The 57,320-nt window shown below is 43.4% G+C and carries 53 protein-coding genes (2 of these 53 cut by a window edge); 24 read left to right on the top strand and 29 right to left on the bottom strand.

The window, feature by feature from the left end; genetic code table 11:
• The 8 genes in view from hemN to JWG45_RS12815 are tightly spaced (each overlapping or abutting the next) and all read right to left on the bottom strand, a layout consistent with a single transcriptional unit that may run on beyond the window.
• Positions 1 to 757, bottom strand: partial view of an oxygen-independent coproporphyrinogen III oxidase gene (gene hemN / locus JWG45_RS12850; RefSeq protein ID WP_205280089.1) — the 5' portion only. 593 nt of this gene lie to the left of the window's left edge; the window shows 757 of its 1,350 coding nt (coding positions 1–757); it begins with the start codon at positions 755 to 757; its stop codon lies beyond the left edge, outside the window.
• Positions 754 to 1,776 (bottom strand): uroporphyrinogen decarboxylase family protein, encoded by a 1,023-nt coding sequence (locus JWG45_RS12845; protein WP_205280088.1) that lies wholly within the window; start codon positions 1,774 to 1,776, stop codon positions 754 to 756. The genes hemN and JWG45_RS12845 overlap by 4 nt, the downstream gene beginning before the upstream one ends.
• Positions 1,766 to 2,458, bottom strand: coding sequence for a response regulator transcription factor (locus JWG45_RS12840; protein WP_205280087.1), 693 nt, complete (start codon positions 2,456 to 2,458; stop codon positions 1,766 to 1,768). Before JWG45_RS12840 ends, JWG45_RS12845 begins: the two co-directional genes overlap by 11 nt.
• Positions 2,458 to 3,369 (bottom strand): sensor histidine kinase, encoded by a 912-nt coding sequence (locus tag JWG45_RS12835; RefSeq protein ID WP_205280086.1) that lies wholly within the window; start codon positions 3,367 to 3,369, stop codon positions 2,458 to 2,460. The genes JWG45_RS12840 and JWG45_RS12835 overlap by 1 nt, the downstream gene beginning before the upstream one ends.
• Positions 3,369 to 4,694 (bottom strand): glutamate-1-semialdehyde 2,1-aminomutase, encoded by a 1,326-nt coding sequence (gene hemL / locus JWG45_RS12830; protein ID WP_205280085.1) that lies wholly within the window; start codon positions 4,692 to 4,694, stop codon positions 3,369 to 3,371. Before hemL ends, JWG45_RS12835 begins: the two co-directional genes overlap by 1 nt.
• Positions 4,691 to 5,644, bottom strand: a complete 954-nt coding sequence (gene hemB / locus JWG45_RS12825; RefSeq protein WP_205280084.1) for a porphobilinogen synthase — start codon at positions 5,642 to 5,644, stop codon at positions 4,691 to 4,693. The genes hemL and hemB overlap by 4 nt, the downstream gene beginning before the upstream one ends.
• Positions 5,613 to 7,241: a hydroxymethylbilane synthase gene (gene hemC / locus JWG45_RS12820; protein ID WP_205280083.1), complete on the bottom strand. Its 1,629-nt coding sequence runs from the start codon at positions 7,239 to 7,241 to the stop codon at positions 5,613 to 5,615. Before hemC ends, hemB begins: the two co-directional genes overlap by 32 nt.
• The gene (locus tag JWG45_RS12815; protein WP_205280082.1) at positions 7,226 to 8,101 is read right to left on the bottom strand and encodes a Rossmann-fold NAD(P)-binding domain-containing protein; all 876 of its coding nucleotides are present in this window, start codon (positions 8,099 to 8,101) and stop codon (positions 7,226 to 7,228) included. Before JWG45_RS12815 ends, hemC begins: the two co-directional genes overlap by 16 nt.
• 110 nt (positions 8,102 to 8,211) lie before the next feature.
• On the opposite strand from JWG45_RS12815, the gene JWG45_RS12810 reads away from it, so the two are divergent.
• Complete coding sequence (locus tag JWG45_RS12810; RefSeq protein ID WP_205280081.1) at positions 8,212 to 8,424, top strand: hypothetical protein; 213 nt, start codon at positions 8,212 to 8,214, stop codon at positions 8,422 to 8,424.
• Here JWG45_RS12810 and JWG45_RS12805 read toward each other — a convergent pair.
• Entirely contained in the window at positions 8,395 to 9,255 is an 861-nt protein-coding gene (locus JWG45_RS12805; protein WP_205280080.1) for an HAD family hydrolase, read from the bottom strand. The genes JWG45_RS12810 and JWG45_RS12805 overlap by 30 nt on opposite strands.
• 720 nt (positions 9,256 to 9,975) lie before the next feature.
• On the opposite strand from JWG45_RS12805, the gene JWG45_RS12800 reads away from it, so the two are divergent.
• Positions 9,976 to 10,800 (top strand): 1,4-dihydroxy-6-naphthoate synthase, encoded by an 825-nt coding sequence (locus JWG45_RS12800; RefSeq protein WP_205280079.1) that lies wholly within the window; start codon positions 9,976 to 9,978, stop codon positions 10,798 to 10,800.
• Positions 10,801 to 11,138: 338 nt separating this feature from the next.
• On the opposite strand, the gene metF is transcribed toward JWG45_RS12800, so the two are convergent.
• From metF to JWG45_RS12775, 5 genes are all read right to left on the bottom strand, one after another.
• A complete protein-coding gene (metF, locus tag JWG45_RS12795) occupies positions 11,139 to 12,011 on the bottom strand; it encodes a methylenetetrahydrofolate reductase [NAD(P)H] (protein WP_205280078.1) in 873 nt (290 codons plus the stop codon).
• Between the two features lie 10 nt (positions 12,012 to 12,021).
• Positions 12,022 to 14,535, bottom strand: a complete 2,514-nt coding sequence (locus JWG45_RS12790; RefSeq protein ID WP_205280077.1) for a discoidin domain-containing protein — start codon at positions 14,533 to 14,535, stop codon at positions 12,022 to 12,024.
• 24 nt (positions 14,536 to 14,559) lie between these two features.
• Positions 14,560 to 15,453 carry a helix-turn-helix domain-containing protein gene (locus tag JWG45_RS12785; RefSeq protein WP_205280076.1) on the bottom strand — a complete coding sequence of 298 codons (894 nt, stop codon included), beginning with the start codon at positions 15,451 to 15,453 and terminating at the stop codon, positions 14,560 to 14,562.
• 373 nt (positions 15,454 to 15,826) lie between these two features.
• Positions 15,827 to 16,672: a ParB/RepB/Spo0J family partition protein gene (locus tag JWG45_RS12780; protein ID WP_205280075.1), complete on the bottom strand. Its 846-nt coding sequence runs from the start codon at positions 16,670 to 16,672 to the stop codon at positions 15,827 to 15,829.
• Positions 16,656 to 17,408, bottom strand: a complete 753-nt coding sequence (locus JWG45_RS12775; RefSeq protein WP_205280074.1) for a ParA family protein — start codon at positions 17,406 to 17,408, stop codon at positions 16,656 to 16,658. Before JWG45_RS12775 ends, JWG45_RS12780 begins: the two co-directional genes overlap by 17 nt.
• 359 nt (positions 17,409 to 17,767) lie before the next feature.
• On the opposite strand from JWG45_RS12775, the gene JWG45_RS12770 reads away from it, so the two are divergent.
• The 6 genes from JWG45_RS12770 to JWG45_RS12745 all read left to right on the top strand — a co-directional run bounded on the left by JWG45_RS12770 (position 17,768) and on the right by JWG45_RS12745 (position 22,550).
• On the top strand, positions 17,768 to 19,144 hold the full coding sequence (locus JWG45_RS12770; RefSeq protein ID WP_205280073.1) for a helix-turn-helix domain-containing protein: 1,377 nt from the start codon (positions 17,768 to 17,770) through the stop codon (positions 19,142 to 19,144).
• 3 nt (positions 19,145 to 19,147) lie between these two features.
• Positions 19,148 to 20,161: a hypothetical protein gene (locus JWG45_RS12765; RefSeq protein ID WP_205280072.1), complete on the top strand. Its 1,014-nt coding sequence runs from the start codon at positions 19,148 to 19,150 to the stop codon at positions 20,159 to 20,161.
• 110 nt (positions 20,162 to 20,271) lie between these two features.
• Complete coding sequence (locus JWG45_RS12760) at positions 20,272 to 21,231, top strand: hypothetical protein (RefSeq protein ID WP_205280071.1); 960 nt, start codon at positions 20,272 to 20,274, stop codon at positions 21,229 to 21,231.
• A 47-nt stretch (positions 21,232 to 21,278) separates the two neighbouring features.
• Positions 21,279 to 21,659: a phosphatidylinositol phospholipase gene (locus JWG45_RS12755; RefSeq protein WP_205280070.1), complete on the top strand. Its 381-nt coding sequence runs from the start codon at positions 21,279 to 21,281 to the stop codon at positions 21,657 to 21,659.
• A 147-nt stretch (positions 21,660 to 21,806) separates the two neighbouring features.
• Positions 21,807 to 22,070: a hypothetical protein gene (locus JWG45_RS12750; protein ID WP_205280069.1), complete on the top strand. Its 264-nt coding sequence runs from the start codon at positions 21,807 to 21,809 to the stop codon at positions 22,068 to 22,070.
• Between the two features lie 264 nt (positions 22,071 to 22,334).
• Positions 22,335 to 22,550 carry a hypothetical protein gene (locus JWG45_RS12745; RefSeq protein ID WP_205280068.1) on the top strand — a complete coding sequence of 72 codons (216 nt, stop codon included), beginning with the start codon at positions 22,335 to 22,337 and terminating at the stop codon, positions 22,548 to 22,550.
• A 53-nt stretch (positions 22,551 to 22,603) separates the two neighbouring features.
• Here JWG45_RS12745 and JWG45_RS12740 read toward each other — a convergent pair whose 3' ends face one another.
• Positions 22,604 to 24,202 (bottom strand): PP2C family protein-serine/threonine phosphatase, encoded by a 1,599-nt coding sequence (locus JWG45_RS12740; RefSeq protein WP_205280067.1) that lies wholly within the window; start codon positions 24,200 to 24,202, stop codon positions 22,604 to 22,606.
• Positions 24,203 to 24,215: 13 nt separating this feature from the next.
• Here JWG45_RS12740 and JWG45_RS12735 point away from each other — a divergent pair, with 13 nt between their 5' ends.
• On the top strand, positions 24,216 to 25,664 hold the full coding sequence (locus JWG45_RS12735) for an MBOAT family O-acyltransferase (RefSeq protein ID WP_205280066.1): 1,449 nt from the start codon (positions 24,216 to 24,218) through the stop codon (positions 25,662 to 25,664).
• Here the strand turns inward: JWG45_RS12735 and JWG45_RS12730 are convergent.
• A complete protein-coding gene (locus JWG45_RS12730; protein WP_205280065.1) occupies positions 25,649 to 27,190 on the bottom strand; it encodes a hypothetical protein in 1,542 nt (513 codons plus the stop codon). The two genes, JWG45_RS12735 and JWG45_RS12730, sit on opposite strands and share 16 nt — an antisense overlap.
• Positions 27,191 to 27,287: 97 nt before the next feature.
• Between JWG45_RS12730 and JWG45_RS12725 the strand changes: the two genes are divergently transcribed.
• The 4 genes from JWG45_RS12725 to pyk all read left to right on the top strand — a co-directional run bounded on the left by JWG45_RS12725 (position 27,288) and on the right by pyk (position 33,458).
• Positions 27,288 to 28,853, top strand: coding sequence for a hypothetical protein (locus tag JWG45_RS12725; protein ID WP_205280064.1), 1,566 nt, complete (start codon positions 27,288 to 27,290; stop codon positions 28,851 to 28,853).
• 64 nt (positions 28,854 to 28,917) lie between these two features.
• Complete coding sequence (asd, locus tag JWG45_RS12720; RefSeq protein WP_205280063.1) at positions 28,918 to 29,967, top strand: aspartate-semialdehyde dehydrogenase; 1,050 nt, start codon at positions 28,918 to 28,920, stop codon at positions 29,965 to 29,967.
• 12 nt (positions 29,968 to 29,979) lie between these two features.
• Entirely contained in the window at positions 29,980 to 31,947 is a 1,968-nt protein-coding gene (locus tag JWG45_RS12715; protein WP_205280062.1) for a hypothetical protein, read from the top strand.
• A gap of 44 nt (positions 31,948 to 31,991) precedes the next feature.
• Positions 31,992 to 33,458, top strand: a complete 1,467-nt coding sequence (gene pyk / locus JWG45_RS12710; protein ID WP_205280061.1) for a pyruvate kinase — start codon at positions 31,992 to 31,994, stop codon at positions 33,456 to 33,458.
• A gap of 82 nt (positions 33,459 to 33,540) precedes the next feature.
• Here the strand turns inward: pyk and JWG45_RS12705 are convergent, their stop codons facing one another.
• Complete coding sequence (locus JWG45_RS12705) at positions 33,541 to 34,443, bottom strand: DUF1963 domain-containing protein (protein WP_205280060.1); 903 nt, start codon at positions 34,441 to 34,443, stop codon at positions 33,541 to 33,543.
• A 754-nt stretch (positions 34,444 to 35,197) separates the two neighbouring features.
• Between JWG45_RS12705 and JWG45_RS12700 the strand changes: the two genes are divergently transcribed.
• Positions 35,198 to 35,353, top strand: a complete 156-nt coding sequence (locus tag JWG45_RS12700; protein ID WP_205280059.1) for a hypothetical protein — start codon at positions 35,198 to 35,200, stop codon at positions 35,351 to 35,353.
• 219 nt (positions 35,354 to 35,572) lie between these two features.
• Here the strand turns inward: JWG45_RS12700 and JWG45_RS12695 are convergent, their stop codons facing one another.
• From JWG45_RS12695 to JWG45_RS12685, 3 genes are read right to left on the bottom strand one after another with little or no spacing between them, the layout of a single operon-like run.
• Positions 35,573 to 35,827 (bottom strand): hypothetical protein, encoded by a 255-nt coding sequence (locus JWG45_RS12695; protein ID WP_205280058.1) that lies wholly within the window; start codon positions 35,825 to 35,827, stop codon positions 35,573 to 35,575.
• A complete protein-coding gene (locus tag JWG45_RS12690; protein ID WP_205280057.1) occupies positions 35,824 to 36,207 on the bottom strand; it encodes an LBF_4227 family protein in 384 nt (127 codons plus the stop codon). The genes JWG45_RS12695 and JWG45_RS12690 overlap by 4 nt, the downstream gene beginning before the upstream one ends.
• A gap of 14 nt (positions 36,208 to 36,221) precedes the next feature.
• Complete coding sequence (locus tag JWG45_RS12685; RefSeq protein ID WP_118969407.1) at positions 36,222 to 36,500, bottom strand: DUF883 family protein; 279 nt, start codon at positions 36,498 to 36,500, stop codon at positions 36,222 to 36,224.
• Between the two features lie 275 nt (positions 36,501 to 36,775).
• Here JWG45_RS12685 and JWG45_RS12680 point away from each other — a divergent pair, with 275 nt between their 5' ends.
• Entirely contained in the window at positions 36,776 to 37,189 is a 414-nt protein-coding gene (locus JWG45_RS12680) for a hypothetical protein (RefSeq protein WP_118969623.1), read from the top strand.
• 6 nt (positions 37,190 to 37,195) lie between these two features.
• On the top strand, positions 37,196 to 37,492 hold the full coding sequence (locus tag JWG45_RS12675) for a 4a-hydroxytetrahydrobiopterin dehydratase (protein WP_205280056.1): 297 nt from the start codon (positions 37,196 to 37,198) through the stop codon (positions 37,490 to 37,492).
• Positions 37,493 to 38,485: 993 nt separating this feature from the next.
• Here the strand turns inward: JWG45_RS12675 and JWG45_RS12670 are convergent.
• Positions 38,486 to 39,025, bottom strand: coding sequence for a DUF1564 domain-containing protein (locus JWG45_RS12670; RefSeq protein ID WP_205280055.1), 540 nt, complete (start codon positions 39,023 to 39,025; stop codon positions 38,486 to 38,488).
• Between the two features lie 441 nt (positions 39,026 to 39,466).
• Positions 39,467 to 40,192, bottom strand: a complete 726-nt coding sequence (locus JWG45_RS12665; protein WP_205280054.1) for a response regulator transcription factor — start codon at positions 40,190 to 40,192, stop codon at positions 39,467 to 39,469.
• Between the two features lie 228 nt (positions 40,193 to 40,420).
• Between JWG45_RS12665 and JWG45_RS12660 the strand changes: the two genes are divergently transcribed.
• Positions 40,421 to 40,852, top strand: coding sequence for a DUF4279 domain-containing protein (locus JWG45_RS12660; protein ID WP_205280053.1), 432 nt, complete (start codon positions 40,421 to 40,423; stop codon positions 40,850 to 40,852).
• Here JWG45_RS12660 and JWG45_RS12655 read toward each other — a convergent pair.
• The gene (locus JWG45_RS12655) at positions 40,841 to 41,167 is read right to left on the bottom strand and encodes an anti-sigma factor antagonist (protein WP_205280052.1); all 327 of its coding nucleotides are present in this window, start codon (positions 41,165 to 41,167) and stop codon (positions 40,841 to 40,843) included. The genes JWG45_RS12660 and JWG45_RS12655 overlap by 12 nt on opposite strands.
• A gap of 117 nt (positions 41,168 to 41,284) precedes the next feature.
• Here JWG45_RS12655 and epmA point away from each other — a divergent pair, with 117 nt between their 5' ends.
• The 3 genes from epmA to JWG45_RS12640 all read left to right on the top strand — a co-directional run bounded on the left by epmA (position 41,285) and on the right by JWG45_RS12640 (position 46,302).
• On the top strand, positions 41,285 to 42,235 hold the full coding sequence (gene epmA / locus JWG45_RS12650; RefSeq protein ID WP_205280051.1) for an EF-P lysine aminoacylase EpmA: 951 nt from the start codon (positions 41,285 to 41,287) through the stop codon (positions 42,233 to 42,235).
• A gap of 224 nt (positions 42,236 to 42,459) precedes the next feature.
• Positions 42,460 to 43,572 carry an OmpA family protein gene (locus JWG45_RS12645; RefSeq protein ID WP_408611631.1) on the top strand — a complete coding sequence of 371 codons (1,113 nt, stop codon included), beginning with the start codon at positions 42,460 to 42,462 and terminating at the stop codon, positions 43,570 to 43,572.
• Between the two features lie 456 nt (positions 43,573 to 44,028).
• Positions 44,029 to 46,302: an aconitate hydratase gene (locus JWG45_RS12640; protein WP_205280050.1), complete on the top strand. Its 2,274-nt coding sequence runs from the start codon at positions 44,029 to 44,031 to the stop codon at positions 46,300 to 46,302.
• A gap of 616 nt (positions 46,303 to 46,918) precedes the next feature.
• Here the strand turns inward: JWG45_RS12640 and JWG45_RS12635 are convergent.
• Complete coding sequence (locus JWG45_RS12635) at positions 46,919 to 47,617, bottom strand: TetR/AcrR family transcriptional regulator (protein WP_205280049.1); 699 nt, start codon at positions 47,615 to 47,617, stop codon at positions 46,919 to 46,921.
• A 258-nt stretch (positions 47,618 to 47,875) separates the two neighbouring features.
• On the opposite strand from JWG45_RS12635, the gene JWG45_RS12630 reads away from it, so the two are divergent.
• Positions 47,876 to 49,630, top strand: a complete 1,755-nt coding sequence (locus JWG45_RS12630) for an ArnT family glycosyltransferase (protein WP_205280048.1) — start codon at positions 47,876 to 47,878, stop codon at positions 49,628 to 49,630.
• Positions 49,627 to 49,977 (top strand): Cys-rich protein, encoded by a 351-nt coding sequence (locus tag JWG45_RS12625; RefSeq protein ID WP_205280047.1) that lies wholly within the window; start codon positions 49,627 to 49,629, stop codon positions 49,975 to 49,977. The genes JWG45_RS12630 and JWG45_RS12625 overlap by 4 nt, the downstream gene beginning before the upstream one ends.
• Here JWG45_RS12625 and JWG45_RS12620 read toward each other — a convergent pair.
• The gene (locus JWG45_RS12620) at positions 49,971 to 50,570 is read right to left on the bottom strand and encodes a lytic transglycosylase domain-containing protein (RefSeq protein WP_205280046.1); all 600 of its coding nucleotides are present in this window, start codon (positions 50,568 to 50,570) and stop codon (positions 49,971 to 49,973) included. The two genes, JWG45_RS12625 and JWG45_RS12620, sit on opposite strands and share 7 nt — an antisense overlap.
• A 96-nt stretch (positions 50,571 to 50,666) precedes the next feature.
• On the opposite strand from JWG45_RS12620, the gene JWG45_RS12615 reads away from it, so the two are divergent.
• Both JWG45_RS12615 and JWG45_RS12610 read left to right on the top strand, forming a co-directional pair.
• Positions 50,667 to 52,973: an ATP-binding protein gene (locus JWG45_RS12615; protein WP_205280219.1), complete on the top strand. Its 2,307-nt coding sequence runs from the start codon at positions 50,667 to 50,669 to the stop codon at positions 52,971 to 52,973.
• On the top strand, positions 52,970 to 53,638 hold the full coding sequence (locus JWG45_RS12610) for an LIC_20245 family lipoprotein (protein ID WP_205280045.1): 669 nt from the start codon (positions 52,970 to 52,972) through the stop codon (positions 53,636 to 53,638). The genes JWG45_RS12615 and JWG45_RS12610 overlap by 4 nt, the downstream gene beginning before the upstream one ends.
• Before the next feature lie 75 nt (positions 53,639 to 53,713).
• On the opposite strand, the gene JWG45_RS12605 is transcribed toward JWG45_RS12610, so the two are convergent.
• From JWG45_RS12605 to JWG45_RS12590, 4 genes are all read right to left on the bottom strand, one after another.
• The gene (locus JWG45_RS12605) at positions 53,714 to 54,250 is read right to left on the bottom strand and encodes a DUF1564 domain-containing protein (protein ID WP_205280044.1); all 537 of its coding nucleotides are present in this window, start codon (positions 54,248 to 54,250) and stop codon (positions 53,714 to 53,716) included.
• 403 nt (positions 54,251 to 54,653) lie between these two features.
• Entirely contained in the window at positions 54,654 to 55,448 is a 795-nt protein-coding gene (locus JWG45_RS12600; RefSeq protein WP_205280043.1) for a hypothetical protein, read from the bottom strand.
• On the bottom strand, positions 55,445 to 56,356 hold the full coding sequence (locus JWG45_RS12595) for a hypothetical protein (RefSeq protein ID WP_205280042.1): 912 nt from the start codon (positions 56,354 to 56,356) through the stop codon (positions 55,445 to 55,447). The genes JWG45_RS12600 and JWG45_RS12595 overlap by 4 nt, the downstream gene beginning before the upstream one ends.
• A gap of 19 nt (positions 56,357 to 56,375) precedes the next feature.
• Positions 56,376 to 57,320: the 3' portion of a 1-acyl-sn-glycerol-3-phosphate acyltransferase gene (locus tag JWG45_RS12590; RefSeq protein WP_205280041.1), read on the bottom strand. 198 nt of this gene lie beyond the right edge of the window; the window shows 945 of its 1,143 coding nt (coding positions 199–1,143); its start codon lies off the right edge, out of view — the gene reads right to left on this strand; it ends in the stop codon at positions 56,376 to 56,378.

Here is a 57,320-nt window from a genome sequence, read left to right as displayed (position 1 = left end):
GCGCCGCTTTGATCCAAGGAACGTGAGCATAACTGTAAAATGCGATTCGATCCGGACGTAACTCGAGAGTTTTTTCGACGGTTCGTTTCATACTTTCCCAAGTTTGTTTCGGCAATCCGTAGATAAGATCGAAGTTCACGGAATTGTATCCTAAGTTTCTGGAAAGGTCGGTGATTCTTTCCGTCATTTCGAACGGTTGAGTACGATTGATAAGCCTCTGCACCTCTGGATCGAAGTCTTGAACTCCGAGGCTGATTCTTCTAAATCCGAAATCGTGCAGAACCTTGAGTTGTGTTTCTCTGGTTCTTCTCGGATCTACTTCGAGTGAAAAATCGGGCTTAGATGATACATTCATTCTTTTTAATATAGAATTTAATAAGAATTCCATGTTCTTTTCGGAAAGATAAGTGGGGCTTCCGCCGCCCAAATGAAGTTCCTTCAATTCCCGTTGTCCGATCTCCGGCACCGCAGCGAGGTAGTTTTCGAACTCTTCGAGAAGAGCTTGGATATATGGGTCTTCCACGGCGTGGTTTTTTGTGATCGAAGTATTACATCCACAAAAGGAGCATAACGTTTCACAAAAAGGAATATGGAGATACAAGGAAAGCGAAGAATCCTCCGGACTCAGACGATTTCTCACCTTGTCCAGCCATTCTTCCGTGGTCGGATTTTCGGACCAATACGGAACCGTGGGATAACTCGTATAACGTGGAGCCGGTATGTCGTATTTTGCGATCAAATCTTTTGCTGTTGTCATAGGAATGTTTCTCTTACTGTTTCTACGAATATTTTTACGTTGTCTTCGGGCGTCTTTGGCATTACGCCGTGACCGAGTCCGCAGACCCAACCGACCCTTTCCGACGGTGCGAGGTCTTGGAACGGCCTCAAATAGTCCATTAGAGTTTTCTTAAATTCTTCTCTTTCCATAAACAATAACGCCTGATCAAAGTTTCCCTGGATCATTCTCCTTTCGGTTTTAAAGACGTCTCGAAGATTCCAACGATGATCGAGTCCGTAACCCGCAAGAGAAGAAATTCTTTGTACGCTCTGAAAGTGCGGAGAAGCGGTTCCTCTGCTATAATATCCGACTTTTCCCGGGAAGGCATCGGCGAGACTTTTTACTCCGGGAACCACGATCTCCTCAAAAAGCGCCGGTGAAAGGTCCCCGCCGGCCGTATCAAAGATCATGATCAAGTCTGCCCCACCTTCCAATTGTAAGGCGATGTTTGCCTTTAAGAATTGGACGATCTCTTCCAAAAACTCTTTCCTGACATTCGTCAACGTCTTCGGAAGTGAAAGATTGCCCTCGTGTTTTCCCGCGACCGCATACGTAAACAAAGTCCAAGGACCACCCACGAATCCGATCAGAGATTTTTCTTTTGGAATTCTTTCCCGAGTCAGTTTCATCGCGTCCTTTTGAAACTGCATAAAAGAAATGGAATCTTTTACTGACTTTAACTTCGCGAGGTCTTCTTTGGACCGAATCGCAAAACCAAGTTCGGGTCCCGCATCGGTGTATTTCAATCCCATCCCTAACGCTTCCAGAGGAAAAAGAATATCGGAAAAAAGAATCGCTACGTCGAAATCAAATTCATCTACGGGACCGAAGGCGACTTCCGCGGCGAGTTCCGGAATTTTACAGAGTTCTTCGAAGGAATGTTTTTGCCGAAGGGTTTGGTAGTGTTTGTGATAACGCCCCGCCTGTCTCATCATCCATACGGGCGGAATTTTTTGTGCAATCCCTTGCAACGCGTTTAAATATCGTTCATTCGACATTTTGAATATCCCCAGTCCATTGATAACCGACTCCTCTTACCGAACGAATCGCGGCGTCTCCATCTTCACCGAAGGCTTGTCTGAGTCGCACTATCGAGTTGTCTATCGTTCTATTTGTCGGGAAGCTTTCCTCTCCCCAAAGTCTGTCCAAAATTTCGGCGCGGCTAACGGTACGATCCCGTTCGCTCACCAAAAAGTGGAGTAGGGCGCAGTCTCTTTTCGAAAGCGGAAATTCTTCCGTTCCTTTTTTGATCTGAAACCCTTGAAAATCTAATATATAATCTTTATAACGAAACTTGGATTCTTCTATGGAATGTTTATGGGATTCTAATACGTGTTTGACTCGTATCAAAAGTTCCTTGAGATGAAACGGCTTTGGAATAAATTCTTCAGCACCCAATTCAAAACCTCTCAGTCTTTCGGGAGCTCCGGCCTGCGCGGTCAAAAATAAAAACGGCGGACAATCCTTTGTTTCTTTCAATTCTTCCGCAAGCGTAAACCCGTCTCCATCGGGAAGCCTTACGTCCAGAAGAATCAAATGCGGCTTCTCGTCTTTCGCAAGTTTCTTTGCGGAAACTGCGGAGACGGTCCAGAATACTTCGTATCCTTCTTTCTGAAGTCTTTCCTGAAGAGTTTCTCCGAGAGAACGATCGTCTTCGACTAACAAGAGTTTGGCTTTCATCAAACGACCTCCGGAAGAATCAAATCCACTCTAAATCCGGAAACAACGGGGACGACTTCCATTCTTCCCTTCATCTTGTTCATCAATTTTTTTATGATATAAAGCCCGATTCCGGTTCCGCTCGTGCCCGTATGCCGATGAAAAGGGATTCCGAGAGTTTTGTATTTTCCGTCAAAACCGGTTCCGTTATCGATCACGCTGATCCAGATTTTTCCGGACGGTTTTCTTTTGGAAACCACTTCCAACGCGGTCGCCCTTCCGTGTTTGATCGCGTTCTCCGCGAGATTCTTAAAAATACTTTCAAGAGCCTTTCGATCCGCGGCCACGTTTGAGTTTTCAAGATGAGAAACGTCGATTTTTAAACTCGGGAAGTCTTCCCTGATCGAAGCAATCACCTCTTGAAGATTCGTTTTTTCTATATAAAGGATTTCTGATCTTGTAAGGCTTGCAAGATACATCGCTCGGTTCATCTGGGACTCGATACGAACCGAATCCATCAACAATCGCGAGATGAGTTTGTTTTCGCTCGGATTGGGCAATTCTTCCTGAAGACTTTCTGCTTGGAGGCGAAGGCTCGCGAGTGGAGTTTTCATCTCGTGGGTTACCGTCGAAAAAAAATCATGAATGAGTTTGTTCCTCTGAGAATCCTTATAAGAAAGCCAAATCAAAGTACTTCCGCCTAACATGAGCATGGCGAGAAAGAAATGACCTTCCATCTTGATCATTCTGCTCTGTCTTTCCAAGACGAGAAGACTTTCCGTCGCAGCGGTCCCGTCGAGTTTAGCGCTGAGTTCGGCAATCATACTCGTGAGCTTTAAGCCCAAAAGAAACCACCAGACTCCGAGAGAAAAAGTTACAAGAAGCCACACGACCGCAAAAAGAATTCTTGTATTTTTCCAAAGCGAGGACATCAGAGATTTTTCAGAGCTCTTTTGGCCGTCTCCAAAGTTTTTGAAATCACCGCATCCGTGTGCGCAAAGGAAAGAAATCCGACCTCGTATCCCGAAGGCGCGAGATAGATTCCGTTCTTTAGCAAAGCGTGAAAAACTTTTGCAAAACCTTCCTTATGATCTTCGGGAATTTTTTCGATCGTGCGGATCGGCTCCGACGTTTTTTTATGAAACCAGAACAAAGAAGAATGTGCTACCGCTTCCCATTCTCCAAGCCCGCTCCCGTTGAGAATGTTTACCATTTCTTCGGTGAAGGTTTTTGTTCTTTTTTCAAGAATGGAATAGACGTTTTCTCTTTGAGCCTTTTGCAAAGTCGCCAAACCCGCCCTCATTCCAAAAGGGCTCGCGCTCAAGGTTCCGGCTTGATAGACCGGGCCCGCAGGCGCGACAAGATCCATCAAATCCATTCTTCCGGCGTAACATCCGACCGGAAAACCTCCGCCGATGATCTTTCCATAAGTTACGAGATCCGGATTGATTCCAAGAAGACCGGCCATTCCCTGAAATCCGGTCCTAAAACCCGAAATCACTTCGTCAAAGACGACTAACGTTCCGTATTTTTTTGCAATCTCTACAATCTTCAAAATAAATTCTTTTCTTTGGATAAGAAGTCCGTAGTTAGCGGGAAGAGGTTCGATGATCAGCGCGGCGATGTCCTTTCCTTCTTTCGCGAACAAGGCTTCCACGTTTTTTTCGTCGTCCAAAGAAAGGACGAGAGTGTTTGCGATCGTGGTTGCTGAAATTCCTGCGCTGTCAGAAGAGGATTCTCCCGCGAGACCCGAACCCGCCTTTACAAGAAGAGCATCCAAGTGACCGTGATAACATCCGTCAAACTTGAGAATCTTTTCCCTTCCGGTTGCGGCGCGAGCGACACGTAACGCGCTCATTACTGCCTCGGTTCCCGAATTTACAAAACGAACCTTTTCGGCCCAAGGAATTTGGCTCGTGATAAACTCGGCGAGCTCGAGAGAATAGGGCTCGGTTGCGCCAAAACTCCAGGCAAGACCTGTCGTTTCGCGAACGACTTCTTCGACTTCCGGATCCCGATGCCCAAGAATCAGAGGACCAAAACTGAGACAATAGTCGATGTATTCTTTTCCGGAGATGTCGGTTAATGTAGCTCCGTTTGCGGAAGCGAAGAAGACGGGAGTTCCTCCGACGGAACGAAAGGAACGAACGGGAGAATGAACTCCACCGGGAGAAACCTTTTTTGCTCTTTCAAAAAGTTCTTCCGAAGATTTTCCTTTCCAAGAATTTGTGGATAAAGACGTTTGATGTTGACTCATTGAAAAATCTCCTTTCCTCTTCTAGCGGCATAAGTAATGAGATACGAGGAATGTGCTCTCGAAAAGATCTGCCATGTTTCGCGTAACGCGGCGTCGAAATCGCAAAATCCATTTTGCGCCAAGTAATGTATCGAAGCGTATTCTCCGCTTACTTGATAAGCGCCGGTTGGAAGTCCGGTTTGTTCTCGGATCGGACCGATAAGATCGATCGAAGTCATCCCGGGTTTGACCATCAGAAAGTCGGCGCCTTCTTCTTTGTCTCGAATCGAAGAAAGAATCGAATCTTCCCGATTGCGAACGTCGATCTGATACGAAGAACGATCTCCGTGCCCCGGAGCGGAATCCGCCGCCGCACGAAAGGGTCCGTAAAAATTACTCTTAAACTTCGTGGAATAACTCATCACAGGGACGTGAGAAAAACCGTTCGTATCCAAGATTCTACGATGGCTTCCGACTCTTCCGTCCATCATATCACTCGGGGCGATTCCATCGGCGCCTGACTGTGCGTAGGTGAGCGCGATCTCCGAAAGGTGTTTTACGGAAGCTGGATTGTCGATACTTCCATCCTTGTGCAAAAGACCACAATGACCGTGAGTCGTAAGAGAACACATACAAGTGTCGATCCAAAGAAACGATTCCGGGAATTCTTTTTTAAGAGATGAAATCGCACGCTCGTAAAACGGTTTTGGAATTTCAGTATTCGATTTGAGCTCCGGAACCAAAAAGAGAATAAAATGAGTCACGCCGGATTTTAGATCGGACTCGACTTGTTTCAAAACACTCGCTTCCGTATCTCTAAAAACGCCCGGAAGAGAATCCATTTTCTCTTTTTCTTTCAGACCTTCCACGATAAAGAGAGGCTGTATTAGCTTTTTGTAATTGAGACTTTCCGAAGAAGCGAGATCTCTGAGGGCGGCGTTAAGCCGAATTCTTCTCTGTTTGGTTTCCAAGCTCTGTTCCTTTGAATTCCTTGAGGCCCAAACTCGCAAGCCAGGACTCATAGTGTATAAAGATAGAAATGTTTGCGGATTCTCCCAGAACTTTTCGGATATGAGAGGAAGTAATTCCCGGTCCACAGGCGTGATTTCTGTCGCGAATCTGAGGAAACAAGGAAAGCGCTTTGTCAAACTGTGACGCGCTCATCCAAAAAAAATGAGTTTTATCGGAAAGATCCGGATGATCTTCGAGAGGAATCGTTTGATACGTAAGAACTCTTTCTAAACCGGATTCAATTTCCGTGGAACCGATGTGAGTGCATTTTACAAAATTCAAATTCTTTTCAAAGAGAGACCCTTTCGGCAACTCTTCTTCACCCAGAGCGTCCAAGGAACCGTGCACCCAAACGTCGCGTTCCGCGAGCTGTTGCCAAGTCTTGAGACCGCTTGTCCAAACAAGACCCTTGTGTTCTAAAGAAGAATCCAGATTTGGATACGCGTTTCCTCTTGTCACAAGCCAATCCCTTTGAATCAATTCTTCGGGAAGAATCTGATTTTCCTTTTTACCGTCCGCGGTGAGCACATAACCCTTGTTAGAGGGAAGGGGAGTCCTCTTTTGTTTGATCGCTTCCCCCGGAACCGGATAGGCCTTTTCCACGGACATTGCAGGCGGAGCCGAAAAAGAAAAGAATTGTTCCTCGATTTCGAGAACTTCTCCGGTATCGGTAAGTCCTCTTTGATACAAAATTTTACCGTAAGGACGTTTTAAAATTGAAACTCCGATCTTTTGATGACAACCGCCGCCGAACTTATGAAGAATTTTTCTCTCTTCTTCGACTGCGGCTACTACGTCGGAATTACTAAGGGCTTTCAAAATATCCAGAGCCCAAACGTCGTCGGTTCTGACTTCGGCCGCAACGGCGCCTTGAGCCGGAGCGGAAGGATTTAAGGACAAAGGAAAAATCTGAAAGACGGATTCTTCCAAGACTTCTTTTAAGAACTTTCGTATTTCTTGATATTCTAATTCGTCGGAATTGAGAAAGTTCGTGGACAAAAGACGATCGAGGGCGGCCTTCGCGACCACGAGCCCGTCTGCGTCCGATTCTTTCCATTTACGAACTCTTGTCTGAATATTTCCTCGCACCGGAAGAAAGATAAGATCGGAATTTTTATAACGAGACGGAAGAAACTTAGGAAGAAATTTTTTAAGATTGTATTCTCTTCTGGGAGAAGAGGTCTGAATCTTCAATTCTTCCGGAGAATGTTTTAAAAGAGAGGATTTTTTCCAGAGAAGAACGTCCCTCTGATCCGCGCGATCCAAAACTCCCAGGATCGTAGTTCCCGGATGTCCTTCCAAGTCCAGATCTTTCCAAGAATGAACGACAAGATCCACTTTGCCTTCCACGAGTTCTTTTGTGAGGTCCTGCGTAAAAACGCCTCGGGTTCCCATTTTCCAAAGAGGGGTTTGTAAGTCCTGGTCGCCCGAAGCTTCTCTAAAATAAAGTTCCACCTGTAGATCGGGAAAATTTTTTCGGAGGGCGCCGAGTACAAGATAGGTTTGGAGTCTGGCGAGAGCGCTTTTGCGGGAACCGATCTTTAGAACGCGGGACAAGTAAGATCTTCCCAGCCGAAAATAAATTGCTGCGCTTCGAGTTCCCGTTCCTCAACAATTTCGTCTAACGCAGGCTGCACCCTTTCCCGGATTTGAAGAGCTCTTTCTTCGGTTTCACGAATCGAATCCAACATCGCAGCAAAAGAAATGGAATGAATCGTATCGGGAAGTTTTTTTTCCAGAGGAACTTCTCTGAAATCTACGATCAAAGTCCCCGGATGAATCTGATCGAGATCAGGAGTCAGATCCAGAGGAGCCGCGACCACGATCGCAGAACCGTCAGCCTTCCAGTCGTTTAACAATTTCGAATTCACTTCAAACATCGCTGAAAGTTCTTCCAAGCGCGCTTTGTTTCTACCCACGAGAGTCACGTTTCGATTTTTCAACCAAGGAAGGATTTTTTCGGAAAGTTGTCCGGTCCCCAGAAGAGTTACGTGAGTTGCGTCTTTCAGATATTTATTTGCGAGTCCGCCGTAAGATTGTTCGCCGATGTTTTGAAGATAACGAGAACGAATACTTCTAGAATCCTGAATGAGGCTGTCGCGAAGCCTTGCTAAATATTCTCCAAATGCGGAAGAGGGGAGAGAAGAATTCTTAAATTTATCTCGGAATTGAGCGAGAACTTCCGTTTCACCCAAGAGTCTGGAATGAAGACCCGATATCACTTCCAAAAGAAAACGATAACCTTCGTAACCGGAATAAGTTTCCAATGTGGAAGGAAGAGCAGAAGGCCCGCCGTGAATTCGGCTGTCGGCGATCCAAATCGTGCGCATACAGGTCATCCAGGAAAAAGAATCCGGATTCTCAATCATCTCTCTGTCTTTCTGAGTAGAATGATAAACGCGAAGTGTGGACCACATATTGTTAAAAGAACTATACCAGCTTTCCTTGTTTGATTGTCAAAGAAGTGTCACCGCACGGAAAAACTTTCCGTTGACTTTATTGAGACTGATTTTCAACTTGGTCATATATGCAACTTGATATTCAGACTCAGGATTGGATCGTTTACGGAATCGTGAGTTTGACGGCGATTCGGTTGTTCTTTCCTCTTCTTTCCGTAATTCGAGAATTTACCGGAAAAACGTCTCATTCTAAAGACGAAGACTTTGGTTGTTATACACAGGCCTGCAATTCTTGCGAAGTGAAGAATACTTCAAAAGGAAACGATCCGATTCTCCACTAAAGCAAGAGCGACTCCGTCTTCTTCATTGCTGTATCGCGTAACGTGCTTCGTGGAACTCTTGATTTCTGGAACCGCATTTTTCATCGCAAATCCGAATCCGCTATGAATCAACATTTCGAGATCGTTTCTTTCGTCTCCGAAGGAAACGACACCATTCCCATCTAAACCCTTTAAGGAAAGAAAACGAGAAATTCCGGACCACTTGGAAACGGAGAAGTTGATGATTTCCACACAATAGGCGACGCCGGGAATCTTTGTAAGAATACAACGAAGATCGGAGGCTCCGGGTAACGCGGAAATTTTTTGAACGAGAGAATCCAAATCTTCCCTTTGGAGCGATAAAAAACAAACCACAAGAATTTTATCGAGTTCGAGAGAAAGAAAATCTCCGATGGAGCGAGTTCGAGAAAGATCGCCCCCGGAGTAGTTATGATAGATTTCGCTCGTGATCGGAACTTCGGTGAGCATATCGACGCCGTCTTCAAAACGATCGACGTGAAGAATCGGAGGCGTATGAAATTCTTTTCCTAAAAGAAGGATATCATAGACGAGCTTCGGTTCGAGATAACTCTCCGAGATTCGTTCCGCGCTTGGAGAATGTCTTAAAATTTGCCCGTTGTTGGAAACGACATGAACGTCTCCTTTGAATTCTTTCGCAAAAGAAAAGGTGGAGAAAAATCTTCTTCCGGTCGCGATCACAAGATTCTTTCCTTGGTCGATCGCCTTTTGCAAAACGGCGTGGGTGAGGGGAGAAATCTTACTTTTAGAATTGAGAAGAGTTCCGTCCAAATCGACTGCGATCGTATGAATTTGAGAAGGATCAAAAGACATGTTTTGTTTCAGGAAATCGGAAAGGAGAATTTAGAGAAAGGAGTTTTTGTCTCTGAGATTGGAATGCGAAATTCGGCCTTGCGATTTTTTGCACGGCGGATCGGACAGGAGTAGGAAGAAGAACCGGACGAACCGATCCAAAAGTAAGAATGTCCGCATTCGAAAGCTGGAACTTTTGTCGATTCGTTTTCGGAAGCGTTTGTTGTCGGAGATACGACACTGGAGATTTTTGCTTACGAAAAGTGAGATTCTGTGATAGATATAAAGGCGTTCGATTTTTTCCTGCGACGCGATCCATAGAGAGCGTCGCATTGAGTTCACGCGATCCATAGAGAGCGTCCTCCGCCCATTTTCAGCCATAACTTACCGGCAGGGACAGCAACGAGAACGGTTTTTGTTAGAGTTCCTACACTGAGATTTGCGCTTGCAAAATTAGAATTTTGTGATAAAGGAAAGTTTCCGGAATTTTTCCGCCACCCACCCCTCCACCCAAATTTTGGGCGGGGCGCGCGACTTTTTACGGAAGAGTAGGAACTCCTACAAAAATCCACGAGCAGACCCCAAAAAGAGGAGGACTCGGATCGATCTCTCTTTGTCGAAAAGAAAGATTCTTATCATTTCTACCCTATCCCATTCCTCAAAACCGTTTCGAAAAAAAACGGGAAGAAACTTTCTTTTTCCGACAGAACTCAAAAAACTGGAATCTAAAGAATCAAGAAGATGGAACTCAGCTTAGCATATTCCCCCTGCCCAAACGATACGTTTTTATTTTATCACCTTACGCACGGAAAGGCTTCGAATCAATTTCAAATCCGAGAAGAACTTCACGACGTAGAAGAATTGAACCGCGCCGCGTTTTTAGGAAAGTATCAGACCACAAAACTTTCCTTTGCGGCTTACTTTTCGGTCATGGATCAATATTCCATTCTCGACTCGGGATCCGCCCTGGGACGGAACTGCGGCCCTCTCCTCGTATTTAAAAAAGGGAAGAATTTTGAATCCGTGAGAGGAAAAAAAATTCTTATCCCTGGAGAATTCACAACCGCAAATCTTCTCTTAAAATTATTTCTCAAGAATGACTTTCAAGCGGAGGCGGTTCGATACGATAAGATCATTCCTCTTCTCTTGTCCGGAGAAGCCGACTTCGGAGTTTTGATTCACGAAGAACGTTTCACCTACGAAAGACAAGGACTTGAAAAACTTCAGGATCTCGGGGAATGGTGGGAAGAAACTACCGGAAAACACATTCCGTTAGGCGCCATCGCAATCCGAAGAGACCTGGATCCGACTCTAAAATTAGACTTTGACAACGCCCTCAAAAAAAGCCTCGATCTCGGCTATGAGAACAGAGAAGAAACTTACAAATATATCCTCAAACATTCTCAAGACACGACGCGAGAAGTTGTAGATGCGCACATCGCCTTGTATGTAAACGAATTCACTCGCTCTCTTGGAACAGAGGGAAAAGAAGCCATCCTGGAACTCTATCGCAGAGGAGTAGAAGCCGGCTTTTTGCCGGGTGACAAAGAGAGGAGTTTGTTTTAAAGAAGAAAGGTTAAAGAACCTTTTCTTTTCCAGCGCAGAACAACTTTTTTAAGTAACGATCCAAACGAACCGACGCGAAGATCTATTCTTACTTTCAATCTTGGAAAAACAGAACCGTCGTAACAACGACAATCTTCCCCTAAAAAACGTGCGGCCCCCACCCTCGTTGGGTGGAGGAGGTGGGCTGGTGGGAAAAATTAGGGAAATTCTCCTTATCACAGAAATCTTCCTTCGTAAAGAAAAATTCCCTTATTCTTCCCTTGTCGGAACTCCGACAAAAGAGAAAAATTCCTCTCGCTCAGGAAAAGACCTCCTTAAAAAAGTAGGAACTCCTTCTTTTATCCCTTCAATTCCCTCACGATATCATAGCTCGCGTGCGACTGATTCAGAGTATAAAGTTGAATCCCAGGCACGCCCATTTCCAAAAGTTCCCTGCATTGTTTCACGGAGAAGTTTAAACTTCTCCTGTAAAATTCCTCGGGACGATGTTCCACTTCCTGCAAATCTTCGATCAAAGAAGAAGGAAACTCGCAACCCGCCAGCGACTTAAATCTTTCGATCTGAGAAAAGGAAGTGATCGGCATAATGCCCGGAATCACTGGAATCTGAATTCCGACCTTTCTCACTAAGTTGAGAAAATTCTCAAAGGCAGAATTCATAAAAAAAAGCTGAGAAACTAAAAAGTCGGTTCCCGCATCGACTTTCAATTTGAGATGTCGAACGTCTTCTTCCAAAGACTTTGCACTCGGATGTTTTTCTGGGTAACAGCCGCCTCCGATACAAAAATCCATCTTCTCGGAACGAATAAAAGAAATCAGTTCCGTCGCGTTCTCAAAACCGCCCGGAGTTTTTCTAAATTCTCCTTCGCCTCTTGGGGGATCTCCGCGAAGGGCCATCAAGTTTACGATTCCTTTGGAACGAATTCCTTTTAGAATTTCTCGAATCTGATCTTGATTCGCACCCACACAGGTAAAATGAGAAGCCGTAGGAACCGAATAATTCTTAGAAATTTCAGTTACGATTTGAACCGTCTTGTCTCTTGTAGAACCGCCTGCGCCGTAAGTCACTGTAACGAAGTCGGGATTCACGCGAGATAATTCTTTCACGGTCTCCATCAATTTCAGATCCCCTTCCGGAGTTTTCGGAGGGAAGAATTCAAACGAATACACTGGCCCCTTCGCGGAGCCGTAAATTTCAGATATTTTTTTCATAAAATCTCGATCATTGAAAACAAAGAAGAATTTGAATCTGACCTCTTCCCGAGCGAAGCGGGGTTAAGGCCTTTCCAAAAAGAGAACCCGGACGAAGGGATTCTGCCGAAATTCGAACAGCGTGCCCGCCGGTCAAACCGGTCACAAGCAAACTTCCTGGTTGAATCGGATACGAAGACGCATCCGCGTTTACGGTTACGACACCCGAAACCGCAACCAGCCAATGAGAACCGTCAGCCGGAGCCGATTCTCCAAAAAGTAGGGCGGCCGATTTAACGGCAACTCCAATCGCATTCGTCGCGTTAGCCGTCTTTGCTTTTTGCAAACGTCCATCTTCTCCCATCGCCAAAATATCACCTTCTCCAATCACGTCCGATGGATTTACAGGGAAAAATCTCGCGATACAATCCGCATTCTTTCCCGTCGAAATTCGAACACTTCCGGAAAATTCGGATTCTCCTTCCGCAAGAAACGCTTTACCGGAACCGGTTTCACCTAAAGAAGGAATCCCTTTCCCGTTTGCGAAAAGTGCCACTCCGGATCTGGAATGAAAGATTCCGCCAAATCCTCGTTTGGCGAGCCCAAGAACTCCCGCCGAATCCTGGTCGCCGGAAGAGGCATCCCCTCGAACTCCAAATTTTTCACCGTATCCGATCAAACCCGCGTTACGCGCAGATCCAACAATGCCCGCGCCTTTTTCACTTTCGTTTCTTCCGTAAATCGGCGCGTGATTTTCGGGAGGAGGTGCGATGTTCGTATAAGCCGCTTCCGTGCTTCCTTTTACTTTTAAGAATCCGGTATGAGAACTAAAGTCGTGATCCAACGGAGCGTATTCGTGAGTGTGCGGTTTTGGATCTCTTTTGTCGGACAATCTCGGGTCGTCGGAAGAAACCACTTTTCCAGGAGCGTTATTTCCTAAGGTCGCGATTTCCACGATTCCCGGATAAGAAGTGGTCGCGTTTCGAAGTCGTTTATCATTTCCCTGAACGACAACGCCTTCTTTGGATTCCCCGGATTGTGCGAGTTGGACGATTCCGTAAGATTCCGTGCTGGCGATTTTTAGGCGCTTATCGTCCCCTTGAACGGCCGCCTCGGAAGAATCTTCTCCGCTCTTTGCAAAACGAACGATCCCTGGAAATTCCGTATTTGCTTTTCGGATTCTCGGATCATCAGCGGTCACGGCCTTTCCCGGTTCCGATGCTCCTGGTTCGGAAAGAATCGCTAAGCCGTATTTTTTTGTGGTCGCGATCTTCAGACGATCGTCGTTTCCTTGAACGGCAACTCCGTCTTTGGTCTCCCCGTTTTCAGCCAATTCCACAATTCCAAGACTGGAAACCGTTGCCGCTTTCAAGCGATCGTCATTTCCTTGAACAACTCTTTCCGCCCGATTTTCGCCATTAGAAGCAAGACGGACCAAGCCGTGTGCGAGTTCGGTCGCGTGTTTCAGTCGTTTATCATTTCCTTGAACGACAACACCTTCTTTGTCTTCTCCGTCTCCGGCGAGTTCTACGATTCCTTTGTATTCGGTAGAAGAATCTCTCAACCTTCTGTCGTTTGATTGAACCGCAACCCCTTCGGAATTTTCACCGTCTACCGCGAGACGAACCAAACCCGAACGAAGCACGGTCGCATACGGAAGAGGTTCGGAAGTCGGTTTGTTTGTAAGATCGCTCAAGTGCGGAGTCGCATAGAGTTCCAACTCCACGATCTTTGTCTGATAGAATTCTTGACCTTTTTTTTCTTTCTGACGCGCCACGAGTTTCAGATAACGCACGTTAGTCGGAAGGAATCTCCATTGATACCAAACTCCGGGTTCGGATAAGAATTGATTTTCTTCCAACAACTGATTCCAGGAAAGATCATCTTCGCTGTAATATACGGTAAATCTTTCCGGAAAACAAACCGGGTCCGTTTTGGAAGTAAGAAGTCGGAGCTCGTTCACGCGGCTGATCGATCCGAGGTCGGTAAGAAAAAATTCTTCTCCTGGTTTGGAAACTTCCTTCGATGCCCATCCGTAGTCGGGTCTTTGATCGATGAGATTTTCTTTTACCCAAAAACGGTCCTGTTCGGAACTGACGTTGATTTTTACGATTCCCGAAATTCCAACCTCTAACTGCCCAAGAGAAACCTTGTATTTTCCGGAACTGTCTTTCTCGGAAACCTGGCTAATCAATTTTAAGAATTTGGCCTGAACGAGAGAAAAATTCCATTGTCCGACCTTTTGGTTTAAACGCCGAAACCCGGTCTCTTGAAGAATCGGTTCCCAGACGATTCCGTCCATGGAAATTTCAAAACGAAACGTATCCGGAAAAAAGGCAAGTTCCTGCGGATTGGAATGAAGTCGGATTTGATTCAAACTCGAGATTCCATCCAGATGCAAGGTAAGGGCGGAGATTCCGGGAGAATCTTTGGTTTCAGTATAGCGTAAAAGTTTTCCTTCTTTTAAATCATAAGTTCCGGAGGATTTGATTTCCCGGATTTTTAAGGGGCCGGGGTGGCTGATTCGAATCGATTCAGAGTTCATTCAAGGTTTGTCCTGGTTCTCTTTTTAATATTTAGAGGAAATAGTTCGGTTTTCTTCGGTTTTTGCGGAAAATATAACCAATATCGGAGGACGGATTTCCTCTGTGAAGTACTTTGCTATGATCATTCGCAAGGACTCCGGAACGTTGTCCAATACACAAAGAGTTCTTCCATCCGGTTCGACTCGGACCTGTTCCAAAATTTCCACGCTGGAACGAGTCAATCTTTCTCGCGACCAAAGTAAAAATCCCTTCCATGTCGGATCTTTTGCATTGGATTCGGAAACGTTTTGATTAAATTCAGGCATCGGGACCGAGTCCGGCGCCGCCATCAGATTCTTACAAATCCCTTGCACGTATCTCAGATTTGCTTCCATTCCCCGTAATTTTGCAATGGCAAGCGCCTCGGATAAAAGGGAGCTCCCGTATTTTTCTTCCAACAAAGATAAACTCAAGGGTGCATTCTTTTTTCCTGGTTCTTGATTTTGATTGTTGGTAATTGTTATATTGATATGGTTTGGGGATCCTTCTGAGGCCCCCTGGGGATTCTTTTTTGATCCCTCAAGGGAATCCATTTCGCCACTCCTGGGGTATCCGGAATTATACCCCTGAGGTGGAATTTTGGAACCGGGGTAGTTGAAGCAAAAATAATACCGAGAACTGGTATGCCCCGTTCCCGGGGTAACCTGAAGAAGTCCCGCCTGGATGAGATCTCTCTTTCCTTGGATGATTGATTTTTTTGTCTTGAACCCGGTTAATTTCAGGAGAATGTCCGTGCTCGGCCAGACCGGCTTAAAATGTTGGTCGCTAAATTTAAGCAGGACCAAATACAACGTTTTGGCCGCCGAAGATAGGCTGGCCCAAACGCCGGAATCAATGATATCGGCAAAAAATTTGATGTATGGATAATGCTCGCCCATTTCCCTTCGGAACCCTCCTTTTAGGAAAGTACATTAATTTTAAGCAAAAGTTCCGAAGGGAGTTGACATTATCGGACATAATGATACTTATGTCTCATCCAACAACATTCCTTCGGGAAAATCCGGCCCCTGGTTATCCAGGGGAATTTTTTTGTCCGGATCTAAATTGAATACGCCTTCGGCCTGAATCCTTTCGGAATGAGGCTTCGTACTATATTTCCGTTTACTATATTATGTCACATTAAACTCGTTGTCGTGACTTTGTCAATCTCATTGACCCGTTTCTAATCGTTTTTGGAAAATTCTTTTGCTAAGTACCTGTATGTACTTATTCTAATGTCGCTTAACAAAATTATTAAACGACATGAAGGAGTTATTCGGATTCGAATTTCTTTCGAATTTCTTTTTTTACCAACTTGAGAATTTCGCCCAAGAGTTCGTCGTTTTCCGAGCTGATCTGAATGAGCCCCGGTTTTTTTGTGATCTTGTATTCTATAGATTTGGAAACCGGTGTTTTGGAATTTGCGGCGATGGCTGGCTTGGAAGAGAATAGGCCTTCGTCTTCCCGGTTAAACGATTTTGCATCCTTGACCGTCTTTAAGGCCCCGGTTGAAAATAAATTTAAGAATTCGGGAAAGGTGCCTTTTCTAGAAGCGGAGACGGCTTGGATCAATAGATTCTTGCTTTCAATTCCGGCGTCCTTACAGGATCTGAGTTCGTCTTTTGTAAGGTCTGAAATTCCCAGGAGCTCAGTCATATAACTTCTGCTTTTTCCAAAAAGAGTCGCGAGTTCTTGGTCGGTGTATTTGAAGCTGATTTTTAAATGGGACATCGCCTCGACTTCTTCATAAGGAGAAAGGTTTTCTCTCTGAAGATTTTCTATGATCGCGAGACGGAAGGTTTCTTTTTCGTCTCGGTCTAAAATTTTACATTCTACCTCGGTCCAGTTGAGTTGTTTGGCCGCATGAAATCTTCTTTCTCCGGCTACGATTCTGTAGTGCTCGTCTTCTGGATTTTGTTTTGTGACGATGATCGGCTGAAGAAGCCCGTCCTTGTCCAAACTTCGAGCCAAGTCCTCGACGCCTTTTTTTCTATCTTGTCTCGGTTGGTTGTCGGAAGGAAGAATTTTATCCAATCGAATCTTTCGAATCGTTCCTTCTAACTTTTCCGCCTGGAATACGTCGGCGAGGGAACCTAATCTTTTACTTTTTGAGCTCATTCAAAAACTCCTCAATAAACCCTTCGTATTCCTGTGCTTGTTTGCTCGATTTGTTATATTCGAATACCGATTTCTTGGCGAGGTGAGATTCTCCGACGGCGACTCCGTCGGAAATGCTGGTCTCAAAAATCCGGAAATATTTTGTCAGCACGGGTACGATGGTTTTTGTCAAAAGTGTTTGTGGCTTGAGTTGGGTGATAAGTGCGCCTAAAATTTCCAGATTAGGGTTGATCCTTTTTTTGATGCTTGTGATTGTCTGTTGAAGTCCTACAATTCCATCGACCGAAAACTTTTCCGCTTGGAGTGGAATGATCACGTAGTTCGAACCTACAAGCGCGTTGATCGTGAAGATCGAAAGGCTCGGCGGACAATCGATGATGCAAAAATCAAAACCTTCCAATCCTTGGAGCGCGTCTCTCAAAATATAGGGAGCATCCACGGAACTTCCGGAAAGTGTTTCCACTTCGGCGAGATTCGTTTTGGAAGGAGCTAAAAAAAGATTCGGAAGTTTGGTATCTACCATGATTTCTTTGATATTCATCCGGGAGTTAAAAACTCCGTGCATGGATTTATCCAGTGTCTCCGGGTTGATAAAAATGCCAGTCGAGTTTGCCTGAGGATCGATGTCGACGAGCAAGGTTTTTTTTCCTCTTCTCGCGAGCCCCATGGACAAGTTGAGAGAAGTGGTTGTTTTTCCCTCTCCGCCTTTCTGGTTTGCAATGGATACAACTATCATGATTCTACCTTATATTCTATTGTCGGACATCCGACATCGATTCCTTATCAAGACCTAATTTTGAATGATAAGAATTTTGATTTTTGAAAAATTTCCGTGTTCTCGTGCTTTGAAAAGAAGAGTTTGCGCTCGGTTTCGAAGACCTTTTTTTGGCATCTTGAGTTTTAGAATTTGTCTTTTAGAAAGTTCAATTTTAAAAAACGAGAGAAACGATCTTCTGTTGCAGCACCGATTCCAGATAGAGTTAAGGTTTTTTATCTTCAATCATTTATCTTAAATTGGGTCTTTTTTCACGGAAAAAGAATTCCAAACCCTCCTTTGTCGGACGTCCGACATCGGCTCTGTACTTAGTTGACAGGATGCTTAATTTTAAACATCTTCCCTTTGTGCATCCCTCCCTTTTCAATCTTTTGTTTTCGGAGAATTCTTCATCTTTGCTGAAAAAGGATGAATTCTCAAAGGCATTTGAGGACTGGATTCGGCTTTCGGGTGCGCTTTGCGGAGTTCTTACTTTTAGCTTTGATCAGGGAAAAAGTTTGGAAGAAGTTTCCGCCGTCGGTTATGGCGAAGACGGCTTTTTTTATTCTTTCTTATCTCGCTCTACGGGGAATCTCGAAATCTTAAACAGAGAAAATCTTCCGCTTTGGTTTTCTTCCGATGACCACGAACTTTTTGATCCTCGCTCTTCGGGTTGTTTGGTTGTCGGAATTCGCGGTGAAACTTTTTTGGACGGTTTTTTTCTGGCGGAGTTTTTGGAAAAACCTTCGGACTCGCTCCTTGTTCTTTGGGGTTTGGTCGCTCGAAAAATCTCCGAATCTTCTTCTCATTCTCTTTCGGATCTTTCCGTTTTGAAAGTTTCGTCTTCGGCTCCGATTCTTCGTCCCGAGTTCCCCCGAAAGGAAAACGTCGGTGAATTTTTAGCCGAAATTTGCGGGGTTACGACCATGCCGGATTGGCTCAGGAGAAGTTCTTGGGTCCGGATTTTGGGCGCTTCCGGAGCGGGAAAAAAGACGCTCGGAAAATGGATTCATCGGACCTTGAGTCCGGAGAAAGGAATTCTGGTTTTGGGTTTTTTGCCCGAGCAAATTTCGAAACTGGAGAAGTCTTTTGAAGAATGGTCTCGGATGACAAATTCCGGTACCATTTTGATCGAAGGGGCGCAGAAATTCTCCTCGGTTCAGCAGAAATTCTTCTTTAAAATTCTCTCCGGAGAATCCAGTCCGTTTCGTCTTATTTTTACGGAGGCGAGCGGGTCGGAACCCAACGAAATTTTTAGACCGTTCCGAGAATTTCTTCTCCAGAGAACGATTTCCGTTCCTGCATTTGCCGACCTAAATTCTTCGCAAAAAGAATCTCTGGTTCGGTTTCTCTTAGAGGAGCTCAAAGAATCTTTGGGGCGCGAAGATCTCCGGCTTTCGAAGTTGAATCTTGAGAAGATTCTCAGGATGGATTTTAACAACAATCTTTCCGGCTTGCGTAATCTTCTGGAAGAATCGATCTTGAGTTCCTCCGGTTCCGAGATCGGAATCCAGGAAAAAAAAGAAGGCAAAGATAGAATTTTTACTCTCCCGGACTCGGAAGATTTGGATCTCCGCCGGGCGGTCGAGGCCGTAGAAAGACAAAAAATTCTTCTGGCCCATAAATTGTTCGGAGGAAACCAGATCCGAATGGCGAAGGCCCTCGGAATTTCCCGGGGTTCTTTACAATACAAACTGAAACAGTTGGAGATAGGTTAAAAAGTGGATCTTGATTCTTTATATGAAGAGCGGAAAACTCCCGGTGGATTTTTAGTCAAAGTTCGTTTGGCGAAAATGACCTACGTTGTTTTTACCCAAAAAGGTCCCGAAGTTCCTCGAGGAGCCAAAAACAATTCGATTGTTGTGGCGGTTCCGAGGGTCGTTTTTTTAGGGTCGGAATTCAATCTGGCTCATTTTCGGTTGGGAGAATTGAGCTTTGTAAACGTTAAACAGGGAAAACTTGTAATTCCGTATCAGCATTCTAATTCCGGGAACGAGGTCCGAACGATTTTTCTAAGCTCGGGAAGCGACTGCGACGTCCTTCCGGTTGTCGTTTATCATTTTCAAAACAACGAAGATCTGATTCGTTCCAGAGATGAGGGCGTTGATATGCACCATCTGGTTCTGGATGAAACCTATCCGAGACAAGATTTGATCACGTTGAAGATTCGATTTCCGGCCCTCAATATGTTGATCGTTCGTAAAAAAGTGGCTCTTCACAAAGTTGCGGAAACGCCGGCGCCGGAGGGCACAAAAGGAAAAGAATCCGGAATCGTCGACTTCAACCGGGTGCGCGCCGCGGACATCATGGATTCTGGAAATCTCAATATTCATTCCGGAAACCCGGTCTTTTTGGCGAGGATTCATTTGAGAAGAATGGATCTGGAAAAAGTAAAACAGCTTCTCCTCGATTTTCAATTAAAGCCCGAAGAGGTTTCTTTCATTCGAACTTTTTTCTCGGTGATGATTCGAAATGAATTTGAAAAAGAGGAACTCAAACAAGTAAAACCCAAACTCCAAAGTTTGGATGAAGGCTTTCGTCTGGCGGAGTTGATTTTAGAAATGAAAGTTCCCGAGTTTGAAATCGAACTCGAGAAAAATTTCGGTCCGGAAATCGCAAGTATGTGTTACGCACTTTTGGAAAAAGAACAAGAGCGGGCCGAAGAAGAGGAAAAAGGAATCATTCTTTGGGAGTGGAAACTCCGGGTGAAACGCCTTTTTCGCAAAAGCGCCTGAGCAAAAAATCTCAAAAAAACTCCGAAAAAGGTGAAAAAAAGCTTCCTTTTTCCTGAAAAACGGGCAGATTATAGAAAATTGCTATGTTTTTCCGGTCTCAAATAAAAATTTTGGCACAAATCTTGCTTATCGGGTCCCTCGGGCTCGGGACGGCGGGAGCTTTGTCGGCTGAAGAAAACAAGACCGTTGGAGTTTCTGAAATTTCAGTTCATCAATCAGAAGTAGATCGGGTTCTTTCTTCTCCGATCTCCGGAAATATGAACTTGGATTTGGAAGAATCTTTTGTTACCAAGAAAAATCGGACTTCTCTTTTTTCGAAACGGAAAACTTCTGAAAAAAAAAGACAAGAATTCTTCTCTCCGAGTTTTTCCAAACTCGATTTCGAAAGTTTGAATTTGGCTTCTCAGGCTTGTTTTCCTTTTTCTCCTACAGGTTCTCATTTCGGTCGGAATTTTTTTCTTTCTTTGACGTTGGAAGTTCCGAGTTTCCATTCCGTTTCGAACCTTGATGGAGCGGCTTCGAGCTCTTCCTCGAAAAATAGATCTTGGGACAAAAACGAAAATGCAGCTTGGACCGGGATCGATTGTTTTCTTTTTGCGCCCTTGTTGAGTGCAGAGAAGAATTTTTGTTCTTCCGAAGAATTTCTTTTTCACTCCGTGACAAAAGGCCTCTGGCTCGACCAAAATTTTACCCCAATTGCAGGTTTTGATCCTGGTGAAAGGATGGGGAAAGTTACCTCGAATTTTCTCTTTGAAAGAAGTGAATATGGGAGGAAAGTCTGGGTGAGAGGAACCTCGGGATCCGCAGAGGGGTTAGGAAGGGAGAATGGAATGGGCTGTCCCGTTGCAAGCTCCTTGATGGAAATGGAGAAGAATCCGGGTTTCTCCCTTGCCAATAATTTACTCCTTAAAACGGAGAATGTAAGAGAGAATTCGCTGATCCCCAAGAGAACCTTATCTTCTGAAGGGAACGTAGGAACTCCTCAGATTGTCGGGGCTCATTCTTCCAATAAACAACAATTTTCATTCTTTACTTTCAAAAATTCTTCCTCCCATTCTCTGGTCGGATAAAATCTAAATTTGTTTGTTTTTCAGCCCGAGGTTGAAAATCTTTGTCTATGGCTTCCAAAGTGAAACGCTCTTCTTTTCAGAAATTGCTGAACGCAATGAAAAAGATGTCTCTCGAAGTAAACGACTACGAAATTTGTAAACGTCTTGAGACCATCATGATGACAAGCAAAGAAGACCTAAGCCAAGTCGTTGTAAAATCTCTCTTAGACAATCCTACCGACTTTGACCCAAAAACTCTCCCGGAACCGTATGGTCAGTATATCAGACATTTTGTATATATGGTCAAAAGAAACAGAAAGCAGGGGATCGATACGAATTTCGACGCGCCTTCGCACCCTAAGTCTTCCGAAAAACAGAACGGCGCCTCGCCGGAATCTGCAAAAACTTCCGTCAAGAAAGCTTCCTCCAAAAAAGTCGCAAAACGATAAAATCCCCCTGTGCTGCCCACAGGGCAGGAGTTCTAACCCCTAAGCGCCGGATATCGGGCGCTTTTCGCCTAAAAACCAATGAGAGGTGCCGCTTCTTGCGGGCAACTGATTACAGATGGTCGCTTCTGGATATGCCGGATGTCCGACATGCCTAAATTTAGGCGCTTGAAAAATATCGGCTTTCGCGAAGCCTTCAGGGGCGCCAGTGAAGAAAAGGAGTTAAGAGGTTCGGCGGAGCTCTATTTCTTATTATGTCGCCTCATCAGGGAGTGCCAATTTGTGGGCATAGGGCGGAAGGAGAATTCGATGCCTTTGCGAAAAATCCACCCCAATGGTCACAGCCAAGACCCTAAGAAGAAGGCTTTGTTTTTGCATTTTGCCGGGCTCTGGAATTTCCTTTCCTTATTCTGATGGCGGCCGGGCGCCATCAGAATAAGGCCCCTTTCGAGAAAGGCCATCCTTTTCGACGAATATTGGGCGGATGAATAGGGCCTTCCGGAAACGATGAACTTACAAAAATAGAAGAAAAAGCCCCAGCAAACAAATGCTTCAAGAGAGAGTTCTTTTGTAAAATAAGACATTTTGTCATGTGTAGGAAGAATTCCTGCCAATGCGAAGTTGTCAGGGAAAAGTGTTTTACGAATTTATCTCTTTTCTCAAGGATAGATGCGATATATGGCTGAAGTAATTAAACTAAGAGTTCGCTGCCACGCATGTTCTTCGATGATTGAGGGCTCGGCTAAATATGGAGCTGGACATTATGTCCCGGAAGGCGTAGATTTCGAATTTGTGGCAATCGGAAAGATTGAAACCCCGAAAGGGAAGCGTGTAAAAGCCGAGATTACCGCTTTTTGCCCAAATTGTGGCGTTAAAAATAAGTGGACTGTTTAGCAAAGGATGCTTACCATAAATAAGCATTAAAATTAGATTAAATATAATCCAATTTATGAAACATCGATTAAAATTAGGCACATGTCGTCTTCGGCTTTATCTTTTCCTCGAAATTCAGTTAAACTGCGTTCAATTCTTTCCAGGACGGTAGGAGGGCTTCTCTGTTCAGGGTTTGTTCCTTTGTCGATCAACCATCGGTAGAGCTGCCGATCTCCAAGCATTCTCTGATCGGGGCTATGGGTCTCCGGAAGTCCATCTGTAAAAATGGCGATCCTATCTTCTTCCTTTAGTTTTAGCTCTCTTTCCTTGTATTCCATCTTTCGAAAGATTCCCAGAATTTTTCCGCTCGGAGAAAGGAAGCGGAGATTGCTTTTCTTTTCATTGTGATTAAAAATAATCCCTTTATTGTGACCAGCATTGGCGTATTTTAAAATCTTTTTCTTTATGTTGATATAGAGGTAGATTCCAGTGATAAAATTATCGTTCAATTTGCCGTAAACGTCCTCGTTGAGCTTTCGAAGGAGCTTTCCGGGTCTTTCCCAGTAGGACTGATTCTTCTCAAAGCTGGATTTGAGAGTATTTAAAAAGAGAGCAGCCCCGATTCCGTGGCCGGAGATATCCGCGATAAAAACCCCGTATTCGGTGCCGGAAATCCGGCGGACGGTGTAGAAATCGCCTCCAACCGGGAGGACCGGTTTGTATAAAATTTCAATTCTTAACTTTTCCTCCGGGCCCGGGAGATCCGCATGGAGGGATTTTTTCTGAATTTTCTCGGCCTGTCGGAATTCCTTCTCTAAGTCGAGTTTTTCTTTGAGAACGTGTTCGTGTTCTATCTGCCGTGAATTGAGCAGTTGCTCCAATCGATTTGAGATAACCGTGTGCAGGGTTTGGATGAGAAAATCGGATTCGGACCCGAGAATTTCCGAAGAAACCAGATATTGGAGCCGATTTTCGGCGCTGATTTTTCTCAAAAGAAAAAATTGAAAATTCTTTCTTAAAAGAAGTTCAGCTTCGTAAATTTGGGCGAAGTTTAAGCCGGAACTTTCCGGCGATAGAATTCTTTGAATGACTTGTTCCGGGTTTCGATACGGAAACGGGCGTTCTTGCGCAAACGAATAGAGTTTCCAGCGGTAGATTTGAAACGTATCCACAACCCTCTGCAGGTTGAAATTCCAAGTTTTAGAAAGCCCTTGAAACCAGGATTCCATCAGAGATATACGGGAATAATCCCTTCCCGGGTGTGGATGGTGATAATTGCCCAATTCCTTGAGAATCGCGAGAATTTCCCTGTGGATGGGACTGAGATCGGGAAAGGATTCGTTTACAAACTCCGATCCCGAAAGAATTTTTTGAAGAGAATACACCATGTCTTCTCTTAGGGTTAAGAATAAATTTTGCCGAATCTCGAGACGATCCACCTCCGCCGATGGATTGGATTCTTTCCAACCCAAAAGTTTAATCTTGGATAAAAACATCTCCACTTCGAATCGTAGGTCTTCTGACATCGATTCCGGAATTTCGGCGACGGCGTTTTGAATCGATCGGATGATTTCGTTTGATAGATCTTTCAGATTCTTTTCTCCTCGGAATCCGCGCTGAATTGAAAAACGACTGGAGGATTTCGGTTTTATCCGAATCCTGGATTCGGACACACAATCTCTTTCAATGAATTTTACGACTCCACAGTACTTTCTTTTTTTTGCAATCGTTTGGTGTATCCGTTGGATTCTCTCTGCGATTTATCCCAAACACAACTCGTTTGTTCTCTTTTTTCTGCTCTTTGTGAGTTATCTTTTTTATCTCTCCTGGGATTATCGTTTTGGAATTTTGATTCTTTTTACAACGGTCCTGGATTATTCCGTGGGACGCGCTCTGGAGTCGCAGGAGAATTTTCGAAATCGAAAGATTCTCCTTGGGGTGTCCCTTTTCGGGAATCTATCGGTTCTCGGCTTTTTTAAATACTTTCACTTTTTTACGGATTCGTTTCGGATTCTTTTTTCGTCTTTGGGTTGGGAAGTCTCAGAACCTGCGTTGAGAGTCGTTTTACCGGTCGGGATTTCGTTTTATACGTTTCAGTCTTTGAGTTATTCGATCGACGTTTATCGAAAAGAAATTCCTTCCGAGAAAAATTTTCTTCACTACGCCCTTTTTCTTTCTTTTTTTCCCCAGCTGGTCGCGGGTCCGATCGTGTCAGCGAAAATCCTTTTGCCGGCACTACGTTCTCTTTTTAGCTGGGAGAAGATTCCGCTTCGAGAAGGAATTTGGCTGATCCTCGTGGGTTTTGTCAAAAAAGCCGTGATCGCCGATCGAATCTCGGTGATTTCCGATTTCGCTTATCAATATCCGGATCAAGTTTCGAGTTTTTTTGCCTGGTTGGGCGTTCTTTCCTATTCCGTGCAGATCTACTGTGATTTTTCCGGTTATTCGGACATTGCGATCGGATCGGCGCTTCTTTTGGGGATCCGTCTTCCGGATAACTTTCGTCTTCCTTATACCGCGGCCAGTTTTTCCGAGTTCTGGAGACGCTGGCATATTTCTCTTTCGGGTTGGCTGCGGGAATATCTCTACATTCCACTCGGGGGAAATCGAGTCGGTGCTTTGTTTACGCATCGAAATCTTTGGATCACGATGATTCTCGGAGGTCTTTGGCACGGACCGAGTTGGAATTTTGTGATCTGGGGTTTTTTGCACGGAGCGTTTTTGGTTTTGGAAAGGTTTATTCGGGATCATCTGCGTTTCCGTTGGTCGGAAGGCTCCGTGGCGAGAAAAACAATCAACTTAGTATATCAGATTTTTGTAATTTTAACGGTTTGTCTGATCTGGATTTTTTTTCGTTCCCGCAATCTCGAAACCTCTTTTGGAATTTTACAAAAGTTGTTCAGCTTCTCGGACGGAATTGAGCCGACATACACGATGCAGTCCCAATTCTTAACCATTTTTCTCACTTTGGTCTTTGCGACCTGGATCGGAAAAAAAGAAGAATCTTCCGGACTTTTTTCTCGGTTTCGCGAGAATCTTCACTGGTCCCTATTCGCTTTTTTGAGCGCGCTCGGTTTTATCGTCGGAGTCGTTCTTACGGTGGAAACAAAACCGTTTCTCTATTTCGTCTTCTGAAACGGTCGTTGGAGGGCTTCCCGGATTTTTGTTGAATCTTTGTAGAGAAAAATCGGAAACCCTTCGCAGTTCTCCTTTGTGGACGGAACTCCGTACACTTCCAAAACCCGATTCTCCTCCAATCCTTTTGTAAATACCGCGATGGTTCCTTTGTGATCTTTTAGATACCAATCCCGATTGGAAATCGTATGAGATCCTTCTAATGTTCCATAGGAGACGTGAAAAGCGGGGATTTTTTTTTCGGAAAAGACGAAAAGTTTTTTCGCCGTCCAAAAATCGGCGACCGCGAGTGAAATCGGCTCTTTTTCGGAAATTTTGTCCAAACACACCGTTTCCTGTGGTTCCCACTGGAAGAGTCGATTGAGGCGGTTTTCGAGTCCTTCCGGGGTTTTTTCGGCGGTTTTCCAAAGTAAAAGGAATAAAAGAAAAATCGCAAGTGTGAGATATCTTTTCGGGAAACCGGCGATCGAGATCAAAAAAAACGGCGCGAGGATTAAAGCCGGTGCCGCATAACGTAAGCTGTATTCGTCGATATAGGATCCGCTTGCGATCGGAGCGACGGTAAGAATCAAAAAAAAGAAGAACAGAAAGGCGGTGGTTTTACTTTTTCGTATTCTCGCGAGACCGAAAACAAGAGAAAGAAAAAGCAATAAGAATTGGATCGCCGGAATCGGAAAATTTTCCCTGAAGCCGGAAGATATCCAGATTTGTGCGTCGGTGAAAAATCGGAATCCGTCCCTTTGCGCCTGATTAAAGGCGACTAACGCGGGAATGTTTCCCGGTTTTTCGATGAATAAAAAAGATTTGAGGATCTTGTGAAGGATCAGACCTGCAATTCCCGCGAAAAAAAGAATCCTGGAGCTTTTTGGGAAAAAACGTTTCCAGTTTTTATCTGTTTCTTGCGGGTTCGAAAATAAAAAGCCGGCTAAAATTCCGGGAACAACGAGTTCTATCACGAGGATCCGATCGGAGGCGATTGTCAAAACGATCCAGACAAATAAAAATGCGGTTTGCCGCTTATCGAGTTTGTTCGGAAGAAGCGGCCAGACGTAGAGCGTCACGAGAAACGCACTCGCGTGTATCGAAGGAAGAAAAAGAATATAAAGAGTCGGGAAGTTGGGAGCTGCGAGTAGTAAAAACGAGACGAAGAGAAGAACCCAAGATTTGATTCTTCTCGAATCCTTTTTCGAAAGCAGATTGTGTTTTTTTTCTTCCCTCTGAAAGATCCAAAAACGTTCGAGCAACACCACGAACAAAATCGTCTGTAAGAATGCAAAACAGAGAAGGGCCTTTTGAGCGTTTCCAAAAAACATAAAAAGAACCGAAACGATCGGAAAGTCGGGGAAAAAATACGGAGAAGGTGTGAAGGACCAAGATAAAAAGTTGCCTCCGTCTCGAAACAGATCCAAGGCAAGAGCCGGCAAATAAAGAATATCCGAGTTTTGGTAGATTCCTTCCGGGCTCAAGGCCAGAGATACAAAGAGGGAAATAAAAAATAAAACTAGTGTGATTCCATACTTCAACATTCTCACCGAAAGGATTTATAGTTTCTCCGAAGGGTAAAGCTAAAAAAAGAAGTAATCCTGGACAAGCGGGGGCTCGTATCAAACCATTCTTTCTAAGATGAGTTATACGCCCGGAAAGAAACACCGGATTTTACTAGGAACGGGAATTTTATCTTTATTCGTTTTAGATTTTCTTTTTTTCCGTGTTTTGATCTGGAAGGTTCCGAATGAATCTCCTTGGAGTTCCAATCATTTCTACAACTTTCTCTACGAATACCATTCCCTTGTTGATAAACCGAAACGTCATCCTCGGGTTTTGATCATCGGTTCGAGTATTGCGCACTATTCTTTCGATCGAGAATCGTTTCAGGATGAAATTTTTAAACGAACGGGTAAACAAGTCGAAGTGGAATTCTTATCGTACGCGGGAATGACTCCTCTCGACGCTTGGCTCTGTAAAAAAAAGATCTCTGACCTGAAACCGGATTTCGTCGTTTTTCCGATCAACTTTATCGATTGGAGATTACATCGTGCGTATTCTCTGGATCCTTCGAGCAAAAACGAAACGATCTCTTCCGAGATTTTAACCTTGGACGCGTTGAATTTTTTCGAAGCGCCCCAATCTCGATTTATCTTTCCTCTTGAAACCGCGAAGGAATTTTTTTCAGTTCTCGGTTTTGCGCGAACTGCCGAATACATCAGCGCGTATCTTTTCGGCTTTTACAGATACAAGGATATTTTTTGGAAGAATCTTCGATCTCTCTACGATCATCGTTACGGAAGAAACACGAGTTATCACGGTTACAACGGGGTCCAGATTCCGGAAAGGGTGACGTCCCTCGGTTGGACCGGTAAAAAATTCTCATTCGTGTTGACTCCAAAGATGAAGAAGGAAGGTTTTTTGGTTCAGATCGTTCCCGAAATTCTCCGCGCCGGACCGGTGAAAATCACATTCCAAAATAAGAATGGAGTTCAATCGTTTACGTTTGTGGACTCCGGTTGGAAAAAAATCACTTTTGACCGCAGGTTCGCGGCGGAATCGGGGGATTTGTCGATCACGGCTGAAATATCGAACACCTGGACTCCGTTTTACGCTGAGGGGGAAAACAAGGATTGGAATTACGATTTGTTAGGAGTCCGCCTTCAGCAAACCTTCGGAGCCGACGTTCCTCGGAACGGAATGCAATACACGAGGGAAGAACGTCTGGAAGACCTTCGATATTTAAACATGAGCGATTTAGAATATTCTAAATATTTTGAATTCCGTTTATTAGACGACTATTCACTGAGACCAGGCATCGGTTATTTGATCGCACTTCGGGACGCCAAACATCGAATCGCCGAAGAAAAGTTCGTCCCGGTGCTTCATTTCGAATATTTGCAAAAATTGACGGCTTTTTTAAGAGAAAAAAGAATTCCACTCTGGATCATCAATAACCCGGAGAATCCGATCAGCTTACGTTGGTATGCAAATTCACCTTGGTATCAAGGGCATCTTGAATTCTTAAAAAATCTTTCCGGAAATGGAGTCGTTTTTAGCGATTTGAAACATTCTCTTCGTATGCAGGACTTCAGTGATTATCATCATTTTACTTATCCGGGGATGATTAAAATGAGTTCGATTTATGCAGAAGAATTCGTCCAAATTTCTGAAAGACAGGGTGATAAACCTGTAAAACCTTGATAAACAAGCCGTACGCGGCGAATTTTATAAGTTGAGAGGGCGGGTTTCACCGTTTAAATAAAATATGAGCAGGGTCAAAGTTGCCGTTTTAGGCGCCACCGGTTCCGTAGGTCAGCGATTCATTCAATTGCTGGAAAATCATCCGTACTTTGAGGTAACACACCTCTGCGCTTCCGAGAACAGCGCCGGTAAAACGTACGGCGATGTAATGAAGAAGAGATGGAAAATCTCCTCCGATATCCCTGCTTATGCTAAGAATATTGTCATCACAACTCCCGATCCCGAAAAAACAAAGGGTGTCGCATTAGCATTTTCCGGTTTGGACGCGAGTATCGCCGGCGAAGTGGAAAGTGCGTATGCAACTGCGGGCGTTCATATCATCTCCAATTCTAAAAATCATAGAATGGATCCGATCGTTCCGATTCTTTCCGCGGAAGTGAACGCTTCTCATCTCGATGTCCTTTCTTCGCAAAAGACAAAAGGGAAGATCATCACAAATTCGAATTGTACGATCATGGGAGTGACCATTTCTCTCAAGCCCTTGTATGATCTTTTTGGAATCGAGTCCGTTATGCTTTTTTCCATGCAAGCCATCTCCGGCGCGGGTTATCCCGGTGTTCCAACGATGGACATTTTAGGAAACGTGGTTCCTCATATCGGAGGTGAGGAAGAAAAAGCCGAGATCGAACCTCTGAAATGTCTTGGAAAAGTGGAAAACGGCAAGATCGTTCATGCCGATTTTCCGATCTCGGCGCATTGCAATCGGGTTCCCGTTTTCGACGGACATACCGTTTGTGTTTCGGTCAAATTCAAAAAGAAACCTTCCCGAGAAGAAATCCTCTCGGCTTGGAAAAATTTTTCCGGAGAACCTCAGAAGTTAGGGCTTCCTTTGGCTCCGAATCCTCCGATTCTTTACAGAGACGAGGAGGACCGACCTCAGCCTAGACTGGATCTGGAGACCGGACGGGGGATGACTACGGTTATCGGACGTTTGAGACCGGATCCGATCTTTGATTGGAAATATGTCGTCTTGAGTCATAACACGATTCGAGGCGCTGCCGGCGCTGCATTATTAAATGCAGAACTTCTTTACAAAAAAAATTTCCTTGGATGATACTGTCATTCGATGTTGGAACCTCAAGCCCCTGAACTAAAAGTCGCAGATTATAATACTGCATTGCAGCTGACTCAATCGCTTGAGTCGAGGGGCGATTTCCAATACAAAGGAATTCACAAACTTTTGCTAGTCATCGGCGATTGGACGGATAAATTCGTTGCGAACAAAATTCTTCCGAACGCCGATCAACTTGCTCGAGAGATGAACATTGAAAAAGAGAAGATCAATCAATATCTCCGAGAACTTTCCACGAAATACAATCCTCCGATCATAAAAAAAATCTGTATGGTGGATTTTAATCCCACCGGAGACGCTTCGGACGGGAAGATTGATTCTTATCTTCGCCTCAATCCGGTTTTTGCAAGACCGCAGGCGGCGGATGCTTCTACGAGTCATCGTTATGTGGACGGAGCGAATTCTACTACGTTTTCTTCCATTCAACGTTGGGCAAAAGAGAAGCGAATCTTCCCCGGAAAGGAAGAGTTTATCAAACGAATTCATGCCGCGATCTTGGAAAACAAACTCACGGATACTTACGCTTCCACCGAAATCGGAAGTCTTTTCAACGATCCCTTGGACGTTACACCGGGTTTAAAACAAATTACCGTAAATATCCATCTCAAACCCGTGCTGAAAAAACTCGTGGAACAGAAGACCTTATTCTTCTTACGAAACGAGAATGCTCTCAATCCCGGAAATAGATCCGTTTTTTACTATAACGTGCAGGATGAAATTCTCGCGAGAATCGAAGCCTACAAAACCTTTTTGAAGGATCGGCTTGTACCCGAACTTCAGAAAATCGGTGCGATCTCCTTGACTTCGGAAGAACAGGAAAACACACGCGCGCTAGTCAATGCGATTATGCCTTATCTCAGCCCTGCTTACGGCGATCAAAAGACTGCGATGGAAGAGTTGTTGGCTCTCATTCACTTTGAGGAAGAAGATAAGGAAAAAAAAGAAAAAGAAGAAAAGAAAGTAAAGTTGGCGGAGATTTTGGATTATATCAAGTCCGCAAACCGCCTTGTCGATCTGAATTTCCTTCGCTTTCGAGGTCAGCAGATCGAAGAAGATATCCGTAACCTTGTGGCCAATCATGAACAGATTTTGCACACCGAGTTTGCGGATAAGAATGCGCTTTATACCTATGTTCTGCATAAACTTTCGATTTCCGGCGCGATTGAGGCCGCGAGAAAGGTTTTTTCGGCGACCGGAAACGACAGCGAGATCAGAATCCTGGATCGAATGAAGATCAGGGATTTTATCGATAATCGGGACCTGGTCGCGACCTTTGATAAAATCGAGATCTCCAGTCTTTTTAAATATCTTCCTTTTTTCACGCGCCTCTGGAGAAATATTTTCGGAAACGCCACCGTTCACAAATACGAGGCCGAGCAGATTCGAGCTCATAACGCCGTCGAACTCAACAAACGTGTGACGGAAGCGAGAACTAAGAAGATTCAAGAGGACGCGAGTAAACTCGCGGAAAAAAGGGTTAAGGAGAAGGAAGCCAAGGAGCAGGCTGAGAAGAGCGTCCGTAAACAGGGTTCTTCTCAGAATAAAGACGATAAGGTTCCTTTCTCGGGGAGCGCTTCCAAAGAAATCGACCCTCTCAATGCGAAACTTCTGGAAAGGGTTTTGGATGTGTTGGACGACTATTGGTCCAATCGCCAATATCCGGATCGAAACATTCTTCTTTATGAAATGGAAGGGGAAATCAATGAAGAAGGGTTGATCTCCTTCCTCAAAAAGTTTGGGAAGAACGAGATCTTCTCCTTTATGGTCCGGAATCAGGAGGAAAGATATACGTTTCCGATTCTTGTAACCAAAAGATATCTGAAGAAGAACGGAAAGGACTTAATGGAAAAGGCTTCGACCATTATCAACGAACAGAAGGATGCGAGTATGCCGGACCAGGATCTTTTTGACTTTTGTATTTCCCTCGATGATTTTCTGAAGAAAACACTACCTAAAATCTGATTCCCGATTGTCCAAAGCCCCGCTCTCCCGAATAAAGGTACTACATGAAGAGCGAATCCTCTGTTTTTAGAAAAACCAAAATAATCTGTACCATTGGACCTGCGACTGCAGAGAAAAAAATGATTCAAGCGTTGGCGGAAGCCGGAATGAACGTGGCGCGATTGAACATGTCTCACGGAAATCACGAGTTTCACAAGAACATCATCCGAAACATCAAGGCGCTCAATAAGGACGTTCTTAAAAACCCGATAGCAATCCTTCTCGATACACAGGGCCCTGAAATTCGGACGGGCGATCTTCAAGTGGATCATTTGGATCTCAAGGTCGGGGAAACATTCACCTTTCATATCATTCCAGGAGCGGAGTCAGAGGAACAATCCGTATTCGTAAATTATAAGGATATCGTCAAGGACCTCAAGATCGGAGATCCCGTGACCGTTGACAACGGTTTGATCAATCTTGTAGTAGAAGAAATTAACGATTTTGCTCTCAAGTGTAAGGTGTTAGACGGAGGAAAACTCGGTTCTAGAAAACACATCAATCTTCCTGGAATTCGTGTAAATCTTCCTTCGATTACGCCTAAGGATCATAAGGACATACTTTTCGGTCTGGAAGAAGACGTGGATTTTATCGCTCTCTCATTTGTTCGTTCCGTGGAAGACATCAATCAACTGAAAAAGATCATAGACGATAACAAAGGTCACGCTCAGATCATCGCGAAGATCGAAGATCAAGAGGCGGTCCGAAACATGAAGGAAATTGTTGCGGCTTCGGACGGGGTAATGGTCGCGAGAGGCGACTTGGGTGTAGAGGTTCCGATCGAAGAATTGCCGATTCTACAAAGAGCCATCATCAAAGAATGCGCTCTTCGCGGAAAGAGAGTGATCGTCGCGACTCATCTTTTGGAATCTATGATCAACAATCCGTCCCCGACAAGGGCCGAAGTTACGGACGTTGCAAACGCGGTATATGAAGAAGCCGATGCGATCATGCTTTCGGGTGAAACCGCCGCGGGAAAGTTTCCGGTTCGTTGTGTCGAAATGATGGACAAGATCGCACAACGTGTTGAAAGAACCGGAGGAGTAGACTACGTTCGCGAAAAAATTCCTCAAGACAAAAAGGAACAGATGGCGAAATCCGCTTCGGAACTTGCGGATTCTCTCAAATGTCCCGCGATCATCGTAATTACAAGAAGAGGGACTACGGCTCTGAACGTGGCCGGTTTTCATCCTCATTATCCTTTGATCTATGCGTTTACAAACATGACGACCGTAAGAAGGAAGCTTTGGCTTACAAGAGGAGTGATTCCGTATCGAATCGATTTTTCCAGAGATCCCGAGAAGACGATTCGTCTTGCGATCGAAACCTTAAAAAAGGCAGGAAGAATCGAAGACGGGGAGCAAGTTGTGATTCTTTCCGATATTATCGCGGGAGAGGATCGGGTAGAAACGATTCAGATACGGGAAGTGAAAACGTATCCCGCGATTGACGCTGAGATCGTTTCGAAGTAAACATTTCGCTTCGGATTTTGAAAGAGAATTTTTTAAAACCTTGCCGGATAAAAAAAATTCGGGCAAGGTTTTTGAGGGCTTTTTAAGTTCCGGAATAGGTGGAATACGCTTTTTCTAATTTTTTATCTTTTAGACTTTTAGGATCGATTCGGATATGAATGTGACCTTCTCCAATTTCAGAATGAAAGATGAGAATGTCATTTTCTTCGGCTGAATCGTCTTTTTGGGATTTTTCCGTTATGTTTTCATCCTCGTCGTCCTCATCTTCGTAATCGTCAAAGTCGAATCCTTCTTCGTCCTCACCCTGCCAAAAAAGGGGTCTTCCAAAAATTCGAAAACTAGGGCTCCAGGTTGCGAGATCGGCCTTGAAAATTTTCTTGAGTTGATCCGACAAATCTTGAGGAATCAACTTTGCGATCGTTCTGTAATCGTAAGCGTCGCCAGCAACGTAGAAGATAAAATTCGGTTTAAAGCTTAATTGATAAGCGACATCGCGGTATTCTTCCAGATAGTATTTCGCTTCGGGAAGAGTTTTAGCGTCCGGATAATCGATTATCTTTAGGTCGCTCATCGGACCGTCGTGATATTTTACGATAAATTCTCCTTCTATATTATCGAAAAAATATAGAATTCCCTGATCCGGGAAGACGTTTTCAATATCATATTTTTTGAATTCGGCAATGTTGAGTTGAACCAAGAAGTAAGTTGCTTTGGGCCAAAAGTTCGCGTTCGGCAGGTGCGGAAGTCCTTTCATTTTGGAAGAGCCAAGAGGAATATCTTCTTCCGAAATTTCTTTCTCATCTATTTCGATAAAGTAACTTAAAGACTTAGAAAGAATTTCCGGAGTCACTTTTTCATCGTCTTCCAAATAAACGGAAGACGAGCCGTTGTAATAGGTTCCTTCGGCGGGGATTTCGTCTAACAATCCTTTCGGATACGGATATTCTAAAACCAGTTTTTTTGCTTTTTGAAGGGGATTGACCATGGGTTCCTTTCTTTTGTTGAATTTCGATTTCCGGATGAAGAATCTTTTTTGCAAGAAGACTCTTTTCTCGGAACACAACAAACAACAAAGATAACGAAGGTGTGTTGATCTTTTTTTGAAGGCCTACGAAAAGACCTACGGAGATATCCTTCAAAAATTAGGAAGGTAAAATTAATCATTCCCTTTGCTCGAGTTTCCATAGAATACGTTTCAAAAGCGTAACTTGCTTCTAAATTTTCGAAGGGAATTTATTTGCCGCATATTCTTATCGGAACTCTTGCATTGGAGCTCTTCGGGCAAGCTCAAAATCAACTCGAAGCCTACTCCAAGGTTTAGTTTTGGTTGCGCTTCACCGGATTGTACGTTCATTCCTTCGATTCCTAAAGAATGATACGATTCCATTTTGATTGGAATTTTATCGGAAGACATGTCTGAATTGATAAAAGAAAATGTCAGAGGCAAAATAAGAGTTTGTCCCAACGCTAATTAAGAGCGATTCTATTTAGAATTAGAGTGAAAACGATTTTCAGCCTTTGGATTGTATTCTTTTGAACGAAAGGTTTTCTATTTTGCCATAAAGGCCCGCCGAGGTTATTACCGGAAAAATTTATTAAAAAAGAAGAAGGTCATGTTATTGTTCAAGCGCCTTCTGTGGGATATCCAATCGGATTTATGCAAGGCGTTTTTATGGGGATATTGGAAATGTTCAAGGTGAAAAACGGCTCCGTCACGATCTTGAAAGCGGAACCGGTTTGTGAATACGAAATCAAATGGTAAGACAAAGGCGATGAAAGCGGGTTTTTTATTTTATCCAAGAATATTCTTTGATCGAGATAAAATCTGGACTACCATTGTGAAAAAAACTGTAATTGTCTTTATATACAATCAGTCTCTTTGGAACCCGGGCTGATTATTCTTTTTCTTCGCTTCCCCCCAAACAAGCGCGCTTCTTCTTTTGATTTTTTCCCACGATGAGATCGGGATAAGCAGGAACAATTCTCAACTGAAAGTCCTTGTTGCTTTCTTTTTTCGATCGTTGGGGAAATCGATTGTTATAAAGTTTAAGAAGGATATTCGGAGAAGGTCTTTTACTTTCAGAAAGGGAAATGGGCTCTTACGTTAATTGAAATCAATCTTCGGAAGATACGTTATCAGGAACCTTTAGGAAAGATTGTAAGAATTCTCCCATTCCCAGTTTTTCCAGTGCCTCTACGATCATTCCTGTGTAATTGATGGAAGACTGAAATTTTTCAAATTCAAGTCGAACCCTGAGTTTTTGTATGTGGAGGTATAACTTCAATTCTTCCATACTCATCTCCGACGGATCTTTTCCAAGAAATCGGTCGCTTCCTTCGAATGGATTGAGGTCGGGAAATTCTTTCATGATCGATTCTTAATTTTCAGAGACGAAGCCGCAAGCCAAAGAAAGGTCAAGGAAAGTAAAAAACTGACTCCGCCGGTTCCGAGACTGGATAATAGAATATCGCCGCCCGTAATCCTCAATAAGAAAAAGAAAAGAGCGCCCAAAAAAGAAATGGCACCGATTCCAAGAAAGAAAAGACCTAATTTTAAAAAGATGTAGGCTTGGATCCCGGCCTGAAACCTTCTGAGGAGGTATTTCTGTCCGTAGAGGAGAAGGGTCTGGAAGTATTCCAGGATTGAATCTACAAGAGAGAGGAAATGGGATTTGAGATCGTTTCCTCTTTTCGTATATTCGTTGTCATACGATTCCGAAGTGAAATCTGTTTTTCTTTTTTTTGCCATCGTGTCCGGTTTTATTATTTTCTACGGATCATCATCCCGATGAGAAGTCCGATTCCGAGCCCTACGCCGAGTCCGATCAGAGTCGCTTTTTGAGGGTTCTCTTTGATATAGGTTCCGGTTTCGTCAATAATTTGTTTAGCTTTTTCGGAAGTATCGCCCGAGATCTGTTTGATTTTCTCTTTCAGATCGGAGACGTGCTCCAAGTATTCTTCGCGTGCTTTACCGGTAATTCGTTTTGCTTTATCTTTGAGTGATTCTACTTCTTCATTGAAATCTTCCGCTCTGGATGTCATGGATGATTCCTCCCGGATTCTTTTTCTAAGTTTTGTATCTGTGGAATCAACTACTTTCGTTCTTTTGGGGGCAGGTTTTTCTCTCGAATTTTAGGGTCTAATAGGAAGTATGGAAGAATCCACTGAACCCTATTTTCCGGTTCCTTTGGATGAAAAGTAGAATGTCCTGAATTTTCGACCCAAGAGTGATAAGTCGGAAGTCGATAAGAGTCAGGAGATTCTCATGTGAAATTTATTTTTGCCGGAAAGAATCAGAATAATATCAGGACATAAGTATGAATTGGATCAGCAAACTGGTTCGTCTCAGAAGACGTCAAAAACAAAGGATCTTCAATAAGGCCTATCGCCAGGCTTTGAAATTGATGAAGAAAGAATTTAAGGCGGAAAGAGAACGCCATCTTCAAGCAGAGAAAGAATTAGAGAAATATTACAGAAAAGACGTTGATACCGAGGCTAAAAAAACTCGAAAGAAAATCCAAGAATTGGACAATTTCAAACTCTTGTTAGAGAGAAGAGAAATGGAACTCGATTCGAAGATCGCATTTTTGAATGAACAACTTCAGAAGATCGAAGAACTCAAAGCGAGAATGGACGGCGCCGTCAACTTGATGGCGAGGGCCGGTTCCCTTTCGAACGGTGCGGTGGACGATGCAGAAAAGATCAAGCAGACCCTCAAAAAGGTTTTTTAAGTTTTTATGAATCCATCCGAGCTGGAAAGGATCAAAGATAGGATTCCATCCGGCTGGGAGATTGTTTTTCGAGAAGAAATTCCTTTCTTGGAGAAAACTTTCCGCTTTAATTCTTATAGATCCGGCTTTGAATTCGTAATCGCGTTAGCCGTAACTGCGGAGAAGATGAATCATCATCCGGATCTCACTTTGCGTTACGATAACGTAACGGTCGTAGTTACCACACATTCTAAAAAAAAACTTACCGATCTGGACTTCTCTTTTGCCGAAAAAGCGGAAGAAATTTTCGCGGGTAGGATTTAGAGACGGGATTTGTAAACGTTTGTAAGCTGGGGAGTTCCCACACCTTAGGGGAGCCTCCTTCAATAGTGGAATCGAAAACTTCGTTTCGGGGTTTTTAGAGGGAGTCGTTTCTGACACTTGATAGCCTTGCACAAGATGTGGGAGTTCCTATGAATTCTTTCCTTAAAAGACGGCTTATAAACTTTTCAACAGTCTTATCGGAGTGCATTTGCATTGGAGTTCCTACCTATTTTTAGGTTTATTGATCGGAATTTAGGACCCTATCGCTTTGGCATAATTAGTTGTCTGGATCTTAAAAAATCCGTCGTAGTTTACGACGCTCTTCCTGCTCAAATTTTCGGGCGGAGGGGCGAAAGGCGAAAAATTCCGGAAATTTTCTTCAATCGCAAAATTCTAATTTTGGAAGCCTAAATCTCCGTGTAGGAACTCCTATAAAATTTCTCTCGTCGGGACAATTCTCGTTGCACCCCTCTCAACTTGTGGTTAAGGTTATACGGTTTTGGGAAAGTTTTTTTGAAAAACAAGTGGAGAGGCAAGTGCGTATCTTCTCGAAAAACGTTTTCGGAATCGCCAGTTTGAGTTGGTAAGGCTGGGGAGATTCTACAAGCTGAGTTTTATTTTGCGGTTGGATGTGTTTTTTTCAGAGATCATTTTTCGAAACATGGCGTTCTGTCCCCAATATTCTCCTGCGAACATTACTATTCTGTGGTACGTCATACTTTTTTCTCAAGTCGAACTTCTATTTTTTAGCAGAATCACGTTTAATTTTGGAAAAAGGGAATCGAGCCTTTCTTTGGAGTAAATGTAAAATAAGGACAAACTTAGATTGATCTTTCGAAGTCATCTTCAGAAAAAGAATTCAATAAACAAAGTTGCGAGTATTCGAAAAGTTATCTAAAAATCTTTCTTTATACGGGGTTTTCTCACGTTCCTTCAAAGAGAGTTTTTTAATAACGGTTCATAGCCTTTGTCAGTTTATAAAAAATGAATACATTATGAATCATATGCTTGCTGTGTTCTGGGGAAAATGTGAATTGGGTTTGGCTCAAATTCAAGACGTTTCGTTATTTTATTCTTAGAAAAATCGAGGAAAGTGATGAGTTTGTAATAATTATGGAAGGTAGGAGTTCCTGAGTTCAGAATTCCCGAGATAGAATTTCCAATTCCAATCTCATCTAACCAGAGGAGGTAGTTAAAAAGAAAACAACGAGATACTCCGTGAGCCTGCGCAAGAGTCCCAAGGAGAAGCCAATTCTTTGTTTGAATTCTCGCATTGATTCTTTGCATTTTTTCTTTTCCTGTATTTGCTTGGTAAAGAGTTTTTCCTGCTTTCTTGTTAAGACGCTTTGTGGAGGCTATATATTTCCCGTATTTCTTTAAAAGATAAGGGAGCTTCTTTGGAAGATTCTTTCGCGCATTTTCATTGAGCCGAATTAAATTTTTCTTTGGCACAAGAAAGGTTACGACGTCGGATGAATTTTCTTTCAAGGAAGAATGGATTTCAAAATCGGATTTTAAGAATATTGTCCTCATACTCTTATTCGGTTCCTGGAAATTCTCTTGAGGGTTTTGTTTTCGGAAAAAAAACGCCTCTGAATTTATTTTCTTAATTTTTTTTGGGCGGGAATGATTTATCGGTGAAATTATCCTTTGGAGAGGGGTGAAAAGGTAGTCTTTTGGGGAGATTTCGAAGAATTTGGATTTTTATTTTCCTCCGGAGACTTTTCTCAAAAGTGGGAGTTCCCACATTTTTTTTCTTTTGGGTTCCATACTCTTTCTTACGATTTCAAAATTGAGAAATGCAAATTTCATGATATCTTAAACTTAGTATGGAGGGCCTAAATTTATAAATTCGAAGAGGTTTATTATTTTGTTTTCAAACAAAAAAGCCCGGATTTTCTCAATCTGGGCTTTTTTGAGCCCCGCACTTTTTTCGTGGGAACTCCTAATAGAGAGAGCTTTTACTGAGTGAACTTAGTCCGGGATCACGATGTTGTCGTAATTATCAGTGAAACGGTAACCAATTCCCCAAATTGTTTCTATCCATTCGGGTTGCGCTGAATTTTTTTCAAGTTTGGATCGAATTCTCTTAACGTGAGAATCGATCATTCTCTCGAAGCCGTCCCATTCCATTCCCCAGACCGCTTCGAGAATCATCTCCCGAGAAAAAACTTTTCCTGGAGAAGCTGCCATTAGTTGTAGGATGTCAAACTCCTTCCGAGAAATATTCACGATATTGTCTTTTAGAGTGACTCTCCTACGAACGGGATCAATTTTGAGAGAACCACGGACAATTTCTCCGCTCGCCCCTACGTTCGGTTTGATCCCTGCTTTTTTATCCCATCTCCTAAAAAAAACATCCACTCTTGTTTTGAGTTCTCGAACCGAAAAAGGCTTTGTGATGTAATCATCTGCACCCAATTCGAGTCCCATGATTCTATCAATTTCTTCATTCCTTGCCGTAACTATGAAGATCGGAGTATTTTCGTCGTTCCTCCTCACGGTTCTGCAAACTTCGATTCCATCTATGTCGGGAAGAGAGAGATCAAGGATAACCATGTCGGGATGGTTTGCTTTATAGAATTTAAGACCTTCTTCTCCGCTTGTTTGGAGAGTCGTTGAATAGTGCGCCGAATCCAAGGATTTGCGAATTAAATTTCCAATATCCGGATCGTCCTCAATCACTAAAATTGTTTTCATTATCAAGCCCCCGAGAGAGATTAGAGGATAAATTTACCTTATCTGCAACAGATAAAACGGATGAAATGTTAATAAAGGAAAATTTTTTATCCGACACATTTTTACCAGATTCTTATCCGATTTTATATTTTAAGAATCTATGAATCGATCCTAAAGCATGATAAAACTGTGAATTGTGTTAAATTGCAATTAAAACGACTTAAAAATTAAAACTGTGTGCTAAAAATCATGAATGCATATACAAGCAACCCTCTTACCTGGGCCATTCTTTCCGTAAACGAAGACGGTCTCAATTCGGAAGACGTAACGAGACAATTGGATCTAAAGCCGGATTTCAGTACCCCGAGAATGGCGACGGATAAGGAAGGGAACCCTCTCGGCTTTGGGCATTGGCAACTTCATTCTACCGTGAACGCGGATTCTCCTTTGGAAGATCATATTCTTCAGATTCTGGAGAAAGTTCTTCCCTCTCGCCAGAAGGTAAAAGAATTCGCAAATAAACACGATCTTTGTCTCTATGTTTCCGTGGAATTTGCGGATCATTCTCTGGGAGAAACTAAGATTTCTTCGAAACTTCTTCTTCTTTTGGGAAGCCTGGGAATTCAGTTGATTTTTCAACCTTGGAAGAGGGAAGAAAAGAAAAGGCGCTCAGAAGATTAGAAGAGAACGATCCATTCTATAGAATTGGATGAGCTTTTTAAAAGAAGGACTTGCGCCTGTCAAGACGAGAGTTCTGTTTTTCAATCTAAGGTCCAGGGCGAAGGAGAGAATTTTCATTGCAACTGGAAGGGGAAGAACTTTGACCCCGCTGAGATTGATTTTTACATGAAGACTGGACTGATAGAAGACAAGAGCTAGGATGGATTTTAATTCGTCAAAGGAAGACTCGTCAAAGGAAGCTGTGAGAGGTACCACTTCCGTAGATTGTCGGTTCTTTCGAATTTCAAAGTGCTGATATCTTTGAATCGGTTCCATTTTGTAATTCTGGATTTTTCCAGAGAGATCTTGGTGTGAGAGTTCCCACAGAAAAAAGTTCTAAAGGTCATTTCTTTCTTATTTTAGAAGGAAATCAAGGGGAAAACTAAAAGTCAGATGAACGAGTTGAGTCATGAAATATTGATCCGAAGAGCGAAATTCCTATCCGTAATCAGGAATTTTTTTGAAGAAAGAGATTATCTGGAGATGGACACTCCCTGTCTCAAATCCATTCCATCCATGGAACCGTATTTGGATCCTTTTTTGGTTCATTCTCCCTCTCGAAAAGAGAGGGGTTATTTGATTACGTCTCCTGAATATTCCTTAAAAGAGATTCTCTCAAAAGGATTGGAGAAAATTTATGAAATCACACATACGTTTCGTTCGGGGGAAGAAGGAAGCCCTTTTCATAGCGCAGAATTTTTGATGTTGGAGTTCTATACGGTTGGAATGAGGCTTGAAGGTTTGATCGACTTCTGCACCGAGCTCTTGGAAACCTTGGATTCAAAATTTCAATCTTTCGGTTTTCAAAAAAATGCCATCCGAAAAATAACCGTCGAAGAAGCTCTCAGAGAATATGCTGGTTGTGGGATCTCACACGAAGAACTAAACAGGGTGATCAAAGATCGAAAACTCACGGGGAATCCGGATGAAAAAAGAACCTACGAAGATTCCTTTTTTCTTATATTCCTAAATCTTGTGGAAAAACAACTCCCAGAAGGGCGTTTTACCTTTCTCTTTCAATACCCCCCGGAGCTTGCGGCTCTCTCTCAGATCGAAAACGGTTTTGCGAGAAGATTTGAGCTCTATTTCGGAAATTTAGAATTGGGAAATGCGTTTCAAGAACTGACTGATCCGGAAGAACAACTCTCCCGTTTTCGTTCTGAGCAGGACCTTCGGAAATATTTGGGAAAGGAAATCTTTCCGATCGATTCCGGAATGGAACGGGCCTTGAGAGAAGGAATCCCGAATTCTTGTGGGATCTCCATCGGCCTAGATCGGCTCTTTCTCTCCATCCTTGGGGGGGCCTCCTTACGGGAAACGAGCCCTTATTACGGAAAGTTCTGAAGGACAAAAGTTCAACAATTCGAGTTCAGAGTTCGATATTATACTATAGATTCTCTTTAGAAAGTGTATTCTTTTATAGGATGATTCAGAATCCAATGGAAAAGTAGGAACTCCTTCTTTTAAAAGGATTCTCCGGAAATTCTGAGATAGAAAAAGAATTCGAATCGTCCCCTTAACGCTTTTGAGAGAGAAAAGAACAAATGGAAAGAGACTAAAAACTTTGGTTGCAGGGAATGAATTCTTCCCTAAATCTTGGTGCGGCGGGGATCATGGCGAAAAAAGAAAACTACTACGTAACTATCAAAGGTAGAAAATACGACCGAGAGCTCATTCAACTCGCGGAAGAATTTACTTCGGGCAAACGTGACGGTAGAATTTCGGTTAACGACGCAAAACAGCTCTTAAAAGCGGTCAAAGATAATAACAGTTATACGGACATAGAAAAACATACGATCGAACATATTCGTGAGAATTACAAATTTACGGAGAAGGCAGACGAGTGGTTCCGGAGCGAAATTCGTAAATGGGCCTCAAAACGAGTTCAAGACGCAAAGAAGAAGGGAGAAAAGAACCTCACTCTCAATGTCCCCGAAGAAGAATCTCCCGAGGCGAGTTTTCCTGAGAGCTGGGGGGATGATGTGGGAACTCCCCAGGAACCACCGATCAGAGAATACACGAATTATATTCCGACTCCTTCCGCAAAACCTCATCTCAAAAAGGATAAAACGGTTCCGATTCTTATCTTCCTTTCGGGGCTTCTGATTCTTCTTGGATTGATCTATTTTTTCTGGACCCTTTTCTCTTCCGAGAAAAAACAAAGACCTCTCGACGTCTCCAAACCCGTTGAAGAGAAAGTTTCTCCGAAAAAGGATGTGGGAACTCCCAAAGAAGAAAAAGATCTGACTTCAAAGGAGAGGAACCTCGAATCCGAAAAAAAATCTTCGTTTTCCTGGTTTGGGAAAGAGGATCCGGAAGCGTTTTCTTCCAATCCAAAATTCAAAATGATCGAGACCAGCCCGATCCGTTTTGAAAAAAACAGCATCCAGGTTCATAAGGAATCGAGACCAAGTCTCAATCAGCTTTCAAGATGGATGAAAGAAGATTCTAAAATTCGAGTGAAGATCATAGGGCATACTTCTCTCGAAGGAACGGAACCGGTGAATCAAAAAGTTTCGGTTCTTCGAGCCGAAATGGTTCGGGATTATCTTGTAGGAAACGGGATTTCCCCGGATCGATTTGAGATCATTCCTAAGGGGGCGAGCGTCCCGATCGGGGATAATTCCAAGGAAGAAGGAAAGGAAAAAAACAGAAGGGTTGAGCTTAGAATTCGGAACTGATCTTTTTTTGTAAGAGATCCTACACGAGGAGAATTTTCTGGGGAAGGATCGACTTCTTCTACATTCAAAAAATCGGATTCTCCAGGGATCGAAAAGTTTTCAGTCCCAGATGAGAAGCCTTTCCTCTTCGATTCTAAAAAATCCCCTTTGCGTGGGAACTCTCACAACTCTAAAATTCTATTTTTCACTCTTCTCCTGAAAAATCCTATACAAACTAAATGCTTGCAAGAGCATGAATTTATAACTTGTCCCCATTTCGATGAACTAAAAAGGACAGTGTTTTGGTGCGGATCCGATCTTGAAAAAAGAAGGAAATCCAAACGTTCCCTTCCTCAAAAAAGGATCCCAACAAAACGGACAGCGCTGAAGGTATCTTTGGATGCGCCTTAAGAACTCTTCGGTCCGCTCTCTTTGGTGTCGCACCAAGGACAGGTTTCAATATCAACGGAGAAAACAATGGCATTCGATATAGAAATGATTCGCGCCCGATACGCAAAGATCGGGGATCTTGTTACAAAAGCGAGAAACGTTGTTGGACGACCTCTTACTCTTACAGAAAAAATCCTTTATTCTCATCTCTGGGACGGGGAACCAAAAACAGCTTACGAAAAAGGAAAGTCTTATGTGGACTTTGCTCCCGATAGAGTCGCGATGCAGGATGCGACCGCGCAGATGGCGCTTCTTCAGTTTATGTCCGCAGGAAGAAACACCGTCGCTGTTCCTTCTACGGTACATTGCGATCACTTGATTCAAGCAAAAGACGGTGCAACGGAAGATCTAAAAACCGCCAATGACGTGAACAAAGAAGTTTACGACTTCCTTTCTTCTGTCTCCAATAAATACGGAATCGGGTTCTGGAAACCGGGTGCGGGAATCATTCACCAAGTCGTATTAGAAAATTATGCATTCCCCGGCGGAATGATGATCGGAACCGATTCTCATACCGTAAACGCGGGTGGCCTCGGAATGATCGCGATCGGAGTCGGCGGCGCTGACGCGGTGGACGTGATGGCGGGAATGGCTTGGGAATTAAAATTCCCAAAACTCATCGGAGTAAAACTCACCGGGAAACTTTCCGGCTGGGCTTCTTCGAAAGACGTTATCTTAAAAGTGGCCGGAATTCTTACCGTAAAAGGTGGAACTGGCGCGATCGTAGAATACTTCGGAGAAGGCGCGGAAAGCCTTTCCTGCACTGGAAAAGGAACGATCTGTAATATGGGCGCGGAGATCGGCGCTACCACTTCCGTTTTCGGTTACGATCAGAACATGAAAGAATATCTCTTGAACACGAATCGTAAAGACGTTGCGGAACTCGCGGACAAAATCAAGGAACACTTAAACGGAGACAAAGAAGTCTACGTGGATCCTTCGAAATATTTCGATCAGGTGATCGAGATCAATCTTTCCGAACTTGAACCACATATCAACGGTCCGTTTACTCCCGATTTGGCGACTCCTCTTTCCAAGTTCAAGGAAGCGGTCGCGAAAAACGGTTGGCCGACCAACTTGGAAGTCGGACTCATCGGTTCCTGTACGAATTCTTCTTACGAAGATATCACACGCGCGGCTTCGATCGCAAAACAAGCTTCCGAGAAGAATCTGGAAGTCAAAGCGGAATACACCGTGACTCCGGGTTCAGAGATGATTCGTTATACAATCGAGAGAGACGGACTCATCAAAACATTCTCCGATATTGGAGGAGTGGTTCTCGCGAACGCGTGCGGTCCTTGTATCGGCCAGTGGAGCCGTCAGACAAAAGATCCGGAAAGAAAAAATTCCATCATCACTTCGTTTAACAGAAACTTTGCGAAGAGGAACGACGGTTTTGCGGGAACTCACGCGTTTGTTGCGTCACCCGAAATCGTAACCGCATTTGCGATCGCTGGAAAATTGGATTTTAATCCGTTAACCGACACCCTAAAAAGCAAGGACGGAAAAGAAGTAAAACTCGATCCTCCTACGGGTTTGGATTTTCCTCCAAAAGGTTTCGACGTAAAGGACGCGGGTTTTCTCGCGCCGGCAGAAGACGGTTCCAAAGTGAATGTTGCGGTGGATCCCAAATCCGATCGTCTTCAGTTGCTTTCTCCGTTTACTCCTTGGGAAGGAACCGATCTAAAAGGATTAAAACTTCTCATCAAGGCGAAGGGAAAGTGTACGACAGACCATATTTCTATGGCGGGTCCTTGGTTGAAATACAGAGGTCATTTGGATAACATCTCCAATAACCTTTTGATCGGCGCGGTAAACGCCTTTAACGATAAGACAAACGCGGTGAAAAATCAGCTAACGGGAGAATTCGAACCCGTTCCTCAAACCGCAAGAGCTTACAAAGCAAAGGGAATCGGATCGATCGTAGTAGGGGACGAAAACTACGGAGAAGGTTCTTCCAGAGAACACGCGGCTATGGAACCGAGACATCTCGGCGCGAGAGCGGTTCTTGTGAAATCTTTTGCGAGAATTCACGAGACCAACTTAAAGAAGCAGGGGATGCTTGCTCTTACGTTTGCAGACAAAGCGGACTATGATAAGATTCAAGAAGAGGATTCGATCGATATTCTCGGTCTGACTTCCTTTCAAGAAGGAACTCCTCTGACGCTTGTCTTGAACCACAAAGACGGTTCTAAACAAGAAATCAAAGTGAATCATACTTTCAACGCGCAGCAGATTGCTTGGTTCAAGGCGGGAAGCGCTCTGAACCTGATCAGCGAAGAACAAAGAAAGAAAGGGTAAAGCTTTTTCGATCGTCTTCTTTTTAAGATTTTTTCTTAGAAAGAAGACGTTTTCTCTCCTTCTCGCAATTCCTTCTTTTTCCGTAAATGGCGCACACTTACCTTCGGTGAATAACTTTACCCAGGGAAGAAACGAAAACAAGAATCTTCACGAAAAGAAGGGTTTTGTAAGAGTTCCTACAAGGAAGTTTTTACTTGCCAAAAGTATGATTTTCTGATAAAGGAAAGTCTCCGGAGTTTTCCCGCCACCTCTCCCCACCACCCGAAAATCGGGCGGGGCGCGCGACTTTCACGGAAGGGCGTCGGAGTTCCGACAGATTCATTCTGAGGTCTTAAGAACTTGCGGGAAGGTTATGTCTTCGGAGGGGAGAAATGGGAATTTTTCTCGATCGTTAGATTGTAATTTTTGCGATTAGACTCTTCTCTCAAGCGTTTTGTAGGAGCTCTTACATCTACCTTCAACATGTTGAGCCCTGTGAGAGTTCCCACACGTTCTTTGAATGAATCAATTTGGCTTCGAGGAAGAGGAGGGAGAGAAAAAACGGACCAACCAAGTCGTAAAGCCATTGTGGGAACTCTCACAAAAACCTCATAACCTTATCGAGGATCGTAAAAAACTACTTCGAAGATTTCTTCTTTGCTTCCGGTTCCAAACCCTTTCTAAAAATTCTTGCGACTTCTTTGATGGTCGCCTGGATTTCTGCAGGAGGAATTTTATACACACACTGCCCCATAAAGCCTAAGGCGAACGTGAGGGAGGAAATTGCGTAGGCAATGGATTTAAGATCCGCCTTGGGATCGATTTTTCCGGCCTTCTTGAATTTTTCAAGTTCAGCCGTAAATTCGGGAAGAGCTTTTGTGTAGATTTTTTTCTGAATGATCTGACTGACTTCGGGATCCAAAATGATCTGACTCACGGCCACTTTCATAAAATCTTCAGCATCTCGAAAGTCCCTGCACTTTCCGGACATAGAATATTGAAGGCTTGCTTCTAAGTCTTGATAACTTTCCTGGTTTTTTTGTCGGGGGGAGGTTTCGTCCGAATTAATTTCTTCGGATCTTGTAAGAATAGCTTCTAAAAGACCTTTTTTATTTCCGAAATAACGAAAGATCAACGCTTCGTTCGCATTAGCAAGTTTCGCAATATCTTTTGTATTAGCGGCGTCGTAACCTTTTTTTGCAAAAACTTGAATGGCGGCTAAAAGAATTGCGGTCTCGGTCGCGGAACGGTCTCGTTTTCGGCTGATGGTTTCACATACATTTTCATCCTTAGCGAGCGGTTCTGAGTTGTTTGCCTTCGACCTTGCCGATTTCATTTTGATCCCTATAAAAGTTGCGTTGAGCGGAGTGTCCACTCATTATTTCCAGAGAATCCCTTGATTCCAAGCGTTTTAGAAAGAAGCTTACACTAACGTACGTTTGGTTGAATGAGACTCCGTAGAATTGAGTATCCTTTCAATCAGACCCAACCTTTCTTTTTTAAATTCTCAATTATAATCTAGATTGTCATTTTTTGATCGATTGAAAAGGATTGCAATAAGTAAGTAAGCAATTACATAAAAAGAGGATGCAAAATGGCAGAAAATTCTTCTCGAAAGGCCGGTTCATCTCGCGTTTCCAGTTTTTTGCAAGAAGAATCTTTACAAAAGGTTTCTTCTACGCGAAGAGATCTTCTGATAGCGGCGGTTCTCTTTGTGATTTCTGTGCTCCTTTTGTTCCCAAATATAGGATCTCGAGCGGTGCTTCCTCAGGGAGACGAGGAGATGCATATCGCGACGATCCGAGAGAGTATTCAGAGTGGGGAAATCCTTTTTCCCAGATTCGAAGGAATCATGAATTTATACAAACCTCCCGTCCTCTTTTGGACCGGAATCGCATCCGATTTGATTTTTGGAATGAGCCTCGCCGCGGAAAGACTTCCTTCCCTGATTCTTTTTGCGGGAACGGGAATTCTGATCTACTTTGCGCTTCGTTTGTTCAAAGCCGCAGCGATCTATTCGGCGATCCTTTCTTCCGGCTATTTATTAACTCTCGGGGTTTTTAAGTTTTCCAGGCTTGTGATGATGGAAGCGCTGATGACCTTTCTTCTGACACTTTCCACATTTCTTTTGCTCCTATTTTTTAAAAAAAGAAACCGTTCCTATTTGGCGGCGGCCGCAATCGTATCCGGTTTTGCGTGTTTGGTAAAGGGGCCTTTGTTTCAGGTTTATTCAGGAACGTTACTCGCCGGTTGGGCTTTTCTTCACGTATTTCAATTTCGTTCAACGGGAGAATGGTCCGGAAAAAAAAGATTTATCCGAATGATATCGGATCAAATCTTATTCCATACGATTTCGCTCGGAGTTCTCGCGCTTTGGGGAGGAATTCTGACTTCGCTTTCTCCGGCGGGAAACACGTTTATCAAAGTATTCTTCTTCACCGAGAACTTGGGAAAATTTTCGACTGCTACTACGAATCAAAATGAGTTGATTATCCTTTTGGGGTGGGTCCTGTACTGTCTTCCATTTACACCGTTTCTTTTGGAGACGATGTCGAAGGCGATTCTTAAATCGACGTTCGTTTTCGGGGGAATGATAGGCAGGGCCCTTATTTTTTCAACGGTTGCGATTTCCATAATACACGAATTGCCGAATCGAAAAGATTATTACTACATTCTTCCGTTGATACCCCTCGCGTTTATCGGCGTAGGATTGTATTTTTCCAGAAGAGAACGGGAATCCTCGTTGTCAGGGCCTCTTTCCAGAAACTTTTTATTTCTGATCGTGGTTTCCATCGTTCTTGGGCTCGGGAAAATTCTTTTGGATTTTCGTTCCGGACAAGAAGCGTGGACGGATCTGTTGTGGGTCGGCTTTGCGAATCTTTTGGGGGCATTCTGGATGATCCCGGAAAAGAAAACAATTGTATATAAGACTTCCATAATGCTTCTTCTCGGAACCGGATTTATGCTCTATCTACAATTGAGTCTCATTCCTTCCGTAAATCTGCCCGACGTACCTTTGAACGGAAGAATTCAAGAAAGTAAAAATCTCTGTATCGTGTCCGAAAACCCTTGGGTGGCGTTGACGTTTAAAAATGCGCTTCCTGCCGCACAAGTGGAACATTCATTACCCGGGGCGAATCTGAATTGTATGGACGGAAAGAGGGACGTGGTCGTTTACAGAACAAAAGTGGATCTTCCGAACGTTTATACGCCCGCGCAGTCATGGTCGATTTGGAAACGAGATCTGGGAATTCAGGAAATTCTAATACACCAGGATTGGTATGATAGAATCCGGCTCTACAGCTCCGAAACGATTCTTTCCGAAAATTCGAAAACGGGGCAGAAATGAATTCGGCGTTTCGACATTTGATTCGTTACGCTCCGGTTTATGTTTTGTTGATTTTGATGTTCGGCGTGATGTTCGTAAAATACGGAAGGGTAATTCGCACGAAAGATTACTATTCCGAAGAGTCGAAGGGAGTGTGTCTAACGTATTGTACGAAACTCACTGGATGTGTATCCGAAATGTTTCCGGGAATCGTCGACAAAGAACAAGCCGCAAAGATCGAAAATTCCTGTCTTCGAGGATGTCGAAAACACTTTGATAAGATGCAAGTCTGTCTTTCCGGAGTCGAAACCGCGAGTTGTAAAACGGTAACCGGATGTCTTGAGACCGAGGTCAGAAAATACTACTGAGCTTCTTCGTAGAATTTTTTGACCTTTGCGACGTATTTTTGAGTTTCTTTGTAAGGCGGGATTCCGCCGTAACGATCGACCGCGCCGGGACCTGCGTTGTAAGCTGCGAGAGCGTGATCTAAATTCTTATATTTGTTTAAGAGATCGCTTAAGAATTTTGTTCCGCCCGCAACGTTTTCGGCCGGATCGGAAGGATCGTCCACCCCGAGAAGACTTGCGGTCGAAGGCATGAGCTGCATCAAACCGATTGCTCCTTTTGGAGAAACCGCATTTGTCTTAAATCCGGATTCCGCCTTGATGACGCTCTGAACGAGAGTGGGATCGAGATGATTTTTTTCCGATTCTTTACGGATGATTTCTGCCAGGGTCGGTTCGAGACCTTTGAGTTCGCCTCTGACGTTTCTCCAGGATTCCGCATCGGAGACCGGATTCGTTTTTTCTTGCGCGGATTGAAGAATGGAATCGAAATCCAAAGCAGGCGTCTTCTGTCGATTGGGAGCCGGTGTTTCCCGGACAAACTGATTCGGGAGGCTTTCGATCTCACGAATGCGATTCAGGATGGATTGGACAGTGGGAAGTTCTTCGATCCTCATATTATGTCTCTCGGAAGAATTTTCAAAAAGGATGACCTTTTTTTCTTTTTGATGAAAAATCAAGGGATTCTTGATAAATTGAAAGCCCGGTAAATACTGCCGTCTGTGATTGAAATTGCCATCACTTCCAGAATTTCCGCGTTCCCCATTCTATATGCAAAATCCCGGGGCTTTTTTGAAAAAGAAGGCATTCAAGTGCAGATCCGGATTCTCGAAAACTACGACGCCATATTAGCCTTTTTGAGTACCGGAAAAATCGAAGTGGGAGAAATCCCGTTTACGACTTGGTTGGACCTCCATCTCAAAAGAACGGCCCCGAACAAATCCATTTACCGGGGAATGATTCTTTCGAGAATGATTCATTCGTTTTATTCGAGATACAATTCCAGTACGGATTCGATTCTGGACAGTACTCCGTATTTGATTCCGGTTTTACAGAATACATCTGTAGACAAACTTCTCGCTCAAGAATTTCTGAGATCGAGCAAGTTTCGAAAAAAAATCAGCTGCGCCTACATTTCTTCAAGATCCTATCTTTTAGAATACGAATTCTCCCAGACAAACACATTGGGTTTGATCGGTTCCGTTCAGGAATCTCATTTTCTAAACAATGGATTTAGAATTTCGGACGGAAGGGATCTTCCGCCGTATCGCCTTCCGGTCAATATGCTCGCGTTTAGCGGTAAATTCGCAAAAACATATCCGGACCGAATTCAAAAGGTTCAGAGCGCGGTAACAAGGGCGATTCAATCCCTGATCGAAAATACGAACGAGTCGACGGATCACGCGATTCACGAAAGTGTTCCCGAATTCAAGATCGAAGCGGAGCAACTGCATTATTTTTTCAAACAACCTTCTCAGGATCTAAAGGAGATGCTTTCTCCTTCCGCTGATCCTGAAGAGCTGGAGTATTTAGGAAGAATTTTTTGGAGATCTATGGAACACCTAACGGAGCCGCCTCCGGTTCTTATGGAAGCTCTGCAGATCGCTGCAAAGGATCCGATTCCTCAATATCCGGAGGCTTTGAAAGCGAGAAAGACGGCTTTGATGGAGGAGCAGTTTAGCAACAAGAATGAATCGAGTCTTCTTTTACGAAAGGCCGGAGAAAGAAGAGAACTCGGGGACTTGGTGACAGATCTACAGAATCTCGTGCTCAATATATACTATTCTAAAAAAACGGCGCGTATGCCGATTCTTCCGCTCAAAGGGACTGCTTCGGCGATTCGGACCGGAATCAACTCGATGTTGGATTATCTTTTTCAAGAGATTCGTGCAAAAGAAATTCATAATTTAGCGATTGATAATGTTTTGATGATGCAGGGGCTGGAGATGGATAAACGGTCTATGGAACTTCAGTTTTCCGAAGATCGATTCAATTATCTGTTTGAATTTTCACCGATTCCGGTGATTCTACTGGATTCCATTTCCGGGGCTTTGATCGGCGGGAATTATAATTTCCGAAGTTTGACCGGTTATAGCAAGGACAACGTAAACAATCTGACCTTGGAAGATTTGTTTCCGGGGTTGAGCGAGATGAGCGAGTGGTCTTCTCCGAATCGATCTGCGGAGACGATGTTGAGAGTGGACCAGGCTAGGATGAGATTGAAAGATAAATCCGAAATGCAGGTTTCGTTAAGTATCACCGCGTTGTTTGAGAGGGCTAGAAAAATCTACCAGGTTCATATCCTGTTTGATTCCGAAAAAAAAGAAATCGAACAGGCGAAACACGAATTCATTTCGAATATCAGTCATGAGCTTCGTTCCCCAATGACGAATATTCAAGGTTATTTTGAACTTTTGAGAAACGAGTTGAATTCTTCGCTTTCCAAAGATCAGAGCGGAATGTTGGACGTGATCGAAAAAAACATCAAACGATTGAATCATCTGATCGAAAACTTGTTGAAGTTTGAGGAAGTGAGCGGAGATGAGAATTCCGGATTGGTGGAGAATTTTGATCCCGCTTTGGTGATCGAAGAAGTTGTCTATTCGAACGGGCCTTCTGCAAAAGAGAAAGGATTGGAAGTGGAAGTTTCAGCGGTAAAAAAATTGAAAATAAGGGGAATCCGTTTTGAATTCTCGCAAGTGATCACGAATCTTTTTGTGAACGCAATCAAGTATACGGAGAGGGGAAGGATCGAGATCAAGATGATGGAATCCGGAGCGGGAAAACTGGAAATTAACATCAAGGATACGGGAGTCGGGATCGATCCGAAATATGTAGAGAAGGTATTCGAACGATTCTTCCGAATCCCGAACGATAGAAATAAAAGAATCGGGGGAACCGGTTTGGGACTTTCCATATCGAGAACCATTTTACACAAAATGAACGGTGAAATCACTTTGGAATCTAGGGTGAACGGTGGGAGTAATTTTAGAATCTTTTTACCGTTGCAGACAGAATGAAAAAGTATTTTCTTTATTCGATTTTTGGAATCGTAATCGTGTTTCTGATCTATCTCGTTTGTTCGGAAGGAGAAAACCGATTCTCAAGAGAAAATGAAAAACTAAAGAGCGGGTTGAGCCGAAATACTGTCGTTCAGGACGAGGGTTCGTTGTTTGAGTCGGGGAACTTTTTAGATTTTTCGAAATCGGGAGTTGTGGAGAATCCGGAGGCCGGTTCCAAGGAGGTTTCCACAGAGGACGCCCCCCCGGGGGGCGGCTATTCTGACCTTTCTCCGGCAGAAAGAGAAAGGTTGAGAAAGGAAGTGATTTTAAAGGTCAAACCTTTGGCTGATCGTTTCCCAGGCAACAGTATGATTCCTCGAGAATTGACAAAGGAAGAAGAGGAAAAGAAAAAGAGAGACGAAGAAAGAATGTTGGAGATTCGGACCGCCTTGTTGGAAGGGAGAGAGGTTGAAAAGCCTGAGATGAAATTCTATTTGGATTCCAAAATCAAAAAATCCAATGATATGGAAGAAATCTTAGAATACAGTCTGAAGTTTTTTAGAGAATCGCAGAAAAACTATCCGGATTCTTCTTTGAATGTGATTCAAGAGCGTTTGTTGGCGATTCAGAAAGGGAAGGAAGAATTGATGAAGGCGAAAAAGAATTTGGATTCTTCCGAGTAATTTTTGCTCTCGGTCGCAATCGATTCTTTTTGCAACACGGATTGATTTTTTTAAATGTTTGGTATTTTTGGGTTTTTAGGAGGGTTTTGACCAATACATCCCATAAAAAATCGGAGAAATCGGGTTCGGGGTGAACTCTAAGCGTCTGAAAATCCTTTTGCTTTGCAGATCCAATTGCCAGATAAAGCTGTAAACCCGGTGAAATGTGGGAGCTCCCGCATTCATCGTTTCCACAATAGAATCTCCGACTTCTAAAGAATCCAAAGTCAACATATAGTTAAAAGGAAAACACCGAGAAACCCCGTGACTCAAGGAAAGTATTCCTAAAATATTCCACATTCCGGATTCTACTCGAAAGTTGATTCTTTTCATTTTGCCTTGATTCTTCTGATAAAGAATTTTTCCGGCCTTATCATTCAACCGCGAGGCACCGGCCAGATATTTTCCGTATTTTCGTAAGAGGTGAGGGAGTTTCTTTTTGAGATCCTTCTGGGCTTTTGGATCCAGTGCAAAATATTCGGTTTCAGGAATAAGAATTGTAACAACATCCTCTTTTCTTTCTACGAGAGCTGACTCTATGAATTGATCGGACCGGATTGAAAGCATTTCCATACCCAATACGGTTCTTTTTTAAGATACAAAGACGCTTTTTTCAAAGCAAAGAAGAAATATTTTATCCTGAATTCGAAATTTTTTTAAAAACAGAAAAATGGCATTTTCGCAAAACGGAAAATGCAAAATGAAGAATCCGGTGTTTCGAAGGCTTTTTATCCTCCGACAACTCCTTCTTTTTTTACTAAAGCATCGAACTGTTTTACGGTTTCTTAATTCTTTCTTTGAAGCAGAAAGCAGAAAGCAGAAAGCAGAAGTGCGAGTTTTTATTTTTAGGGATAGGATTTCCGAAAACTCTTCGACAAACCTTTTTGATCGCGACTCTCGCAAGTGACTGTTTCCTTATTCCCGGAGAAAATCGAGAGGAGAATTCGGATTATTTGGAAAGGAAAATAAGAGGATATTAGAATTTCTTGATTTTCTTTTTCTTTTTGGTCGCGGTCTTCTTCTTTGTTTTTTTCTTGGGGGTGTTTTTTCCGGCTTTCTTCGACTTTTTCTTAGAAGATACGATCCCGGGAAGTTTCATCCCGGCGATCGTATAAGCCAACTCGATCAATTCCTCCAAACCCAGAACTCCCATGATATGAAGGTTTTTTTCAAAGCCAAGAGTTCTTAAAAACAAAAGGAGATTCTGAACTCCGAAGGCCTGAATCAGCCTTGGGATATCTCCCACCCCTCTCTTTCGAATCCAGATTCCGGATTGTTCGGGGGTTAACTCTTGTACTACTGGAATCAATTCGGTCGGAGGAATCCGCAAAGATAATTCAATAAAATTCTGAACTCCGACTTCTTTTAACAATGCAATCGACTTTGAGGGACCGATATTTTTTAAAAGTTCAGCCGAAGATTCTTTTCCCGTCTTAAGAGCCATCTCTGCAATATCGGACGCCGGAAGGGAAGTGGACAACAACACCAAGTCGTCCATCGGGATGCTATTTGCAAAATATGTAATATCTCCGGGCTTTACCGTGGACAAAAGGACGACCAAAGTCTCTTCGGGAATTCGATTTAAGAATTCTACGATTGTTTTTTCGTCCAGGTTTTGACTTATATAAAGAAGAGTTTTGTGATCTACTTTTTCGGAAAGAGAGTATAACTTTTCATATCCAAGAGATCGAAACAGTTGAAAAGACTTTCCCGTTCCCAACTTATCAAGATATTCTAAAGCCTTCCCGATCTGGTTGATCACTTTTTTCATCCAAGCACATCCTCCAGAAGTCCGGATACAAGCCCAGTCAGCGGTTTTTGTTTGTGGATTACAAGAAGGTTTTCCGACGTGTTCCTGGAAACGTTGTCCCGAAAACGAACGTATTCTTCTTCCGAATAACCCAAAAATTCTTTCAGAGTTTCTCCTCTGTATTCATTGAGGATGGAATCCCTTAAGTTTTCGTAGAACTTCTCGATGCTCGTTTCCAAAAGTGGATCTTTTGCCGCGACATCTCGTAACTTCTCCAGATGTTTTCTTAAGTCCGTGGATTCCAAATGACCCATCTCCGAAAATCCGGATTGAAAAAGAATTTTCAACGTGCCTCGAATCAACATTTTTCCGGCTTCGCTTTCGGAGGAAGAATGAAGAATTTCAGCCATCCTTTCCGTAAAACCCGGAAGAAGAGTTCCTAAAAAACCGGAGATTTGTTTTTCAAAACCGGCGGCTTGAAAAACTCCAGCGAGAGGGTTGAGTTTCTTATTAAATTCTACTAATATCTTTTCCAACCCTTGGGAAAACATTTCCTGAATCGGAGATTGATTGAGAATTTTCATCAAAAATATCTTCGAAGGAGCGGCGACCGTTCCGGTCGCCAATTCAAGAATCGCTTCCTGTGTTTCCAAACTGATCGCTTCCGAAACCGAGTTAAAAGGAAGGAGGGCTTGAACATCCATTCCTTGCAAAATGATTCTTAGTTTTTCATCCGGAATTCGAATCCCGGCGATCGGCTCTAAAGAGATGGAAAGTCTTTCCGGCAAAAGTTCTTTCAAAGTGGAGCTGAAGATAAAATCCAAACTTCTGTTCAGACTTTTCTGAACCCTCTCCGTGTCTTCGATCCATTCTTTTGCGGCGGTTTGATATTCTCTTTTCGGCGAAAATAGACGTTTCCAAAATCCCATTCTAATTTGAGTTCCTTGATTAAGAAAGAGAAGGAAGAATTTTTTCCAACTCTGGTTTGTGATAGGTCAGCTGATTAGCGTGATACAATAGAACGTTCTTTTTTAATAAATTCCTCGTATCACCTTCCTTCTGAATCAGTTTATCCGTTCCCGAGACGTTTCCGTTCCCGTCGAGTTTCAGAAGCTTATGATCCAATCCTTTTCTAAGAATGTTTTGAAACGCGTCTTCCAGATGAGAGGTGAACAATTTTCCGGATATGTGAATTCCTTTGGTTTTTTTTCTCAGCTCGGAAGCCAAAGTCTGCAATCGTTGGAGAAGAATCTCCTTTCCAACAAAAGAATCCGTTCCCAATCGTATTAGAATTGTAGAAAGTAAATTTCCCGGAGTAACCACGTAATTCTTTCCTAATCTCTCTTTGACGATGTTTGTGACTTCGTCGCTAGTCGCCTCTTCGGAAACGTCGAAATTCTCACCGTACGCGATATGCACTTGGGTTTTTTTTGCGGAAATATAATCGTAAGTCAACGTAAAGGAAATAAAATGAACGTCTTTGATTTTGGTCCGAATGTAATAGACGCCTTTTTTGATCTGATTGAGATAGCCGTCATGATTGAAGGTTCCTTCCGGAAACATGAATAAGTTTCTTCCGGAACGAACCCTTTCTACGAGAGTGTTCCATTCCTGATCGACCATGTTTCGAAGCTCTCCGCTTTTGATCAGTTCTCTCGCGTTATCGCGAAACGGACGTTTTACGGGGAAACAACCGATGTATCTCAAAAAAACGGGGATAACGTTCGTCTTGTCGATCAACCCGAAGATCAATTTGAGTGTTCCTTTTGGACGAAATTCCTTAATTAGAAAATTCTTCTTTAAGATATCTTCTCTCGCGGGAATCGCAAACTTTATCTTAGGCTGGATCACTCTGTACACTGCGGATAACGCTGGAACGTCGCCTTCTTCCAC

Origin of the sequence: Leptospira ainlahdjerensis (assembly GCF_016919175.1) — a bacterium.
GTDB lineage: Bacteria > Spirochaetota > Leptospiria > Leptospirales > Leptospiraceae > Leptospira > Leptospira ainlahdjerensis.
This window is presented reverse-complemented; position numbering and strand designations above follow the sequence as displayed.

Excerpts from the sequence above, each read along its gene's own strand:
- JWG45_RS12845 (WP_205280088.1), bottom strand. The coding sequence starts at position 1,776 with ATGTCGAATGAACGATATTTAAACGCGTTGCAAGGGATTGCACAAAAA.
- JWG45_RS12840 (WP_205280087.1), bottom strand. The coding sequence starts at position 2,458 with ATGAAAGCCAAACTCTTGTTAGTCGAAGACGATCGTTCTCTCGGAGAA.
- JWG45_RS12835 (WP_205280086.1), bottom strand. The coding sequence starts at position 3,369 with ATGTCCTCGCTTTGGAAAAATACAAGAATTCTTTTTGCGGTCGTGTGG.
- hemL (WP_205280085.1), bottom strand. The coding sequence starts at position 4,694 with ATGAGTCAACATCAAACGTCTTTATCCACAAATTCTTGGAAAGGAAAA.
- JWG45_RS12815 (WP_205280082.1), bottom strand. The coding sequence starts at position 8,101 with ATGTGGTCCACACTTCGCGTTTATCATTCTACTCAGAAAGACAGAGAG.
- JWG45_RS12810 (WP_205280081.1), top strand. The coding sequence starts at position 8,212 with ATGCAACTTGATATTCAGACTCAGGATTGGATCGTTTACGGAATCGTG.
- JWG45_RS12805 (WP_205280080.1), bottom strand. The coding sequence starts at position 9,255 with ATGTCTTTTGATCCTTCTCAAATTCATACGATCGCAGTCGATTTGGAC.
- JWG45_RS12800 (WP_205280079.1), top strand. The coding sequence starts at position 9,976 with ATGGAACTCAGCTTAGCATATTCCCCCTGCCCAAACGATACGTTTTTA.
- metF (WP_205280078.1), bottom strand. The coding sequence starts at position 12,011 with ATGAAAAAAATATCTGAAATTTACGGCTCCGCGAAGGGGCCAGTGTAT.
- JWG45_RS12790 (WP_205280077.1), bottom strand. The coding sequence starts at position 14,535 with ATGAACTCTGAATCGATTCGAATCAGCCACCCCGGCCCCTTAAAAATC.
- JWG45_RS12785 (WP_205280076.1), bottom strand. The coding sequence starts at position 15,453 with ATGGGCGAGCATTATCCATACATCAAATTTTTTGCCGATATCATTGAT.
- JWG45_RS12780 (WP_205280075.1), bottom strand. The coding sequence starts at position 16,672 with ATGAGCTCAAAAAGTAAAAGATTAGGTTCCCTCGCCGACGTATTCCAG.
- JWG45_RS12775 (WP_205280074.1), bottom strand. The coding sequence starts at position 17,408 with ATGATAGTTGTATCCATTGCAAACCAGAAAGGCGGAGAGGGAAAAACA.
- JWG45_RS12770 (WP_205280073.1), top strand. The coding sequence starts at position 17,768 with ATGCTTAATTTTAAACATCTTCCCTTTGTGCATCCCTCCCTTTTCAAT.
- JWG45_RS12755 (WP_205280070.1), top strand. The coding sequence starts at position 21,279 with ATGGCTTCCAAAGTGAAACGCTCTTCTTTTCAGAAATTGCTGAACGCA.
- JWG45_RS12750 (WP_205280069.1), top strand. The coding sequence starts at position 21,807 with ATGCCTAAATTTAGGCGCTTGAAAAATATCGGCTTTCGCGAAGCCTTC.
- JWG45_RS12745 (WP_205280068.1), top strand. The coding sequence starts at position 22,335 with ATGGCTGAAGTAATTAAACTAAGAGTTCGCTGCCACGCATGTTCTTCG.
- JWG45_RS12735 (WP_205280066.1), top strand. The coding sequence starts at position 24,216 with ATGAATTTTACGACTCCACAGTACTTTCTTTTTTTTGCAATCGTTTGG.
- JWG45_RS12730 (WP_205280065.1), bottom strand. The coding sequence starts at position 27,190 with ATGTTGAAGTATGGAATCACACTAGTTTTATTTTTTATTTCCCTCTTT.
- JWG45_RS12725 (WP_205280064.1), top strand. The coding sequence starts at position 27,288 with ATGAGTTATACGCCCGGAAAGAAACACCGGATTTTACTAGGAACGGGA.
- asd (WP_205280063.1), top strand. The coding sequence starts at position 28,918 with ATGAGCAGGGTCAAAGTTGCCGTTTTAGGCGCCACCGGTTCCGTAGGT.
- JWG45_RS12715 (WP_205280062.1), top strand. The coding sequence starts at position 29,980 with ATGTTGGAACCTCAAGCCCCTGAACTAAAAGTCGCAGATTATAATACT.
- pyk (WP_205280061.1), top strand. The coding sequence starts at position 31,992 with ATGAAGAGCGAATCCTCTGTTTTTAGAAAAACCAAAATAATCTGTACC.
- JWG45_RS12705 (WP_205280060.1), bottom strand. The coding sequence starts at position 34,443 with ATGGTCAATCCCCTTCAAAAAGCAAAAAAACTGGTTTTAGAATATCCG.
- JWG45_RS12695 (WP_205280058.1), bottom strand. The coding sequence starts at position 35,827 with ATGAAAGAATTTCCCGACCTCAATCCATTCGAAGGAAGCGACCGATTT.
- JWG45_RS12690 (WP_205280057.1), bottom strand. The coding sequence starts at position 36,207 with ATGGCAAAAAAAAGAAAAACAGATTTCACTTCGGAATCGTATGACAAC.
- JWG45_RS12685 (WP_118969407.1), bottom strand. The coding sequence starts at position 36,500 with ATGACATCCAGAGCGGAAGATTTCAATGAAGAAGTAGAATCACTCAAA.
- JWG45_RS12680 (WP_118969623.1), top strand. The coding sequence starts at position 36,776 with ATGAATTGGATCAGCAAACTGGTTCGTCTCAGAAGACGTCAAAAACAA.
- JWG45_RS12675 (WP_205280056.1), top strand. The coding sequence starts at position 37,196 with ATGAATCCATCCGAGCTGGAAAGGATCAAAGATAGGATTCCATCCGGC.
- JWG45_RS12670 (WP_205280055.1), bottom strand. The coding sequence starts at position 39,025 with ATGAGGACAATATTCTTAAAATCCGATTTTGAAATCCATTCTTCCTTG.
- JWG45_RS12665 (WP_205280054.1), bottom strand. The coding sequence starts at position 40,192 with ATGAAAACAATTTTAGTGATTGAGGACGATCCGGATATTGGAAATTTA.
- JWG45_RS12660 (WP_205280053.1), top strand. The coding sequence starts at position 40,421 with ATGAATGCATATACAAGCAACCCTCTTACCTGGGCCATTCTTTCCGTA.
- JWG45_RS12655 (WP_205280052.1), bottom strand. The coding sequence starts at position 41,167 with ATGGAACCGATTCAAAGATATCAGCACTTTGAAATTCGAAAGAACCGA.
- epmA (WP_205280051.1), top strand. The coding sequence starts at position 41,285 with ATGAACGAGTTGAGTCATGAAATATTGATCCGAAGAGCGAAATTCCTA.
- JWG45_RS12640 (WP_205280050.1), top strand. The coding sequence starts at position 44,029 with ATGGCATTCGATATAGAAATGATTCGCGCCCGATACGCAAAGATCGGG.
- JWG45_RS12635 (WP_205280049.1), bottom strand. The coding sequence starts at position 47,617 with ATGAAATCGGCAAGGTCGAAGGCAAACAACTCAGAACCGCTCGCTAAG.
- JWG45_RS12630 (WP_205280048.1), top strand. The coding sequence starts at position 47,876 with ATGGCAGAAAATTCTTCTCGAAAGGCCGGTTCATCTCGCGTTTCCAGT.
- JWG45_RS12625 (WP_205280047.1), top strand. The coding sequence starts at position 49,627 with ATGAATTCGGCGTTTCGACATTTGATTCGTTACGCTCCGGTTTATGTT.
- JWG45_RS12620 (WP_205280046.1), bottom strand. The coding sequence starts at position 50,570 with ATGAGGATCGAAGAACTTCCCACTGTCCAATCCATCCTGAATCGCATT.
- JWG45_RS12610 (WP_205280045.1), top strand. The coding sequence starts at position 52,970 with ATGAAAAAGTATTTTCTTTATTCGATTTTTGGAATCGTAATCGTGTTT.
- JWG45_RS12605 (WP_205280044.1), bottom strand. The coding sequence starts at position 54,250 with ATGGAAATGCTTTCAATCCGGTCCGATCAATTCATAGAGTCAGCTCTC.
- JWG45_RS12600 (WP_205280043.1), bottom strand. The coding sequence starts at position 55,448 with ATGAAAAAAGTGATCAACCAGATCGGGAAGGCTTTAGAATATCTTGAT.
- JWG45_RS12595 (WP_205280042.1), bottom strand. The coding sequence starts at position 56,356 with ATGGGATTTTGGAAACGTCTATTTTCGCCGAAAAGAGAATATCAAACC.